Genomic DNA, 52457 nt, shown 5'->3' on the forward strand with positions numbered 1-52457 from the left:
GGGCTGGAATCCCCCGGATTCATCCGTGGGGAGGATGTCAAGTGTCACTCCGTTCCGCGGCGGCGAGAGGACCGCCCCACCGCGACCCAGCCCAGCACGCCGCCGCAGACGACGAGTGCCAGGAGGACCGCGATGACGAGCGGTGCGAGGTTCTGCGAGGTGGCGGTGAGGGTGGGCTGGTCCTGAGCGGCGGCGGCAGAGGGGCCGGTGGCCTCGGGCAGGCTCTCATCGGCCCCGGACTTCGCCTCGGCCTTCCCCTTGGCCTGCGCGTCGGTCTCGGTCTCCGCCTCGCCCGAGCCGGTCCTGTCCGCGTCGGCGGAGGGTTCGGCCTGCCGGCCGTCCGCGGGGGACGTGGGGCTGTCGTTGCCCTCGTGCGGGCCCCTGTCCTGCGTGAAGTCCACCGTGGCGACCGGCGCGTGCCTCGGGCACTTCAGCAGCGGCGCCATCTTCGGCGGCCCGATGGGGTTCTCGTACTCCTCGGCCGGCTGCGGACCGCCGGGAACGCTGAAGATGAACGTCGACTTGCCGTACACGGTGCCGTCGGGGCGTTTGTCGCTGATGTCGTCGGCCAGGCTGAGCGCGGTCGGGACGCTGCGCAGCAGGTGGTTGAGGTTGCGTTCCGTGGCCGCGGAGAAGATCGGCCGGTGCGGCAGGCCCGCGGCCGTCAGCGCGCAGGAGAAGCCGGGCCTCGCCGTCCTGAGCAGGGTGTCGATCTGCCCGAACACGCCCGGCCCGTTGTCGAGGAAGGCGTACAGGTCCTTGCGGGACTCGCGCAGCGATCCGGTCACCGTGGCCAGATCGGTGATGCCCGCGGCCAGCTTGTCCCTACGGCCGGCCAGCGTGCCGGTGAGCTGGGTGAGCTGCACCGCGAGCTCGTCGAGTGTCCTGGAGTTGTCGGCGAGGGTGTCGGTCAGGCCGTGGGCGTCGTCGATGATGCTCCTGATGGACGGCGCCCGGCCGTCCAGGGACACCGCCAGCTCGTGGGTGATCGTCTTGGCGTCCTTGGCGGGGACGGCCTCGAGCAGCTTGCCCACGCCCTCGAACAGCTTCTTGTAGTCGAGCGGTACGGTCGTCCTGGCCAGCGGGATCACGTCGCCAGGCGCGAGCGACGGCCCGCCCACGCCGGTCTTGGGCGGTGACAGCTCCACGTACGGCTCGCCGATGGCCGATTTGCGCCGCACCTCCGCCGTGCTGGCCCTGGGGAGCCTGATCTCCCTGTCGATGTCGAGCCCGACCACGATCCTGCCGGGCGCGAGCCGTACGTCGCCGATCTTGCCGACGCGGACGCCGAGGTAGGCGACGTCGAAGCCGCGCACGAGGCCGGGAGAGGAGACGAACTCGGCCGAGACCCTGTAGGGCCGGGTGATCACGTCGAGCTTGATGATCGTGCTGAACGCCCAGACCGTCATCACGAGGCCCAGCAGTGCGAAGAAGACCAGGTTGAGGTAGATGCGGGGTCTCATCGCGGCGGCTCCCACAGCAGGCGGAAGTCGTCCTTGCGGTTGGGCTGCGGGCCCGGGTCGACGTTCGGCGTGTTCGGGATGATGCCCTTGTTCTTCGGCAGCAGCAGGCCCTTCAGCCAGATGTAGATCAGCACCTGGCCGTTGACCGTGATCGGCGGGAGGTCGATGTAGGCCTGCATCCTGGTGATCAGCGTCTTGAGGTCCTCCTTGCCGCGCAGCATCGACGCGCTGATGGCGTCCACCTCACGAAGCAGCGTACGGAGCCTGGCCGCATGGCGCGGGTAGACGGTGACATTCGCCTCCTTCGCCAGTTTCGTCAGCGCGACGATCGCCTTCTTGATGTGCTTGCGGCCGTGCTTGACCCTGTCGGTGGCGGCGGCGAGCGTGCCGGGGAGCCTGTCCAGCTCCTCGCTCCCCTTGGCGAGCTGATCGCCGAGCTTGGCCAGCCCCTCGATGGTGCTCGCGATGTCGGCTCGCGCGGCCGCGTAGCTGTCGGTGACCTGCGCGGTCTGCCTGATCAGCTTGTTGAGGTCGTCGCCCTTGCCCTCGAAGGCGGTGGAGGCGGCGTCGAGGATGGCGTTGACGTCCTGGGCGCCGAGAGCCTCGATCAGCGGGCCCGCCTTGGCGGTGACCTGCTCGATGTCGGCCTCGACGCTGGTGTCGGTGATGGTGGCGCCGCCGGCCAGGAAGGGCCCGGTGGTCAGATCCTTGCCCTTGGGCGGCTTGAGCAGCACGTAGTTCTCGCCCAGGATCGAGGTCTTGGCCACCGTCGCGCTGGTGCCCACGGGGATCCGCTTGTCCTGCTGGATCGCCATCGTCACCTTGGCCCGGTAGCCGTCCAGCCGCACGTCGGTGACGGTGCCGACCCTGACGTCGGAGATCTGCACGCTGTGGCCCACCACCAGGCTCTGCACGTCGGAGAACGTCGCCGACACCGTCAGCTCGCCCTGCGTCGCGCCGATCGTCTGCAGCGTGCACCCCGAGGTGGTGAGGGCCAGGGCGAGCGCGGCGTGTCCGACTCTCATCGCTTCCCCCGCTCGTAGGGACAGTTGCTGAGCCCGCCCGGCAGGCACGTCAGCTTGGGCAGGTTGAGCGAATCGAACAGGGGCGCCAGCCAGGCCCTGGTCATGGCGTTCAGCACGACACGGATCTTGAGGACGTGCTGGTCCCTGTCCCACGCGTCGATGATCACGTCGGCGAAGTCCGCCGCGCCCTTGATCGTCTGCGCCATCTGCTCGCTGTTGGCGCGCACGGTGAGGACCATCTCCGACAGCGTGGCGATGCCCTGGGGCAGGCGCTCCTGGTAGGCCTCGATGAGCACGTCGCCCCGCCGTACGAACTCGGCCATGCCGGAGATGAACCCGCGCAGCCGCCGGCGTTCCTCCGCCAGCGTGGCGCTGGCCTCGGCGAAGGCGTCGATCGTCTTGGTGACCTGGCCCTCGCGCTTGTTGAGGCTGGTGGCCAGCTTGTTGAGGCCCTTGGCCAGGTCGATGAGCTGCTCGTCCTGCGCGGCGAGCGTGTCGGTCAGCTCAGCGGTGTCGGCGAGCGCGTTGTTGATCGTCTTGCCACGGCCCCTCACGCCGTCGGCGAGGTCGCCCGCCACGTCGCCGAGCTTGTCGGTGTCGAGGGCGTCGGTGAGCTTGGTGAAGGCGTCGAGGGCGTCGTCGATCTCCACGGGCAGGTCGGTGCGCTCCAGGGGGATCACCGCGCCTGGGGCGATCTTCGGCTGCCCGGGCTTCCACGGAGGGTAGAGGACGACGTTGCGCTCGCCGAGGGTGTTCTGCGGGGCGACGACGGCCTTGACGTCCCGGGGCAGGGGGATCTCGGGGTGGACCGACATCTCCACCCGCACCCTGTCGCCCTCGATGGTGATCTTCTCGACGGTGCCCGCGTCGAGGCCCATCACCTTGACCCTGGCCTGTTCGTAGAGGCTGGGGGCCTTGGAGAAGATCGCGACGAGATGGTAGGGGGCGGGGCCGAGGAGTGAGCACCCGCCGGTGGCGGCGAGCATGACGATCATCACGAGCACCGCCGTCCCGCGTCGCGCGAGGGCCCGGACGTCCAGGGTGCCGGAGGTCATCGGTCGTTCTTCCTGTCCTTGGCGATCGCGGCCAGCACCTCGGGGTTGATCGGCCCGAGCCCGGTGGCGATGGCCTCGATCCACGGCCCCTGGCCGCCCATCGTCGCCAGTCCCGCGAACGTCGGCCCCGCCCACCCCAGCACCGAGTTGAACTTCTCCCTGCTCCCCGTCAGCTTCGTGGTGATCGCGCTGGTGTTCTCGAGGGTGTCCACCAGGCTCTTCTCGTGCTCCACGATCAGGCTGGTGGTGCTGGAGACCAGGGCGCTGCCCTCTCCCAGCAGCGTGCGCAGCTCGGCCCTGCGCGCCCGCAGCTCGTCGAGCATGATCTCGATCGCGTCGATGAGCCGCCCGATCTGCTTGTCCTTCTTCTCGAGGACGTCCATGATCCTGGTGCCGTTGTCGAGGAGCTTGCGCAGGTCGGGCTGGCTCTTGCTGATCGTGTCCGACAGGTCGCCGATGTTCTTCAGCAGCCGCGTCACCCGTCCCCGCTTGGCGAGGTCGACCTTGGCCAGCTCGGTGAGGAGCTTGTCGACCGCCTTGGTGTCGAGCTTGTCCACCAGCCTGGTCGCGTCCTTCAGGGCGTCGTTGATCAGGACAGGGGTGCCGGTGCGCTCGACGGGGACCGTTCGCTGCGCCTCGGGCAGCTCGTCGAGGTACGGCGCCGCCACCGCGCCCGTCAGCTTCACGTACCGCCCGCCGAGCAGGTTGGACAGCGTGATGTCGGCCCTGGTGTTCCTGCCGAGCCGTACGTCGCTGTCGACCTTCCAGGTGACCACCACGTGGCCCTGGGAGTAGTCGGGCCGTACCTCGGTCACCTCGCCGACGCGCACGCCCGCCACCCGCACGTCGTTGCCCGTCTTCAGCCCGCCGGAGTCGACGAAGATCCCCGACATGTAGTAGCCGCCCTCGAAGAGGCCGAGCGTGCCGACCAGGAACGTGCCGACGAACAGCGAGCCCAGGACGCCGAGGGAGACCAGCCCGACGACGATCTTGTTTCTGTCGCGGAACGACTTCAGCGCCATCAGTCACCCACCATGAGCCTGCGCAGGTCCTTGGAGCTCTGGATCTTCAGGCTCTCCCGCAGCGGCGGCGGCGTGTCCATGGGATAGGGGCAGGGCGAGGGCCCCAGGGCCACGCACGGCACGGCCGAGATGAAGTAGTGGCCGCGGTTGACGCTGGAGTAGGCACGGCTGAACAACGGCTGGATGGTGTTCACCGTCCTGTCGACCTTGTCCACGTTGCGGCGGATGCCTGCGGTGAGCCTGGCGAGGGTGTCGGTGACCGCGCCGAGTTCCTCGGCGTTCTTGCCGAGGACCTCGTTGGAGACGTGGAAGGTCGTCGACAGCTCCACCAGGGACGCGTCGATCAGCTCGCGGTTGTCGGCGAACGACTCCGAGAGGGTGACCAGGTTGTCGACCAGCGTGGCGATCTGTTCGTCGCGCTTGGCGACCACGCCCGTGACGGTGGCGTAGTCCTTCAGCAACTGGCGGATGAGCTCCTTGCGCTGGTTGACCGTGCCGGTGATGTCGTTGACGTTGTCGAGCAGGCGGGGGATGTTCTTGTCGTTGCCCTCCAGCGCCCTGCCCGCGGCGGTCAGCAGCTGGTTGATCTGCTCAGGGTCCAGGCTTCTGGTGAGCGGGCCGAGGTCGCTGACGAGTTCGCCGATGTCGACGACCGAGGCGGTGCGGGCGATGCGGGCGCCCGGCGCGAGCTTGTCGGGTGCCGTGCCGGGGACGAGGTAGACCACGCGCTGCCCGACGGCGTTGCGCCACCTGATGGCGGCCTCGCTGTCGGAGGGGATCCGCACCGCCTCCTGGACCTCCAGCGTCACCTCGGCCCTGCCGTTCACGACCTTGATGGACCTGACCTGGCCGACGGGAGCGCCTGCGATCTTGACCTGGTCGCCCTCCATCAGCCCCGACACGTCGTCGAACGTGGCGACCAGCGGATATCCCGCGCCCGTGCTGACCCTGGCGATCTGTACGGCGAGCACGACGATCAGCGAGGCGGTGATGGCGAAGAACAGGCCGAAGCGCAGGAGCGTCCAGCGGCGGACGACACGTTCTCTGGAGGCGGCCATTTCAGCGCCTTCCGTCGGTCGGGCCGCAGGAGCCCACGATCAGCTCGCAGATGTCGGTCGCGACGAACGCCTCCACCTGGAGCTGGCGGCTGCCGTCAGGGCCGGGGGCCTCGATCAGCTTGTTGAGCAGGTCCACCAGTCTGGTCACGCCGCGCACGCCGTCGCCCGCCAGGCCGAGCTGGGCGTAGATGAGCGCGGCCACGCGCTCGGCCGAATGCACGCCTTCGCGCAGGTTCCCGCGGTGCTTGCGCAGGCCGTGGGCGCCGAGCTCGGAGACGTCGGAGATCTGGTCGAGCAGGACACGCACCTTCTCGGCCCGCTCCAGCAGGCTGGGGGTGACGGTGTTGACGTCGGAGGCGATGGAGACGATCTCGTCGCCCTTGTCGGCGAGGCCGGCCGACAGGGCGGCGGTGTCGCGCAGGAACGTTCTGGCCCGCTCGCGATGCCTGTGCGCGACGCCGACCACGGTGCCCGCGTCGTCGACGAGCTCCCGCATCGTTTCGCCCTTGCCTTCCAGGCCCTTGGCGATCGTGTGCACGATGACGGTGACCTCGCGGGGATCCACCGCGTCCAGGCCCCTGTAGGCGTCGCCGAGCGAGTCCGACAGGTCCAGCGGCTCCTCCGTGTCGGTGATCACGGCTCCCGCTCCCAGGTAGGGGCCGCGTACCTCACCGGAGCCGAGCCGCAGGTCGACGAACTTGGGGCCGAACACGGAGGTCGGCTCGATGGAGGCGACCGTGGTCTGCGGCAGCCGCACCCCCGGCTGGATGTGCATGGTGACGACCGCCTGGCCCTTGCCGTTCAAATCGACCGCGGTCACGTCGCCCACGGTGATGCCGCGGATCTTGACGGGGGAGTTGGTGTCCATGCCCTGCCCCGCGCGGCCGAACACCGCCTGGATCCTGGTGCCGCTGACCTCCGTGACACCACGCACGAGGAAGAACCCCGCCGCGACCAGGACCAGGACCAGGATCAGAGCCACGGCCATGCGGGCCGGCAGGGACAGCTCGTTACGGCCCATGGCTCACCCCGTCAGCTTCACGCCGCTGCCGTCCCCCCAGAACAGGAACGACAGCAACAGGTTGAGCAGGACGATCGTGACGATCGACTGGCGGATCGCGCGCCCTGCGGCCACGCCGACGCCGACCGGGCCGCCCGTGGCGTAGAAGCCGTAGTAGCAGTGGATGACGATGACCACGAAGGCGAAGACCGCGACCTTGATCACGCTATAGACGATGTCGCTCACCGGCAGGCCGATGTAGAAGTAGTAGTCGTAGACGCCCGGCGCCATCCCGAACAGCACCGTGCACATCAGCCGGGTGGCGAAGAAGCTGGCGAACAGCGCGATCAGGTAGATCGGCAGCAGCGCGATCAGCGCGGCCACCACGCGGGTGCAGATGAGGTAGGTGAAGGCGTTGATGCCCATCACCTCCAGCGCGTCGATCTCCTCCGAGATCCGCATCGCGCCGAGCTCCGCGGTGAACGAGGAACCCACCTGCGCGGCCAGCGCGACCGCCGCGATGATCGGGGTGATCTCGCGGACGTTGGCGAAGCTGCCGACCAGGCCCATGAACGACTCGGCGCCGATCGCCTGCAGGCCCTGATAGCCCTGCAGGCCGACGGTGGCGCCCACGACGAAGGCCATCGTGAAGACCACGAAGATCATGCCGCCGCCGATGACGGTCGCGCCGACGCCCACGACCACGTCGCTGACCTGGCGCAGGACGACCTTGAGGTACTTCAGGCGCAGGATCACGTCGCGGACGGAGTAGAAGAGCACCTTCCAGATGAACAGCGGCCAGTCGGCCAGGCGGGCGAAGCGCTCGCTCGCCTCCCTGCCTGCCCCGGCCAGGCGCAGGCCCGCCGTACGGGTGACCATCACAGCACCTTCGGGGGGAAGGCGAGGAAGTAGATCGCGGTGATCACGTAGTTCATCGCGAAGACCAGCATGAACGTGACGACGGTCGCCTTGTTGACCGCGCGGCCCACGCCGACGGGGCTGGTGGCACAGGTCATCCCCATGTAGCAGGACACGGCGGCGGCGATGAAGCCGAACACCCACGCCTTGAACAGCGTCACGATCAGGTCGGTCGTCACGACCAGCGACAGGGCACCGTCGAAGTACGCCCCGGGGGTGACGCCCTGCACGACCACGTTGAAGAAGTAGCCGCCCGTCGCGCCCGCCACGATCACCAGCGGGGCCAGGCAGACCGCGACCGTGCTGGCCGCCCACATGCGCGGCGTGACCAGGCGGTGGATCGGGTTGACCGCCATGACCTCCATCGCGGCCAGTTCGTCGCGGATGTGGCGCGCGCCGATGTCGGAGGTCATCGCGCTGCCCCCGGCGCCCGCGATGAGCAGGGCACTGGCCATCGGCGCCACCTCGCGCACCAGGCCGACGAAGACCGCGCTGCCCGTGGCGGAGGAGGCGCCCAGCTGCCAGGCCAGCTCACCCACCTGCAGGGCGACGGTCGCGCCCAGGGGGAGTGAGACCAGCAGCACGGGAACGCTGGTCACCCGGGCCAGGAACCAGCACTGGGTGATGAACTCCCACCACCACGTCTTGATGTCCCAGGTACGGCGCAGGCCCTCGAGGACGATCACGAACAGCTCGCCCACCTGGCCCAGCACGCTTCCGGCCTTGCGGCCCACGTACCCGGTCAGCGCCATGACCACCTCGGGAGGCTCGACTATGGATCAGTCACCTTACTGACGGGTAGTCCAGTAAGTCGATGCTTCCAGCGGAATTTGAGGAAAAGGTATGAGGCGCAGCTCACAGGTTGTCAGCCCACCACGAAATGTAACTGCTCCGTGACCTTCGGGTGGAAAACTCGCGCGGCCATATGGTGCCGGTCAGCGCCTCGCCGGGGATGCGGGCCGTGCCGGGCTGGTCGGCGTTCGTCGGCAGCAAAGGCGGCGCTGCGGGAGCCGGCCGACTCGCTGCGCCAGGAGGAGCCGGGCAACGGGGTGCGGGTCACGAGCGTCTACGCCGCCGCGACGGCGACGGACCGGCTGCGTGAGATCAGGGCGGCGTTCGGCAGGCCGTACGACGCGCAGGCGTGCATCAGTCCCGGGATGTTGGCGTCGATGATCGTGTGGCTGTCGGCGGCCCTGCCGACGTCTGCGAGCCGGCCGTCCTGCCGACGCCTCGCTGAACCGAGGCCCACGGGAGTGCGGAAACCCCGGGGAAAGCGGAAGGCCCGGCCGTGTGAACGGCCGGGCCTTCCAGAAGTAGCGGGGACAGGATTTGAACCTGCGACCTTTGGGTTATGAGCCCAACGAGCTACCGAGCTGCTCTACCCCGCGTCGACATGTTCAACACTATCAGCTCCCCGGCGTGCTCGAGCCCGGCCGTTCGCGAGGTGGCCGGGGACGCCGGGGCCGGTGGCCACGCGGCGCCCGGAGAGGCGCCGCGTTCGCGGGGGTCAGCCGAGCAGGGTGGACATCCAGCCCTCGACCTCGTCTGGGTGGCGGGGCAGTCCTGCCGACATCAGCCTGGCGCCGTCGGCGGTGACGACCAGGTCGTCCTCGATGCGCACGCCGATGCCGCGGAACTCCTCGGGCAGCGTCAGGTCGTCGGACTGCAGGTAGAGGCCCGGCTCGACGGTCAGGACCTGGCCCTCCTCCAGCACGCCGTCCAGGTAGCTCTCGGCCCTGGCCTTCGCGCAGTCGTGGACGTCGAGGCCGAGCATGTGCCCGCTGCTGCAGACCGTGTAGCGGCGGTAGAGGCCGCTTTCGATGAGGCTGTCGGGGGAGTCCTTCAGGACGCCCCACGCGTGCAGCCCTTCGCAGATGACCCGCATCGCCGCCAGGTGGAAGTCGCGGAAGCGCGCGCCGGGGCGCAGCGTGTCGATGGCCGCGTTCTGCGCCTCGTAGACCAGCTCGTAGACCTGCCGCTGGACCGGCGAGAAGCGCCCGGACAGCGGCAGCGTCCTGGTGATGTCGGCGGTGTAGAGCGAGTCGGTCTCGATGCCCGCGTCCAGCAGCAGCAGGTCGCGGGAGTCCAGCCGCCCGTCGTTGCGGATCCAGTGCAGCACGTTGGCGTGCGCGCCCGAGGCGACGATGCTGTCGTAGCCGACCGTGTTGCCCTCCAGGCGCGCGCGCAGTCCGAAGATCCCCTCCAGGTACCGCTCGCCGCGCCGCGAGCCGAGGGCCGCCGGCACGGCCCGCACCACGTCCTCGAACCCGCGGGTGGTCGCGTCGACCGCGAACTGCAGTTCGGCGACCTCCCACTCGTCCTTGACCAGCCGCATCTCCGACAGGAAGCGCTCCAGCTCCGCGTCGCCCTCGCCCCGCGCGACCTTCGCGTCCACGGAGGCGTCCACCCCGCGCAGGACCCGCGCGGGCCCGTCGAGGGACAGCTCGCCGATGTGGGCGCACTCGACCTGGTAGAGCTCGCGCGCCTCGGCCAGGTCGGGGCGGCGGCCGACCCAGAACTCCCCGTAGCGCCTGTCGCGGTAGAACTCCTGGCTGCCCGCCCGCGGCGAGCGCGGGCGCAGGTAGAGCACCGCCTCGCCGGTCGGCTCGACGACCAGGACGTCGTCGGGCTCGGTGTCACCCGTCAGATAGACGAAGGCGCTGTGCGTCCTGAACCGGTAGTCGCTGTCGTTGCTGCGCACCTTCAGCGAGCCCGAGGGGATGACGAGCCGCTCACCGGGGAACCGGGCGGCGAGCGCGGCCCGCCGTTTGGCCGCCCACGGCGCGACGGGAAGCGGCTCCAGGCCGGTGTGGCGGGTGTCCGCCCAGCCCGTTTCCATGAAGGCGGCCAGTTCGTCGGTGATGGGCAGATCGTGGCTGCCGGTATTGAGCATTTCGGACATGGCGGATCCCTGGGGATAGGAGGTGGTATTTCACATGCTACGGCTCTCACGCCCTCCAGCACCCTAACGGGAAAATCAGCCTGGCTCATGATTGGCCTGAGCGCGCTGAGGGGAGAGTCAGGGGTACCTACAGCCGAGGTGGTGGTCCATGCTGATCGGAACGATCTTGCGGAGCAAGGGATCAGATGTGGCGACGGTACCCCCGAGCGCCACGGTACGAGAACTGCTGGCCGTGCTCGCCGAGCTGAACATCGGCGCGGTCGTGGTCTGCGAAGACGACTCGATGATCGCCGGCATCGTGTCCGAACGCGACGTCGTGCGCAGGCTCCACGACACGGGATCCGCGATCCTGGACGCGCCGGTCTCGCAGATCATGACGGCCGAGGTGCGCACCTGCCAGATGGACTCCAATGTCGACGAGTTGCGCAGGACGATGACCAACCACCGCATCAGGCACGTGCCCGTGCTGGACGCGGGACGGCTGGTCGGCATCGTGAGCATCGGGGACGTGGTGAAGAGCACCATCGAGCAGCTCGAAACGGAGAAGGCGTCACTCGTCGACTACCTGCACCGCTGACCGGAGGCGGGGGACATGGCACGCTTGTCTCCGTGACGTACGGCCACCCCCCGCCACCGCGCGCGTCGAACAGCCCGACGCTGATCCTGCTCGCCTCGGGGCTGACCGGGATCCTGGGCTTCCTCATCGGATTCTTCGCCGGGCTCGGCTCATCCGAGCCCGCGGCGGCGCCGTACTCGGCGCCGGAGATGACCGTGACCATGGAAAGCCCGACGGAGACGCCGACAAGCGCGCCCACGGGCACTCCCACGGGCGCATCCACAGGCGCGTCCACGGGGACCGGCGACGGCGGCCTCGTGGCCAGCCCTCCGGCGGACGGCGTTCCGACGACGCAGGTGAGCCGGCCCCCCTCCGCGAACCCGACCTCGGGACAGCAGCCCACCTCGGGCGGCACCCCGCCCGGCAGCGGGCTGCAGGTGGTCGGCACCGACATCCAGCCGGGCACCTACAAGACCGACGGCCCCGCCCCGGGGCAGCCGCTGTGCTACTGGGCACGGCTGAAGGGCACGGGAGGCGACCCCGGCGACGTGATCACCAGCGGGATGCCCACAGGCCCCGCCACCGTCACCATCGAGGCAACCGACAAGGCCTTCCAGAGCGGGGGCTGTGGACCATGGGTGAGGCTGTGAAACTCAAACTCGACCTGCACGACATCTACAACAAGGGCGACCAGATCGACAGGGCGCTGCGCGGGATCATCGACGAGGCCATCCGCACACGGGCCACCGAGGTGGAGATCATCCCCGGCAAGGGGAGCGGGCAGCTCAAGAAGAAGGTGCTGCGCTTCCTCGACCAGAAGGAGATCAAGGCGCTCTACCACCGCATCGACAAGGACGCCAAGAACCACGGACGACTCTTCGTGTACTTCCGCCACAAGTAGGGCGTCTCAGGCGTGGGCGGCGCCGAGCAGGATCGCGCCGTACTGGATCGCCACGAGGTCGTGGATCGGGATCGCCTTCTCCGAACCGGCCGCCTCGGCCTCGGCGCACCACTCGGCGTAGGTGGCGGCCAGGGCGGCGGTGTGCGAGCGGATCGTCGGCGTGGCGTTGCCGACGGCCAGCTCGCCGTCCAGCGCCCGCAGCAGCATGCCGCCGAACCGCAGGCGCACGCTGTTGAGCAGGTCGCGGCAGGAGGCCACCTCGGCCACGGTCGCGGGCCTGTCGTTCTCCGGCGCGCCCGCGCGGTGCTCGTCGGTGGCCGCGATGCCGGCGAGCATGGGGATGAAGGACCTGCTGGCCGACAGGAACGGCGAGCGCGTGACCAGGTCGCCCGAGACCGCGGCCATGATCTCGTCGAGCGCGGCGAAGGTGTCGCGCACGTCCGCGCCCCTGCGCAGCACCAGGTCCCTGTACGGCGTGTCGGTCGGCGTGGTGTCGGCCGCCGAGGCGTCCGTCCAGTAGGGGACCTCGGCGATGAGGCCGAGCGTGCCGTACCTCCTGATGTAGGAGTCGCTGGCCGCGCCGGTCAGGTGCTCGGTGGGATCCTGGCCCAGGCGTTCCAGATAGTCGTAGTAGTCCTCCATCGCGGGCGCCAGGTAGACGGCCTGTTCCAGCTCGCGGACGGAGGGGTGCTCGGGCTCGCCCGCGTGCAGCGGCACGCCGTACCTGCCCGGCAGGTCCTTCAACGCCGCCTGGAGCGGGGGGAGGGCCCTGGTGAGGTAGTAGAACGCGCCGCCGGCCTCGGCGTTGTGCAGGGTGGTGAAGAAGGCGGGCCTGGTGTCGTCGATCAGCCGCATGAGGGCCAGCGTCTCCGGCAGCACCCTGTCGAAGTAGGCGCGCTTGTAGCTGAAGGGGAAGGTCCACTCCACCTGCTCGTCGGCCGCGGGGCGGTAGAAGTGCCTGCCGTAGTGGGCCTTGGTGAAGGGGCCTGCGAACCAGCCCTCGTTGAGCCTGGTGCCGTCGGGGTCGAGGCAGCCGATCAGGTGCCAGGTGAAGCCTGTCGACTCGCGGAACCCCTGGTCGGAGCACAGGCGCGTGGCCAGGTGCATCACGGTGAGGCCGCCGATGGGCTCGTTCGGATGCGGTCCCGCGGCGACGACGGCGTGGCGCGGTCCTTCGCCCAGGGTCAGGCAGAGGAGCGGATCGCCCAGGCGGGAGGTGCCGATGCGGCGCAGCCCTGCCACGCCGGGGTGGTCGGCGGCCAGTCTGGTCAGGCACTCGTGAACCTCGTCCACGGTGGCGAATCGGTCGTATTCCGGCACGGAGTGGAGTTCGTCGAGCACACCCCAGTATGCCGATAAAGAGGCGAATCGCGCCTAGGAGATCGCGGCTCCCACGAGAGCGCCGATGCCGTACGTCAGGGCCGCCGCGGCCGTGCCGAGGACGAGCTGGCGGGCGCCGCCGAACAGCGGCGACCTGGTGGTCAGGCGGGCGACCAGCGCACCCGTGGCGAACAGCGCGAGGCCGGTGAGCGTGATCGCCACCAGCACCGATGACAGGCCGAACAGGAACGGCAGCACCGGGATCAGCGCCCCGGCGGCGAAGGCCAGGAACGACGAGCCGGCCGCCACCCACGGCGAGGGCAGGTCGTCGGGGTCGACCCCGAGCTCCTCGCGCGCGTGCACCCGCCACGCCACCTCACCGTCCTGGTGGAGCTGGCCGGCCACCTGCCTGGCCAGCTCGGGAGTCAGCCCGCGCGACTCGAACACCAGGGCCAGCTCCCGCTCCTCCGCCTCGGGGTTGCGGGCGATCTCCCGGCGCTCGACGGCGATCTCGGCCAAGGTCAGCTCCCGCTGGGAGGCGACGGAGGTGTACTCGCCCGTCGCCATCGAGAACGCACCTGCCGCCAGGCCCGCCAGCCCGGCGATCGCGACGGCCGTCGTCGACGCGCCGCCGCCGACCACGCCGGCCAGCAGCGCGGAGTTGGAGACCAGGCCGTCCATCACGCCGAAGACCGCGGGCCTGAGCCAGCCGCCCGTGACGTCGCGGTGGTGCCGGTGCAGTTCCGCAGTCACGACGTGCCTCCCATTTGTAACATTTGTTGCGAAGTAGCAGATGCTTCATCACATGATCGGCACATGTCAATGGGCAGGAGCCGGGCAGTGGGGAATGATGCGAGCATGTCGATCCTGCGAAACTTCCTGGAGAGCGTGCGCACCGGCGGCATCGAGGTCGTCGACCTGACCGCGCCCCTTTCCGACCGGACGCCGATCCTGCAGCTACCCGAGCCGTTCGGGAACACGATCCCGTTCCGCCTGGAGGAGATCAGCCACTACGACGACCGCGGGCCCGCCTGGTACTGGAACGACATCCACACGGGGGAGCACACCGGCACCCACTTCGACGCTCCCGTCCACTGGGTGACCAGCCGCGACGGCCAGGACGTCTCGCAGGTCCCCGTGCAGCGCCTGCTCGCGCCCGCCGCCATGCTCGACTTCGCCGCGGAGGCCTCCAAGGATCCCGACTTCCTGCTCCAGGTGGAGCACGTCCAGGAGTGGGAGCGGGTCAACGGTCCGCTGCCCGAGGGCGGCTGGCTCCTCTACCGCACCGGCTGGGACGCCAGGTCGGACAGCGCCGCCGACTTCCTCAACGAGGGCCACTCGCCCGGCATCTCGGTCGAGTGCGCCCGCTGGCTGGCGCAGGAGGCGCCGATCCTCGGCGTCGGCGTCGAGACCGTCGGCACCGACGCGGGCGCCGCCCACTCCTTCGACCCCGCCTTCCCCTGCCACTCGTTCCTGCTCGGTGCCGGCAAGTACGGCCTGACCCAGCTCCGCAACCTCGACAAGCTCCCGCCCACGGGCAGCGTCGTGGTCGCGCCGCCGCTGCCGATCGTCGGTGGCTCGGGCAGCCCCGTCCGCGTGCTGGCGCTGGTCGAACGATGACCGTCGCCACGCTCGTCGGCCGGGTGCTCGCAGGACTGGGCGTCGAGACGGTCTTCGGCGTGGTCGGCAGCGGCAACTTCCACGTCACCAACGCCCTCGTGGCCCACGGTGCGCGCTTCGTCGCGGCCCGCCACGAGGGCGGCGCCGCCACCATGGCCGACGCCTACGCGCGCATGAGCGGACACGTCGGCGTCCTGTCGGTGCACCAGGGCCCGGGGCTCACCAACGCGATGACCGGCATCACCGAGGCGGCCAAGAGCCGCACGCCGCTGATCGTGCTGGCGGGCGAGGCGACACAGGCCCGTTCGAACTTCCACATCGACCAGGACGCGATGGCCAGGGCCGTCGGCGCGACGCCGCTGCGGGTCCGCTCGGCGCCGACCGCCGTCGAGGACACCGTCGAAGCCTTCCGTGCGGCGCGCGCGGGCCGGACCGTGCTGCTCAACCTGCCCCTGGACGTGCAGGAGGAGCCCGGCGACTGGGACGAGGCGGGGGAGATCGTCGTCCGAAGCGCCCGTGCCGCCGCAGCGGTCATGCCCGAGCTGCCCTCCGAGCACGACACGGCGCGGCTGGCCGAGCTGCTGGCCGGCGCGCAGCGACCGGTGTTCGTGGCCGGACGCGGCGCCAGGCACGCCCGGCACGAGCTCGAGGCCCTCGCCGACCGGGTCGGGGCGCTGCTGGCCACCTCGGCGGTCGCCAAGGGGCTGTTCAGGGGCAGCCCGTGGGACCTCGACATCAGCGGGGGCTTCTCCTCGCCGGCGGCCGCCGAGCTGATCGCGGGCGCGGACGTGCTGGTGGGGTGGGGCTGCGCCCTCAACATGTGGACGACCAGGCACGGCAAGCTCATCGGGCCTCGTGCCATGGTCGTCCAGGTGGACCACGAACGCGACGCCATCGGCGCGCACAGGAGCGTCGACCTGGGCGTCGTGGGCGACGTCGCGTGGGTGGCCAGGGCGGTCGAGTCCGCGCTCGGCGAGCTGCCCTCGCGGGCGGGCGCGCGGACGCCCGAGCTGGCCGCCCGGATCGCGGGGGAGGTGCGCTGGCGCGGCGTGCCGTACAAGGACGAGAGCGGGGAGGGCAGGATCGACCCGAGGACGCTCACGATCGAGCTGGACGACCGGCTGCCCGCCGACCGCGTCGTCGCCACCGACTCCGGAAATTTCATGGGATATCCGGCGATGTTCCTTGATGTCCCGGATGAACGGGGGTTCTGCTTCACACAGGCCTTCCAGTCCATCGGCCTCGGCCTGGCCGGCGCGATCGGCGCGGCGGTCGCGCTGCCCGGCAGGCTTCCGGTGGCGGCGCTCGGCGACGGCGGCGCGCTGATGGGGATCGCGGAGCTGGAGACCGTGGTGCGTCTCGGGCTGCCGATGGTGGTCGTGGTCTACGACGACGAGGCCTACGGGGCCGAGGTGCACCATTTCGGACCCTCGGGGCATCCGCTCGACACCGTCACCTTCCCCGCCGTCGACCTGGCCGAGATCGCCAGAGGGTACGGCTGCGCGGCGGTGACCGTGAGGGAGAGGGGCGACCTGGCCGCGGTGACGTCATGGCTCGAAGGGCCGAGGGACCGGCCGTTGCTCGTCCACGCCAAGGTCAGCGCGGGGCATGGGTCGTGGTGGCTGGAGGAGGCCTTCCGAGGGCACTGACCTCGGGGGACGTCGGCCGGCTCCGGACGCTCGCGGGCTCTCAGAGCTTGCGGTAGACCCAGGCTTCCTCGGCGGCGGCCAGCACCTGGGCGAGGGGCGCGCCCGCCGCGGCGCAGACGGCCGCGGCGATCGCGCCCTCCACGAACGGCACGTCGGCAAGCACCACCTGTCCGGGCTCCTCCAGCAGCTTCGCCGTCAGGACCGAGCTGCCCAGGTCGGGAACGAGGAGCACGCCCGCGCCGGCGTCCACCTCGGCCACGGCCTCCTCGATGAGGTCGAGACTGGTGCCGAGCCCGCCGTCCTCGGTGCCTCCGGTCGCCGCCACCATGGCCTCCGGCCCGGCGATCTGCCTGGCCAGCGCCGCCGCCGCGGACGCCAGCGCGGCGCTGTGCGACACCAGGACGATTCCCACCACGCCGCTCACTCCCGCCTCCACCTGCCGTGCGACCACCCGCAGCCTCCCATCCCGGACGAGCCGACCCACGGACCAGCCCGAACCTGCCGGCGGCCCGCGTCATCGGGCCGGCCCACGTCGACGGTGCGGCCCGTGTCCTTGGCGCGGCCCATGTGCTTCGCGCGGCCCGCGTCGTTCGGGACGCCGTGGTTCGGGACGCCGTGGTTCGGGACGCCGTGGTTCGGGACGCCGCGGTTCGGGCGGTCGGCGTCCTTCGCGTTGTCCGAGGGGTGCGGGCCGTCCGAGCCGGCAGACGATCTTCTGCGCACCGGCCCGGCGGTCATGGGCGCAGGGCGGCGATCAGAAGGGCGGCCGAGGCGGCGCCGGGATCCTCGTGGCCGACGCTTCGCGGGCCGAGATAGCTCGCCCTGCCCTTGCGCGCCTGCAGCGGAATGGTCGCCTTGGCACCCCCGGCCGCCGCCACCGCCGCCCGCTCCAGCGCGTCGTCGGGCTTGATCCCGTCCTCGGCCGCCGCCGACAGCGCGCGCGACGCGGGCGCCAGGGCGTCGACCATCGTCTTGTCGCCCTCCGCCGCCCTGCCGAGCCGCTTCACCGCCTCGATCGCCGCCGTGAAGGCCGCGGCCAGCTCGTCGAGCGACACCTCCCTCGCCTCGCCCAGCGACTTGCCGAGCTGGCGGAACAGCGTGCCGTACAGGGGGCCCGACGCGCCGCCGACCCTGCGGATCAGCGTGGTGCCCACGAGGGTGAGCAGCTGTCCAGGGGTCTCCTGCGGGGTCTCGGCCAGCGCCTGCCGGACGGAAGTGAAGCCGCGGTCGAGGTTCGTGCCGTGGTCGGCGTCGCCGATGGCGGCGTCGAGCCTGGTCAGCAGGTCGCGGTTGATCGAGAGCACGCGGACGATCTCCTCGATCCACGCCCTGAAGAACGCGACGTCCATCAGCGCCCCCAGCGCAGCGCGGGCGTCTGCACGGGGGCGTCCCACAGCCGCGTGAGCTCCGCGTCGAGCCTGCACACGGTGACCGAGAAGCCCTGCATGTCGAGGCTCGTGACGTAGTTGCCGACCAGGGAGCGGGCCACGCGGGCTCCCTTCGCCCTGACGTAGCGCTCGACCTCGGCGAAGGCGACGTAGAGCTCGATCAGCGGGGTGCCGCCCATGCCGTTGACCATGACGAGCAGGTCGCCGGCCAGCGGGAGGTCACCGTGGATCGCGTCCATCGCGACGGTCGCCAGCTCGCGCGCCGGGGCCAGGGGCAGGCGGGAGCGGCCCGGCTCGCCGTGGATGCCGATGCCCAGCTCGACCTCCGTCTCGGGCAGGTCGAACGTGGGCTTGCCCGCGGCGGGCACGGTGCAGGAGGTGAGCGCGATGCCGAACGACCTGCTGCGCGCCACCACCGCCCCCGCCACCCTGGTCGTCTCCGCCAGCGGGGCGCCGCTCTCCGCCAGCGCCCCCGCGATCTTCTCCACGAAGAGCGTGGCGCCGGTGCCCCTGCGTCCGGCGGTGTAGAGCGAGTCCTGGACGGCCACGTCGTCGTCGACCACGACGCTGGAGACGGTCACGCCCTCATCGGCGCACAGTTCGGCGGCCATCTCGAAGTTCATGACGTCGCCGGTGTAGTTCTTGATGACATGGAGCACGCCGGCTCCGCCGTCGACGCGCCTGGTCGCCTCGACGACCTGGTCGGGCACCGGCGAGGTGAAGATCTCGCCGGGGCACGCGGCGTCGAGCATGCCGTGCCCGACGAAGCCCGCGTGCAGCGGCTCGTGTCCCGAGCCGCCGCCGGAGACCAGCGCGACCTTGCCCGTTCGAGGGGCGTCGGCCCGCCAGACGACCCGCCCCTCCACATCGACCCGGAGGGCGGGGTGGGCCGCGGCCAGCCCCTCCAGCGCCTCGGCGACCACGGACTCGGCGTTGTTGATGAGCTTCTTCACGCGCACCCTCCTGCCCGTTCCACGCTGACCCCTTTTCCCTTTTACGCCTGGATGCGGGGCGAAGCGCCGCTTTACCGCAATCTTGACGTGGAGTTCAGGGAGCTGTCCAGGAGTGCCTGCTCCGGCCCCGTTCGCCACATCATGGCTCTGACCTGGCCGGACACCTGGCACGCCGTCCAGCTGCGGGCGATCCGCTGGCCGGATGAGGACACGGGACGCGAGCCGGAGAACTGTCGGTGGCAGGGGATACGGTCGGCGCATGCGAATCGGCCTGACCCTCGACTGCGCCGACCCGACGAGGCTCGCCGCGTTCTGGAAGCTCGCGCTGGGCTACGAGGACGAGCCGCCGCCTCCGCCGTACGAGACGAGGCAGGAGTGGCTGGCCCAGTTCGACCTGTCGGAGGACGACCAGGACGACGGCGCGTGGCTGCACGACCCGAAGGGCGTCAATCCCAGCCTGTTCCTGCAGCAGGTCAGGGAGCCGAAGCTGCAGAAGATCAGGCTGCACCTCGACGTGCGCGTCTCGGAGGGCGTCGAGGACGGGCGTTGGGCGGTGGTCACCGAGGCGGTGGAGCGACTGGTCGCCGCGGGCGGCAGGCGGGTGGAGGTGTTCGACGGCCACCACGTGGTCATGGCCGATCCCGAGGGCAACGAGTTCTGCCTGTGCTGAGCGCTCGGTGAGTGCGTTACCTTCTGCACATGGCTGAGATCGTGTATCCGCCGGTGATCGCCACCGCGCGGACCCTCTTTCGGATCATGGACTACCGCTTCCACATGGAGGGGACCGAGCACATTCCGCGGACCGGCGGGGCGGTGCTGGTCAGCAACCACATCAGCTATCTCGACTTCATCTTCGCCGGCCTGGCCGCGCTGCCGTCCAAGCGGCTGGTGCGCTTCATGGCGAAGGACGACGTCTTCAAGCACCGCATCTCCGGCCCGCTCATGCGCGGCATGCACCACATCCCCGTCGACCGGGGGGCGGGCGCGGGCTCCTACGCAACCGCGCTGCGGATGCTGAAGGCGGGCGAGATCGTCGGCGTGTTCGCCGAGGCGACGATCAGCCGCTCCTTCACCGTCAAGGACATCAAGAACGGCGCCATCCGCATGGCGCAGGCCACCAAGGTGCCGATGATCCCGGTGGCGCTGTGGGGCAGCCAGCGGCTGTGGACCAAGGGCAGGCCCAAGCAGCTCACCCAGCGCCATGTGCCGCTCACGATCCTGGTGGGCGAGCCGATGTACCCCAAGCGCGGCGACGACATGGCCGAGTTGACCACCCGGCTGCACACCAGCATGTCGGAGCTGGTCGACAGGGCGCAGCGGACCTATCCGGAGATCCCGGCGGGCGTGTGGTGGCAGCCCGCCCATCTCGGGGGTACCGCCCCCACGCCCGAGGAGGCCGCGGCCATGGACGCCGCCGAGGCCGAACGCCGCGGCAAGGACTAGCGTCAGCGATCTTCTGGGAGGCTGTCTGCCAGCCGTACCAAAGGGGTCGAATGTTTGGGATCGTCCGTCCATGCCGCCATGTGCTGTGCGGTGGGCTGTTCAAGCAGTGGCTGGCGCACCTGTGCGGGCTGTGCCTGGCCCTGCGCGACGAGCACGGCCACGCCTCCAGGCTGGTCACCAACTACGACGGACTGCTGGTCTCGGTCCTGACCGAGGCGCAGACTCCCGACGCCGCCCCGCGCAGGCGCGCGGGCGCGTGCGCGCTGCGCGGGTTCAAGGGCGCGGACGTCGTCGAGGCTCAGGGCGTACGGCTGGCGGCGTCGGTCTCGCTGGTCCTCGCGGCGGGCAAGATGCGCGACCACGTCGCCGACGGCGACGGCGTCTACGGCCGCCGGCTGGTCGCCGCGGCCGCCGAGCGCGTGGCCGCCCGGTGGTCGCTGGCGGGCTCCCGTACGGCGGGGACGCTCGGATTCGACCCAGGGCCGTTGACGGCGGCGGTGGAGGAGCAGACCAGGCTGGAACGCACGCCGGGCCTGACGCTGCTGGAGTTGACGGCGCCGACGGAGGCCGCCGTCGCCGCCGCCTTCGCGCATACGGCGGTGCTGGCGGGCAAGCCCCACAACACGCAGGCGCTGGAGGAGGCGGGCCGCTTCTTCGGCCGCCTGGCCCACCTGCTGGACGCGGTGGAGGATCTGCCCCGCGACCGCGCGTCCGGCGCCTACAACCCGCTGACCGCCACGGCCACGGACCTGGTGACCGCCAGGAGGCACTGCGACGACGCCCTGTTAGGCCTGGGACTGGCGGTGGACGAGCTCGACCTGGAACGGCGCGGGCTGGTGCGGGCGCTGCTGGTCAAGGAGCTCGGGCACTCGGTCACCCGCGCCTTCTCCGAGGCCGAACAGGAAAGCCCCGAAAGGACCCGACAGCGGCCGCCTGACCCTGGAGGGCTGCTGTCGCTGGCGTGCACGACGCTGAGCTGCTGCACCTGCGGCCTGTACCGGCCCGAATGGGACGAGGAACACGAACGTGGGTGCTGCTCGCGGCTCGACTGCAGCGGCTGCGAGGCCTGCGGCAACTGCGACTGCTCGTGCTGCGGCGAGGACGGCTGTTGCGGCGACGGCTGCTGCTGCGACGGCTGCTGCTGCGACGGCTGCTCCTGCGACTGCTGAAACGAGCCCCGCCGCGTGGCGCGCGGCAGGGCTGTGCGATCGCTTCCTTGTGACTGCCTGGGGGCGTGACCGCCTGAGGCGGCTCGGCCGTCAGATGGCTTCCTGGTAGCTGCCAGGGGCGCGGACGCCGGCCAGCATGCCCGCGGCGCGTTCGGGGGAGGGGCGGCGGGCCGGATCGTGGTGGAGCAGGCCCTCGATCAGCGGGCGCAGCATCCCCGCCCTGCGCGGCCGGGGGAAGCCGCCCTGGCGGAGCAGGTCGAGCACGCCGGCGGCGTCCTTGCCCGGGTACGGTGGGCGCCCCTCGACCGCGCTGTAGAGCGTCGCGCCGAACGACCACATGTCGCCCTGCTTGGTGGCCATGCCGCCGGAGAGCCGTTCGGGCGCCATGAAGGCGGGAGTGCCGCGCAGGCCGCCCGAGCGCGTGGAGTTCAGGTCGGCCTCGGCGGTGGCGATGCCGAAGTCGGTCAGGACGACCCTGTCGCCGGTCAGCATGACGTTGGCGGGCTTGACGTCGCGGTGCAGGACGCCCGACTTGTGGGCGTGCCGCAGCGCGCCCAGCAGATGGCGGCCGAGGCCCGCGACGGAGGTGTCGGGCAGGGTGCCGACCTGGGAGAGCAGATCGTGCAGTGACAGGCCCTCCAGGTACTCCATGACGATCCAGAGCCGCCCCTGCTCCTCGACGAGGTCGTGGACGGTGACGATGCTCGGATGGGTCAGCCGCGCCGCCAGCCTGGCCTCGCGCAGCACGCGCCTGCGCACCGCCTCGGCCTCGCCGACCAACGTCAGCTCCTTCAGCGCCACCTCACGGTGCAGAAGCTGGTCGAACGCGCGCCATACCACGCCCATCCCGCCACGGCCTGCCTGCTCGCCAAGCCGGTATCGCCCGCCGATCTCCCGCATGTCATCCCCTCGTCGCTAGGGGTAATGATGTCAAATGATCGCGAAGGATATGCCGCCTCGGCTGATCTAGATATATGCGTGTTTATGAGGGTGCAGGTCAGAGGGGTAAGAACGTTGAGTCCGAGTCCCAGATCACTGTGCCGGACGGGTCCAGCAGGACCGCGTTGCCGTCGTCGCGCAGCACCAGCTCGGCGCCCGGCACGCCTGCCGTAGCGGACCGGAAGGAGACCAGGTGGCGCCTGCGGTCGCGGGCCGCGCGGTAGACGACCAGCGTGCCCTCGGGCTGCAGGAGGCAGACGCTGCCGCGCTCAGGGGAGGACATCCTGGCGCGGCGGCGGGGCGTGGCGCCGGAGAAGAGGGTCAGCACGCCCTTGTCGGTGAGCTCCAGCGAGTGCTGGCCGTTGGGGGAGCGGATGGGGAAGCCCTGCTCGATGGACTCGAAGCTTCTGATCCTGTTGTAGGAGGCCTGCCGGATCTCGGTGCCGGTGCACGGCGACCAGACGGGCCTGCCGTCGGGGCCGTAGATCACGAGGTTGCCGTCGTCGTGCAGGACGAGGCAGGAGCCCTCGGGGTGGCGGAAGGCGGGCTCGGGCCAGACCGCGCCGGCCGCGTTCCTGATGCCGAGCGAGCGGTTGCGGTCCATGGTGAGCCTCCCGCCGGGTATCCAGTGGTCGGTGGCCCACAGCGGCCTGCCGTTCTTGTCGCTCGGGAGCGCGCCCTGGTCGTAGAGGACGAGATTGCCGTCGGTCTGATACTCCAGCTTGAACTCTCTCCAGCCCTGCGCGGTCTTGCGCGACAGGATCCGGTCGCCGGGGTTCATCGACTCGCCTGACTTCAGTACGCGGGTGCGCTCGGCCATACCACTCAGACAGCCACAGGTTCGGGGCGGTGGGCAAGGGCCCGCGCAGCGACCGGCATGGCCATGAGACAGAGGACGACCGCGCCGACGAAGACCACGGGCAGACCGGCGACGGAGCCGACGAGACCGCCGAGCGCCGCGCCGAGCGGGTTGCCGCCCATCCCGATGAGCCGGTAGGCGGAGTTGACCCTGCCGAGCAGTTCCTCGGGAATGATCCGCTGGCGGAAGGACACGACCAGGACGTTGCCCGCCGCACTGGTGGCGCCGAGCAGGATGCCGGTGACGTAGACGGAGGGGACCGTGGGGAAGAGCACGGGCAGCAGCAGGGTGAGGCTGTTGGCGGTCCAGAAGGCGACCAGCGTGCTCCTCTCACCGAACCGGCGGGCGAGCGGGTCGGCGAGCAGCGAGCCGGTGATGGCGCCGACCGCCAGGACCGTCATGACCATGCCGTACTGGCTCGCGGTCATGCCGATCGCCGAGCCCTCGCCGACCGCCCACAGGACGAAGACCGACAGGTAGGCGGAGCTGCACGTGTTCATCACGCCCGCCGCGACGGCGAGATCGCGGACCGTGCGGTTGCGGACCAGGTAGCGCAGGCCCGTGGCGATGTCCTGGCGCAGCGGCGCGGTGGAGACCTCGGCGGGCCTGTACACGCCGCGCATGCCGAGGAGGAACAGTCCGGCGGCGGCGTAGAGCAGCGCGGGCGCGCCGAACAGGGCCATCGGGGCGAGGGTGACCAGGAATCCGGCCACGGGCGCGCCGACGAAGGTGTTGCCGATCGTCTGCGCCGCGACGACGCGGCCGTTGGCCCTGCCGAGCGACTCCTTGCCGACGGTCATCGGCAGCACCGTCTGCGCCGAGGTGTCGTTGAAGACCTCGCAGGCCCCCGCCACCAGCAGGATGGCCAGCAGGAGCGGCAGGTTCATCGCGTCCATGGCCACGGCGGCGGCGGTGCAGGCCAGGGCCAGGGCGCGGACGAAAGCGGTGATCACCATGATTCTGCGGCGGTCGCTCCTGTCGGCGATGGCGCCCGCGTGCAGCGCCAGCAGCAGCCACGGCAGCGTGGTGGCGACCCCGGCCAGCGATACGAGGGTGGGATCGCGGGTCAACGTGATCGCCAGCAGCGGGGCGCCGGTCAGCAGCACGCCGTCGGCCAGGTTCGAGGAGGTGGTGGAGGCCAGCAGGTATCTGAAGGAGCGTCCCACGGTCTATCCTTTATGCGTAGGAAGTTGTGCACATGTTTCTTTGCAAAGATAAGGCTGCACACTGTGGAACGCAAGACCGTCAGAGAGATGGACGCCCAGTCGCTCAAGGCGTTCACGCATCCGGTGAGGATGCGGCTGTACGAGCTGCTCGAGGAGTACGGCGCGGCGACCGCCACCATGCTGGCCGAGCGCATCGACGAGAACACCGGCGTGACCAGCTACCACCTGCGGCAGCTGGCCAAACACGGGCTCATCGTGGAGGTGCCGGAGAAGGCCAGGGGCAAGGAACGGTGGTGGCGCGCGGCCGGGTTCAGCACCGACACCGACAAGTTCCGCAAGGACCCCGACACGGCGGAGGCGGCCGAGGTGCTCATGGCCGGGCTGGTGCGCCAGCGGCACGGGGAGCTGAACCGCTGGGTCGAGGAGTCGAGGAACTCCCCGCGCGAGTGGATCGACGCGGCCACGCACACCAGGCGCTCCCTGCGGCTGCGCAGGGAGCACCTGGCCGAGCTCGGCAGGCGGGTGAGCGAGCTACTCGACTCCTACGCCGACGACGAGGGCGGCGAGCGGGTGGTCATCCACTTCGACGCCTTCCCGCTGGGCCAGCCGGAACGCTAGGGCCGCTCGGGGGCGAGGAGGAAGGCCAGTTCGATCTCCCTTTCGCCCATGTCGGGTTCCACGGCGGGGTCGATCTTGTAGAGCTCCAGACGCGCGGCCCAGCGCCCGTCCCGGACGTCGAAGGCCGGGCCCCGCTCCTCGGCCCAGGCGAGCAGGCCGGCGGTCACGCCGACGAGCCGGTCGGGGTGGCCGACATGGGTGACGGTCGCGTACGCGCCGCCGGGCAGCACCCCCGGCTCCACCTCGCCGTCGCCGGCCACGTAGGCGTTGCCCCTGTGCGGCACGATCCACCCAACGGGCGCGGGGACCATGGGAGCGCCCACTGACATCTATTGTCAGTGAATGCGCGCCTCCCGCCTCCTCTCGGTCCTCCTCCTGCTCCAGACGCGCGGCAGGATGACCGCCCAGCAGCTCGCCGACGAGCTCGGCGTCAGCGTCCGCACCGTCTACCGCGACGTCGAGGCGCTGCACGCCTCAGGCGTCCCCCTGTACGGCGAGGCGGGCCACGAGGGCGGCTACCGGCTCGTCGACGGCTACCGCACCCGGCTGACCGGGCTGACGGAGAAGGAGGCCCAGGCGCTGTTCCTGGCGGGCCTGCCGGGCCCGGCGGCCGAGCTCGGCCTCGGCGCTCTGGCGGCGGCGGCCGAGCTCAAGATCGAGGCGGCGCTCCCACCCGATCTGCGCGAGGGGTCGCGGTGCGTGCGCGAGCACTTCCACCTCGACTCGCCAGGCTGGTACCACGACGGCGACCAGGTGCCGCACCTGCCGGCCCTGGCCGACGCCGTGTGGAACAAGCTCGTCGTCGCCGTCCGCTACCGGCGCTGGCGGGAGCCGTACGAGGTGGAGCGCACGCTGGAGCCGTACGGGCTGGTGCTGAAGGCGGGCAGGTGGTACCTCGTCGCGCGCGCCGGCGCGGACCTGCGCACCTACCGCGTCAACCAGATCCTCGCCATGGAGGTGACCGAGCGGACCTTCGACCGGCCCGAGGGGTTCGACCTGGCCGCCCACTGGCGCGAGCACCTGAAGGACTTCCGCGCCCGGCTCATCCAGGGCCACGCCGTCGTACGGCTGTCGCCCGCAGGCGTCGAGCGGGCCGGCGAGCTGATGAGCTCGGCGGTCGTCGAGGCGGTCGCCCAGGGCGTGGAGGGCGAGGACGGCTGGGTCACCGCCACCGTCCCGATCGAGTCGCTGACCCACGCGCACTCGGAGTTCATGAAGCTGGGCGCGGAGGCGGAGGTGCTGGAGCCGGCCGCCCTCAGGGACAGGCTGATCGCGACCGCGCGCGCCCTGGCTGCCCTGTACCTGCCGTAGCCGGGCGCCGTCAGGGACGCGGCCTCACTCCTTCTCCCGCGTCAGCTCGCGCCTGCGGCGCAGCAGCGCCGCCCGCCTGACGTGGGCGCGTACGGTCGCCACCACCGACACCGCGACGAAGGCGGCCCCGATCCCCACGGCCAGGAGCAGGCCCGTGCCCCGCTGGACGGCCGCCGTCACCGTGACGGCGGTCATCATCGCGGAGGCGGCCAGCGCGAGCCAGCCGGCGATCACCCTGTCGAGCGCGAACAGCGGCGCCCGCCGCGTGACCATCCACCCGCCGTAGCACGCCCAGGCCAGGCAGAACACCAGGAAGCCGGCGAAGGCCACCTGCGTACGGCCCGGCAGCGGCTCCGGCTCCGTCGCCCAGAGCAGCCCCACGAAGGCCGCTCCCGCCAGTCCCGTCACCAGAGGCACCGCGCCCAGCACGCGCCGCCACGGCGACAGTGCCGGCGACAGCCGCCCGACCAGTTCGTCCGCCGACATCCGAGGCTCCTCGTTCATGGCTGGAATCCCTTCTCCGTGAGGTGGTCGCGCAACAGCCGACGGGCCCTGCTGAGCCTGGACTTCGCGGTGCCCTCGGGGATCGCGCAGATCTCCGCGCACTCGCGCAGCGAAAGGTCCTCCAGGTAGAACAGGACGAGAATCTCCCGCTCCCGCACCGGCAGCGCCGACAGCCCCGCGACCAGCTCGGCGCGGTCCACGACGGCGGTCATGGAGTCCTCGGCGGGCGGCTCCTCGCCCGAAGGCGTCTCGGCCCTGCCGTACTCCTCCCTCAGCCGGTCGGTCACGGCCCGCCTGGCGATCGTGAACAGCCAGGGAGTGAACCTCGCCGGATCCTTCAGCCGCGGCAGCCCTCTGAAGACGGCCAGCCACACCTCCTGGGACACGTCGTCGGCTCTCTCGGCGTCGAGCATGCGCCGGACGTACGTCCACACCGGTACATGCCAAGCCCGCACCAGTTCGGCGAAGGCGTCCCGCTCACCGAGCAGGCAGCGCAGCACCAGCAGCTCGTCGGTCATCTCGTTCTCCCGTCACCCGTCACCCAGAGCAGTCGGAGAACCGGGCCTCCTGGTTCACGGTCGCCGCGAGGTTCTCATGCGCCGAGGTCGAGGGTGAAGCGGCCGGCCGCCAGCTCGGTCAGGAACGGGACGGGGTCCACCAGCTGGTCGACGTGCCCGACTCCCGGCGCCATGGCGGGCAGGCGGGCCACGAGCATGGCGGCGACGAGGCCTGTGGCGCGGCTCTGCCCGCGCCCGCCGAGGGAAGCCTGGACCGAGCCCGAGCGGACGGTCACCGCGAACCCGTCGCTCCCGAGGTGCACCCTGCTCATCGCGGTCAGCAGCAGGTCGCGCACCTTCGGGCGGCCCAGCAGGCGGGCGACGGCGGGCCTTCTCGCGGCGGCCAGCAACGCCGTGCTGAGGCGGGAGTCCAGGCACAGCCCGGTCTCCGCGGAGGCCAGGCCCAGGGTCTGGGGCAGCGTGTACTGGTCGGAGAAGGGGAACCGGTGGACGGTGCGCCTGCCGTACGGCGCGGGGAACCGCATCGGCCACGATCCTTCGAGCCTGCCCAGGCCGTCCAGCGTCCATGCGACGGCCGCGGGGCCGTGCCGCTCTCCCGCCCCGAGCAGCGCCCCGATGCGTACCTTCCGCGCTCCCGAGCGCTCGACGCAGTACCGCGCGAGCAGGTTGGTGACGCCCGGCACCAGCCCGACGCTGAGGACGGCCTTCGCATCGCGCTTCCTGGCCACGTCGTCGAGGTCCTCGATCCCGGCGAGCACGTGGTGGGTGGCCGACACGTCCAGGTAGTGGACGCCCCGCTCCAGGCAGGCGCGGGCCACGCGCGGGTTGTCGAGCTCGGCGCACATGAGCACGGCGTCGACGCCGTCCAGCGCGCGGGCGAGATCGGCGGGGTCGGCGGCGTCCACCCGCATGACGGTGGTTCCCCGGACGGGCCTGGCTCTGCCGGGATCGCGCCCGGCCAGCACCACCCGCGTGCCTGGCAGGTGGCCGACGAGCGCGGTGGCGGCCTCGCGGCCGACGGCGCCGTATCCGCCGAGGATGAGGACCTTGTTCATGGGCCTTCCCAATTTCTGTAGTATGACTACAACAATGTTTCTGTAGTGGCACTATAGCCAATTTGGCGGCCGGCGCCGCCCCGGCTTGACGCGGCAGGTGACCGGCTCATTCGGCGCCGACAGGACGATCAACGGAGGGCGCGCGCCGACCACGCCTTGATCGTGGCGATCGAGGCCCGTCCGGTGGCTCGCCGCCGCCCTGACCTGGTCCGGTGTCGTGTGGTACTGCGCTGGCCGCGGCCCTCGCGCTGACGAGCGCGCCACCAAGATCTCTCGAATGCGAACCTTTGCGGCATTAAGTGCGTCACACCCTGCACATCTGTGACCGCTGAGCTTGGAGAGACGAGTGGTGTTAGATCGCAGAGTCATAGCCATGGTCATGACCATGACCGCGGCGTTCAGCGTGGAGGGCGCCGCCGCGGACGCCGCGGCCCCCTCGGCCGTGAAGGCGCCTCCGGTCGCCGCGGCCGGGGCCACCGCGCGCGTGGTCACGCCCGCCGTGACGCTCACCGCCCCACCGGCCGCGGTGCCCGCCGCGGCCGGCGGGGCGGGGAAGGCGGAATGCGTCCGCGTCAAAGGCGCGAGAGCCTGCGTGGGGCTGGACCAGAGCGCCCTGCCGGGAATCACCGTCCAGGACACCAAGAAGGACAGGCTCCACGCCGCGGTGGAGTACTACCAGAACGGCTACCTGGGGACGAAGTACGTCATCCACAACCTCGCGCGCGAGGGCGAGATCAGGGGGAACCGTCAGATCGGCAAGACCGTCACCTTCAGGGCGGCCGTGTACAAGGGGGATCGCCGGATCAAGGTCAGTGGGTGGAAGACGGTCAGCGACGTCACCAAGCACCCCGTCAAGCGGGAGACCCGGGTGACCCCTGCCGGCGCGCGGGCCCGATCCGAGGTCTGCACCTCGACGAAGGGCGCGGCCGACATGTGCTTCGGCGAGAAGAAGACATTCGTCTTCGCGTGCGACACGGGCGCCGACCGCCATCAGGCACGGGCGGAGTACTTCCTGAACGGCGATCCCACGGCGCGCTTCGAGATCCATCAGCTCGGGGGGCTGAACACGTGCGGCAAGGCCGTACACGGTGACCTCGCCGTGAGCATGTACCGCGCCTCGGTGTTCGACGACACCCATCTCGTGGCGACCAGGCTCTACAAGTACAACTAGGGGGAGCCCGCCGCCGTAGCGTGTCGTCCTGACCGTTGGGTCAGGACGACACGCGGCCTGTCACTTGAACGTGTGAAGGATCAGGTAGCGGGTCATGTCGAGGATCTGCCAGTTGAGCTCCTTGAGCTCCTTCTCCTTACCCCGCTTCTCGTCGCAGTCGGACCAGTCATGTTGTGAGCAGCGCGCGGTGGTCGTCGCGGCGGAGGCGCTGGTGGTGATGAGCGGGGCGGCGGCCAGGCCGACCAGGGCTGCGGCGGCCGCGATGGCGGCGGCGTGCCGGACGTCGGAAATGCGACGCATGGGTGATCTCCCTCGATAACAGGCGGTCGAGCCGGGGGGAGAACGGCCGTGGGCCGCTTCGGGGTTCTACCGTCAGATCGCAGCCCGCGAATCGCCAGCGCGATGAAAATCAACGTCAAGTCGGGGACGGAGCGCGATTGACAAAATCAATACGGTCGTACATATTGAACGTCATGGCGCGAGCTTCCAACAAAGAGCAGATCCTCCGTGAAGGACTTCACGTCGTGCGCAGACGCGGGTTCAACGCGGCAGGGGTGCGGGACATCACCGCCGCCGCAGGTGTCCCGCAGGGGTCGTTCACCAACCATTTCGCCTCCAAGGAGGCGTTCGGGCTGGAGATCCTCGAGCGGTACTTCACCGACGACGTCGGATCGGCGATCGAGGCGACGCTGCGCGACACCGACCTGCCGCCGGTCGAGCGGCTGCGGGCCTACTTCGACCTCATCACCGCCCGTTTCGAATCGCGCGAGTGGCGCGACGGATGCCTGATCGGGAACCTGAGCCTGGAGTCGGCCGAGACCAGTGAGGCCCTGCGCACGCGGCTGTCGGAGATCTTCGCGCAGTGGCGCGAACCGTTCGCCGACAGCCTGGAGGAGGCCGCGGCGGCCGGGGCGATCCGGCTTGACATGCCGGCTCTCGACCTGGCCGACTTCCTGCTCGCCTCCTGGCAGGGCGCGATCCTGCGCATGAAGGTCGACCACAGCCCCCAGCCGCTCCAGCGGTTCAAAGAGATCGTCTTTTCCACCATCCTGCGGAGAGCCTGATGAACGCCCACGACCCCCACCCCCGCAAGCGCGTCGCCGTCGCCGGCACGGAGCTCAGCTACGTCGACACCGGCTCCGGCGACCCGATCGTCTTCCTGCACGGCAACCCCACCTCCTCCTACCTGTGGCGCAACGTCATCCCCCACGTCGCCGACCTCGGCCGATGCCTGGCCCCCGACCTGGCGGGGATGGGCGCCTCGGATCCCTCGCCCGACGGTGCCTACCGCTTCGCCGACCACGCCCGCCGCCTCGACGCCTGGTTCGACGCGCTGGACCTCGACCGCGACGTGACCCTGGTGCTGCACGACTGGGGCTCGGCCCTCGGATTCCACTGGGCCGAGCGCCACCGTGAGCGGGTCAAGGCGATCGCGTACATGGAGGCCATCGTCCAGCCCCGCCTCTGGACCGACTTCCCGCCCGGACGTGACGCGCTCTTCCGGACGATGCGCTCGCCCGAAGGGGAGCGGCTCATCCTGCAGGAGAACTTCTTCGTCGAGACCGTGCTGCCGAAGAGCATCCTGCGCACGCTGAGCGACGCCGAGATGGATGCCTACCGCGCGCCCTTCCCCACGCCGGAGTCCCGGATCCCGACACTGGTCTTCCCCCGCGAGCTGCCCATCGACGGCACGCCCGAGGACGTCGCCGCGATCGTCGAAGCCTACGGCCGGTGGCTGGCGGAAAGCCCGCTGCCCAAGCTCCTCATCAGCGCCGAACCCGGCGCCCTGCTGGTCGGCCGCGCGCTGGAGTTCGCCCGCACCTGGCCGAACCAGCAGGAGGTCACCGTGTCCGGCAGCCACTACATCCAGGAGGACTCACCGGAGGAGATCGGTATCGCGCTGCGCGAGTTCGTCCTCAAACTCTGAGCGGCTCGCCAGATCCGCCGAGGACGGTCACCAGGCCTGGACCGAGGGCTCCCGCGCACCTGGGATCCTCTGAGTCGAGGCCGAGGCGCGGCAACGGGGAGGCGCCGCCGCCACACAGCGGCAGTCCGGTCAGGGGCGACCGGTCCGTCTCGAGGGTCTCCCGGTCGAAGCCGAGCCGCCGGATCGGCTTCTCGACGGTTGACCGCGGCAGGAGGACGCCTGCGGGAGGTGCTGCCGTGGAGCGACGCGGGTGCTCGCTGCTTCCCTTCCCATACCTGGGGGACGGACCGGGGCGGCCGTGGCCGCGAGGGATCCCCGGCGGTCCACATCTTCGCGGAAGGTCCCCGTGCGCGACTCCCTCGGTGGAGGGAGGTGCCAGGCCGTGCCGTCCGGAACAGTCGTGGCGTCAGTCCACGCCATCCACCGGATCGGAGCACCCGTCATGATCAGGACCACCGCTCGAGTCGTCGCGGTCCTCGCGCTGGCCGCCACGACCACCACAGGCGCGGCAGGCGCGGCGGCGGCACCCACCAGGAGCGCTTCGGCGCCCACGACCACCGCCGCCATCAAGGGATGGGCGCGGATGTACTTCCCCGCCCCCGGCAACGACGTCCAGGTCACGGTCGACGCGCACGGCGAGTACACCTCCGCCAGTCCCGCCTTCCCGACCCGGGCGTGGGGCACGTTCCGCATCTACCACGCGGTCCAGGAGCCGGGGAAGCCGCGCCTGGTCAACTGGGGCGAGGTCAAGGTCGACTGCCTGACCACCGGCGGGCCCATCGCGACCGTGACGGGTACGCTCGTCCGCGCCACCCCCGGCGGGCCGTGGGAGGACCTGGTGAAGCGGCGCATCCGCATGGGAGTGAGCTTCTACGTCGCCCGCAAGGGTGCGGGCCCCAGCAGGATCGGGCTGGCGGGAGCGACGGCCAAGGGAGAGCCGCTCCTGACCAGATGCATGGCCCCGGCGCCCGACGCGCCCGTGACGAAGGGGGGCTACACCCTCACGGAGAAGGGCCCGCTCGACACCTCTCAGTGAGCGACGCCGCCGGGACCGGGTCACGCGAAGGCGAGCGACAGGATCGCCAACCGGTCCTGGGCGCTGCTCGGCCGGTTCGCCACGAGGCCGCGCGGTCCTGGAGGACCTCGCCGATGGGTGGTGACCAGCCGCCCGCGTGCCGTCCGCGCGAGTTCCGGCCCCGACCTCGGCGACGGTCACGTGCTCATTACCGCCGCCCGCCGAACGTCCAGTCGTGGACCTCGATGTCGGCGTACCGGTCCACGGTCAGGACATCGCGTGCCGCATCCGGGTCGGGCGCACGGACCAGCAGCGCCGTACCCAGCCAGGCGTTGCCGTCGTCGGACAGCAGCGGCCCGTACGCGATCAGCTCGTCCCGGTCGGCCGGCGGGACGAGGTCGGCAGCCTGCCCGGAGCCGAGGCCCAGCACCAGATACCGGTCGCCGCCGTCCCGGCCGCCGGGGAAATCCCACATGGTGCGCCCCAGCACGTTGCGCCATCGGCGCAACACCACGTCCCGGTACACGCCGGCCTGGTAGTTGGGCTCGTCGAAGACGAACGCACGCGCAGTGGCGAGATCCGGCAGGTCCACGATGTGCACGCTGCCGGTGGCCGTGTCGCCGCCGCGGCCGAAGGTCGGGCCACGGGCGATCATCTCCGCCGCGTACCGGTCCATGTAGGACCAGTGCTCTTCCAGCAGCTCGTCGCGCAGCGCCGCCGAGTCAGGCCGATCGCGGTGATAACAGAAGAACTCCATACCGGGAGTACCTACCATGGACCGCGGCGACAGCGATCTACGGCGGTCAGACCGGAGTATCGGCCCGTCGTCTGTGCAGGTGGCCGTCCCTCGGGAACGGCGGCCGAGCCGGAAGGACCTGGTGAAACCGGTATCTCGCCTTCTCCGCGACCCGGCACGAGGCGAGATTGTCCACCTGGTGAAGCAGGTCGAGACGTTCCAGGCCTTCGACCGCGAAGACGTCGAAGGCCCACGTGGTGATCGCTTCGAGGGCACGGGGGGCCACGCCCCGGCCACGGGCGTGCGCCGCCGTCCAGTAGCCGACCTCTGCGGACTCCCGGCCAGGACCGGTCCGCTTCATGACCACGTTGCCGGCCAGCCGGCGTTCGTCGGGCTCGGGATGATCTTCATGAACGGCGAAACTCAGCCGTTCTCCGGTCTCCCAGCCGCGCCTCTGAAGCTCCAGCCACTCCACCGCGTCCTCGACGCTCTCGACAGGGAGCCTCGTCCAACGGCGCAACGTGGGATCGCGATAGGCCTTGATCAGCGGTTCGACGTCGCCGTCGTTCCACGGGCGCAGGAAGAGCGCAGAGGCGGACGGCGTCGCCTCCACCCGCAAGGTGACATTCATCAAGGTCCTCCCCGGAAGGCTCAGCTGATCATCTCTCATCCCGCGACCTGTGAATCGCGGGGTCGGAACCTGGCTCGCCGCCCGCGCCGACCACGAACCCACCGTCGACGCGCTCGCCTCCAGCCACGCCGCCCGCAAGGTCGCCGACGTCGCCGCCGCGCTCCACGCCATCCTCGCCATCACCTCACCGCGGGCCGCCATGTCGCTCTATTTCGGTATCTTGCGTATTTGTGGTGGATTGATACTCCTGCGACAGAAGGGAATGGCTCGTGCGCGACGACGCCGGCCTCCAGGCGCTCCGCGAGGCGGCGCGTCTGTCACCCGACAACCTCCCCCTCCGCCAGCACCTGGCCGCCCAGCTGCTGGAAAGGGGGTACCTCGCCGAGGCCGAAGCCGAGTTCCGTGCCGCGCTCGTGCTCGCGCCCGGAAACCCGGACATCATCGCCGGACTGGCGGAGGCGTTCGTCAGGCAGAGCAATTACGGTCCCGCGCTGGCGGCGCTCGACCAGCTGCTCGCCGTACCCGGCTACCCGCCCAGGCTGGGGGTGCTGGCGGCGCGGGCGCTGCTCGGCGAGGGCGATGTGCCCGCGGCGGCCAGGCGCTACCACGAGGCGGTCTCCCGCGACCCGTCCGCCGGCGACCCCGACCTCGCCGCCAAGCTCGCGATCCCCGCCCCGCCGGCCGCGACGTACCCGGCGCCGCGGCAGCCGTACCAGGCCTACCCGGCGCCGACGCCCGGCCAGGGCTACCAGTACCAGCAGCCGGCCTACCAGCAGGCCCCCACCAACCAGCAGAGCCCGCCCTACCAGGAACAGCCCCCGGCCTACCCCCAGGGCCAGGCCTACCAGCAGGGCCAGGCCTACCAGCAGGCGCCGGAGAGCAGCGCCGAGGTGGAGCGCTCCGGCACGTCCTTCGCGGACGTGGCCGGCATGGAGTCGGTCAAGGAGGCGCTGCGGATCAAGCTGCTGCTGCCGCTCCAGCAGCCCGAGCTGTTCGCCGCGTACGGCAAGCGCGCCGGCGGCGGTGTCCTGCTGTACGGCCCGCCGGGAGCCGGTAAGACCCACCTGGCCAGGGCTGCCGCCGGAGAGCTCGGCGCCTCGTTCGTCAACGTGGGCCTGGCCGACATCCTCGACATGTACGTGGGGTCGAGCGAGCGCAACCTGCGCGCCACGTTCGACCTGGCCCGCCGTAACCGGCCGTGCGTGCTGTTCTTCGACGAGGTCGACGCGCTGGCGGCCCGCCGCTCCGACATGCGGCAGGCGCACGCGCGGCAGCTGGTCAACCAGTTCCTGGCGGAGCTGGACGGCGTGGACCAGAGCGCCAACGAGGGTGTCCTGGTGCTGGCGGCGACGAACGCCCCCTGGTACGTGGACGTGGCCTTCCGCCGTCCAGGCCGGCTCGACCAGCCGGTGTTCGTGCCGCCGCCTGACGCGGCGGCACGGGCGGCCATCCTGCGCATCCTGTGTCGCGACAAGCCGCTGGCCGAGATGGACTTCGACGCGGTGGCGCGGGCGACCGAGCATTGCGTTGGCGCGGACCTGAAGGGCGTGGTCGACCGGGCGGTCGAGGCCAAGCTCCAGCAGTCGATCAGCGCGGGCAGGCCGCTGCCGCTGTCGACGCCCGACCTGCTGGCCGCCGCGGGGAGTGTGCGGCCGACGGCGGTCCGCGAGTGGATGGCGACCGCGCGCAATTACGTGATGCACGCCAACGACTCGGGCGCGTGGGACGAGCTGATGCCGTGGGTCAAGGGGAAGTGGTGACGGTCACCGGTTCGCTCGACCGGGCGCGGACCCTGCTGGAGCTGCGCCGGCCCGCCGACGCCGAGCGGGAGGTGCGCGGCGTTCTCGCGCAGGAGCCGCACGACACGACCGCGCACGCCTTCCTGGCGCTCGCGCTCATCCAGCAGGGCGGCGTGGCCGAGGCGGTGGCGGAGGCGCACGAGGCGGTACGGCTGGCGCCTGACCACTGGTTCCCCCATTACGTGGCCGGCCAGGTGCACCAGCGCGCCGGCCGTCCCGACGAGGCGTTCGCCGCGGTCAGCGCGTCGCTGGCGCTGGAGCCGCAGCACGCGCCGACCTGGGAGCTCCTGGCCAGGACGCATCTGCTGCGGGGCGAGTGGCAGGGGATGGCGGAGGCGGCGAGCCGGGGGATGGCGATCGACCCCGACGACGCCGACCTGGCCAGCCTGCTGGCCGTCGCGCTCACCATGCTCGGGCAGGCAGAGCCGGCCAGGGCGGCGGCGGCGCGTGCCGTACAGCTGGATCCGGAGAGCGCCACCGCGCACCTCGCCTACGGCAGGATGGCGCTGGCTTTCAAGGATCCGGGGACGGCCGCCGCCGCCTTCCGCGAGGTGCTGCGGCTCGACCCGGGCTTCGGCCAGGCACGAGAGTTGCTGGTGCAGGCGTTGAAGGAGCGCAATCCGCTCTACCGGCTGCTCGCCAGGCTGCGTGGCACCTTCAGGGGCGGGCGGCTGGTGTTCCTGCTGCCCGCCGTGCCGCCGCTGATCGTGGTGTTCATCCTCATCGCGGTGCTGCACTGGGCGGCGTGGGTGGCCGAGGCGTGGACGACGCTGCGCCTGGCCCGCGCCAAGGCCACCAGCCTGCTGTTCGAGGGGGTCGAAGCACGGGTGGCCGTGGCCTGCTGCGGGCTGGTCGCGGCTGGTGCGGCGCTGCTCACGCTGGGTGTGGCGGCCGGCCTCGGCGCGGTGGGCACAGCGGGGGCGGCGGTCATGGCCCTGGCCACTCCCGTGCAGGAGGCCGTGCACACCGGCTCCGCCGCCGGCAGGGGGCTGCTGTACGGCTGGACGGCGCTGCTCGTCCTGACCGTCGTCGCGGCCGTGGTGTTCGCCTCGGCGACGACGGCGCTGCTGGCCGTGTACGCGGCGCTGGCCACGATCTGGCTCGCGGCGGGCGTACGGCGCGCGCTTCCCCACGACGCCTGAACCCGCCCCCGCGCCTGGCCCCGGCGGCGGGCCCGCTCAGACGGGGGCGTCCTCGCCGCCGTAGTGCGAGCGGCCGGTGAGCACCGTGTTCGTCGGACAGGTGAACGGGTCGATCCACTCCTGCACCATCTCGGCGTGGGCACGCTCGACGGCGGCCGGGCGCACCCGCCGGACACCTGCCCGGAGCGACGCGGCAGCATCATCGAGACCTATGGGGGACGGGCGGCGATCGGCGGGCGATCACGAGCTGTCCGTGCAACGGGCCAGACCTGGACGACAGAGCGGCGCGGCGGGCTCGGGGAGCAGGATCCTCGAGCCCGACCGCGTGTCTGGAAATACGCGAAATATCAACCCATGTGGGGGTAGCAGTGATCCGTCGGCGGCTCGATCATCTGACTAACATATAGCTTCGACGTGCGGTAAGGCCACGCCTGGTGCTGGGGGTGGGGTCTGACATCCGGTCCGGGGACAATGACGGACTGGCTTCCGGTGGGGTGTGGTCGTATTCTCGGCGCCAGGTCAGCGGGAATGTCTCCCCTATATGTCGTGCTGATAATCGAGTCGCGGAATATCTCGCCGTCGTATAAGTGGGGGGTGCCTGGGTGCCCGGGCGCGTGGCCCGGGCGGGGCCGCAGGTCAGGAAGGGGCGTCGCAGATGTGGTGTGCAGCAGCTGACGTGGGTCCTCTGCCGTCGTGTGGCCGATTGGCCGCCTCCTGCCGTCAGGGGGACAGATGACCGGGAATCTTGATGGCCTCCAGACAGCTCTGAGCGCCCCTGAGAGCGCCGAAGCCCGGCCTCCGGGTCTCAGGCTTCATGACGGCGTCCGCTGGGCGCTGTACGCGCGTTCTGGGGGAGGCAGCATGGAGGCGGTCGGTGACCAGTTCGCGTTCATGGAGGCGACCGTCGACCGCCTGGGCGGAGACGTCGCCGAGCACTTCTCCGACCTGGGTCGGCCCGGCGAGGGCCTGCGCGCGTTGATGCGGGCCGCCTACCTCGGCCGGTTCGACCGGGTCATGGCGTGGAGCCTGGACCGGTTCGGGTGGGCGCACGTCGACCTCGTCGCGACGCTGACAACCCTGCGCGACACCGGTGCGCGCGTCACCATGGCCGGCACCGACGAGGACGTCGACGGCGCCTACGTCGCCTATTCGATCAGCCTCGCGGCCGCCGACTCCGATGTGGCCCGCCGCGTGCGGGCAGCTCGCCGTCGCCGCGGCGAGGCTCGATGAGCCTGCTGCCGTATGCGTCGCTGGAGCTGGGCTACACCGGGCGTGTGTGGGGGATCTATGTGCGGATCTCCCTGGACCGCTTCGGTGCTGGCCTGGGCGTGCAGCGGCAGGAGAGCGAGGTCCGCGAGATGATCGCGCGGCTTGATCCGCTCGCCGTGATCCACTTCATCTACGACGACAACGACATGTCCGCGAGTAACCGGCGCAAGAAGCGCAAGGGCTACGAACGGATGACCTCGGACATCGAATTAGGCGTGATCGACGCGGTCGGCTGCTGGCATTTGGACCGCGTGACGCGCCGCAACATGGAACTCGAATATCTCTGCGAATACGCGGAGCTGAGGGGCACTCTCTTCGCCGCTGTTCACGGGGACTTCGACCTGCGGACTTCGACCGGGCGAATGTCGGCGCGCATGCACGCGGCGGCCGCCCGGCGGGAGGTCGAAGCGAAAGCCGAAAGGCAACGCGCGGCCAATAAGCAAAGAGCACTACGAGGCGAGAGTTGGTACGGCGGGATGCGTCCCTACGGCTACGACAAAGACGGCAAGACCATCATCGAGGTAGAGGCACAGGTCTTGCGGGACGTCGCCGAGCGGGTCATCGCCGGTGACAGCCTCCGCTCCATCGTGGTCGACCTCGACAGGCGGGAAATCCGCACGACGACGGGCAAGCCGTGGCAGGCGGTGACGCTGCGCCGGGCGCTGCAGAACCCGCGGATCGCCGGCTGGCGCACCGCGGACGGCGAGAAGGTCGCCAAGGGCCAGTGGGATCCGATCATCAGTGATGAGACACAGGCCAAGCTGGTGGCGATCCTGAGCGACCCGGAGCGGAAGAAGGGCGGCGGCGGCGGGACCGCGGCCCGCAAGTACCTGCTGTCGGGCGGGTTCGTCGTGTGCGGCATCCCTGGCTGCGGCAAGGCGCTGCAGTCCCAGCCGAGCAACAGCGGCGCCCGCGGCTACGTCTGCCGTAAGGCGCCGCCGGTGGGCGGGTGCGGCCGTATCCGCGTCGCCGCCGAGGCGCTGGAGCAGGAGGTCGCCGCCCGGGCGCTGTCGCGGTTCGCGTCCCCGGCGATCGCCCGGCGGTTGCGCGAGGCGATGGGCGCGCAGTCGGAGTCGGCGATCCTCGACCAGATCCGCGAGTACGAGGAGCGCATCGAGTCGGTCGCCGGCGACTACGCCAGGGGCGAGCTGTCCAAGATGGCGTTCAAGTCGGCCGAGCGGACCGCCGAGGAGGAGATTAAGAAGTTGCGCGGGCAGATCTCGACCGCCAACCGGTTGGCCAACCTGCCTGAAGGGCTCGGCCCGAAGGAACTGGCCGAGTGGTGGGTGAACGCATCGCTGGATCAGCGCCGCGACTTGATCGGTACGGTGCTCGACCACGTCGCGGTCGGCCCGGTGACGCGGGTGGGCTTCACCGGCCTAGATGAGGAGCGGCTCAACTGGGTGTGGAAGGTGTGACCGCCCGAACCCGCGTGGTTGTGGCGAATCCTCCATTTCCGCTGCGCGGCGCGTGATCGGACGCCTACGCTGGGCGATGTCGATCCCTGGGAGATCGCCCGTTGGGTTGCCCTCACCGCACCATGCAACACGGAGGGTTCCTGTGGAAGACGTCGAGCGCCTCGCCGCCCGGATCGCTGAGCTCGCGGAGAGCGATCCGGTCAAGGAGATGAGCGACGACCTGGTGGAGGCAGCTGCCCGCGTGTTCGGAGCAGACGACACACCGGAGCTGGCCCACCCCGCCGTGGCGTGAGCCGACAAGGGGACGCCACAGCTCGGTTCCCTCCTGAGGGGCCGGGCGCGACACGCCGAAGGCCGCGGAATCAGCATCGGATTCCGCGGCCTTTCGCATGCCCGCACCGAGAACGCCTCGGAACACACCGGCCAGTAAGGGAACTCTTATCATCGTTAGACATCGATGCGTAGGGTAAAAATTGCAGAGACTCTCTGCGAACGCCAGGCATCACGGAGCGTGACGGGCTGAGAATGGCCCGACGCCAGGGCCGGCCGCGCCGTCGGCAACCCCGCCCTGTGGCGGGCTTCAGCCTGCCCAGCCGCTGGCGCGCTTCCCCCCGCCCGCCCGAACAGGAGGCCGACGTGCTGGACCGCCGCACGCACCGCCCGCCCGTCGCCGACCCGCGCCAGACTCGGTGAACACCCGCGCTGTTCGCTGCCGCCGTCCCGCCTGGACGGTCCGGCAGGGCGACGTCATCCACGACACCCTCGCACCGATGCGCGTCATCGGCTGGCGAGGCCTGCAGCTGCACGGCGTCACCCCCTCACGCGTGCCGGTCCGGGTCGTGCACCCGCTCGGCCGCCAGCTCGACGTCACACGGCTGATCGACTTCGACGACCCTGACGAGAAAGACACGCTGATGCCCAACCTCGCGTTCATCGCGATGAGTGTTCGTCGAGACGAACTACGGCGGCGACATGTGCGAGCTGGCGATCCGCACCTCGTGGGAGGCGCTGCAAACGTCGGGGGAGATCCCGAAGCGCCAGCTGCCGCCTCTGGTGAAGGCGCTGCGCGCCAAGCAGGGCAAACTCCTGCGCGCCGAGCCGGTCGCGCAGCTGATGATCCAGGACCGGGTCAGGTTGCGCGGAATGTTCACCGACCTGGAACGGGAGTGGGCGACGTGGATGCCGACGACCCGCTGTCGCCCGGCCGTATCGACGCGTCGGTGTACCTGGTGTACGGGCTGATCCCCGAGGCGGGCGCGGGCGCGGTCGTGCACGCGCCGCTCCCGCAGCGACCGAGCCCGAATCCGGCCCAGCCGGGTCCGGCCAGCACCTACATGCGCAGCTTCGGACACGGCCGTTAGCAGAGGCGATGCACGATCCTGGCTACGTGATGCTCAGACCGGCCACAGCCGGTCAAGCTTGTGTTCGCGCGGCCTCTCGGTGATCGCGATCGCCTACGGCAATCATTCTGCCCGAGCGCATCCTGTGCTCGACCAAGTGCCTTGAATTGATCGCAATGCGGCTGGTCAAGTTGAGTTGGGGGTATTTCCTCCACGGTCCATCGAGAAGGGGGCCGAGATGGCGGACAAGGTAGTCGTGCGCCAACCGGGCGAGGGCGATGCGTTCTGGATGCTCGGTGGCCTCTACGAGGTCAAGGCGGCAAGCGACGAGACGAACGGCGCGCTGACGGTCATGCACATGACCATCCCGGCGGGGATGGGCCCACCACTCCACACGCACGCTGGGGGCGAATACGTCTACGTCCTGGAGGGAACGATGCGCCTCCACATCGGTGACGACACCGTGGACGGCGGTCCTGGCTCCTTCTTCTACATTCCCGAAGGCACGTGGGAGACCTACGAGCCCACGAGCACTGTGCGCGTGCTCTTCTTCTACAGTCCCGGCGGGATCGACAAATTCTTCGCCGAGGTGGGCGAGCGGGCACCGGCGCGGGAGCTGCCACCTCCGTCCGAGGCGCCGCCGGACCTGGAGAGACTCGTGGCCGCGGGATCCCGCTACGGCCTCGAGTTCAGGCCACCGGTCTGATCCTGACCGCATCCGAACCGTCGGCGATGGGCTGCCCCCAGGCGCTGGACTGCGATGGCTGCCGCGGGCGGCTCTCGAGGATTACGCGCTGGCCGTGGTCGAGGGCAGGGAAGGTGACATGCTCGCGATGACGCTCCCGCACGAGTAGGTTCTGCTAAGTGGCCGACTGCGGCGGGAACTCGCGCAGCTTGCGCACGATCTCCCGCGGCGTCCACGAGGTGCCGCCGGGCGGGGGTGCCCCGCCATCGTTCAAGATGTCGGCGATCTCTTCGGCCGACACACCCGACAGGTACAGGGCGACCATCTCGTACACGAGCTCGGCAGGCGTCGCGTCGGTGTACTTCGTCGCCTCTGACTCGGTTGGCATGCTTCAACACTAAGGCGGGTGCGAGGCCGCTTGGCGATATTGGACACCGTTGACGGAAGTTGACAGCTGGAGCCGGAGCGCCGCGACGAACACGGAACCGGTCAGTTCAGACTTGGGGGCGGCGCCGACCGCTGCGAGGCGTGCACCCCCGCGCCGTCCGGACACTGCATCGGCATAGCGGCCGGCTGCCGCCCGCGCCAGCCTAGCCGCCCCTCCTGTAGGAGCCGCTTGCCCGCGCCTGCACTCGCGACTCGGAAAGGGAGCGCCGGGCCATCCTCATGCAGCCGCCCCGGGGAAGCGGACAGCCCGGACGGGACGGGCAGGAAAGTCGCATGAAGGTGTCAGTCGGGCTGCTCCTCTGTAGTGGCCCCTATATATAGGTGTGCGCTTGACTCTGGCTTGGTGAACCGGATGCTAAGGCTGCCTCCGGTAGGGGATGGCTTAACCGGGGCAAGGCGGGTGCGTGCCTGGGACTCCTGGAATCGCGCGCATAATCCCGATTATGCATACCGGATCTTGGTAGTGTCATTACGTGACCACACTCAGTCACCGATCCGGGCATGCGGGCACACTCGCCACCATCGAGGAGTTAACGGACTTCACGGATCAGTGGCTCGTCAACCGCGACCTGTCGGACAACACTCGCGCCGCCTACCGCCGTGACGTCCTCCAGTACCTCGCCTGGTGCCACACCGCCGGCATGGACCCGATCGCCGCCCGCTGGACCCACATCAACACCTACGCCCGGCACCTCGAGACCGTCCCCGCGCACCCCAAGTCGCCAAAGCTCCTCGCCAAGCGCAGCATCGCCAGGAAGCTGTCGGCCCTGTCGTCCTGGTACGGCTTCCTGCACAAGCTCGAAGTGCTCCCGTCCAACCCCGGTCGACGCCGCCGACAAGCCGAAGATCGACCGCGACCACACCGCCACCGGCGGCTTCACCGAGGCCGAAGCCGCCGCCATCGTCGCCGCCGCCCGCACCGACCAGTACATCGGGCCGCTCTGCGCCGCTGCCCTCGCTGAGACCATGGTTGCGCTCGGCGCCCGCGTCACCGAGCTCTGCTTGACCACCGTCGACGATCTCGGCTACCGGGAGGGCAACCACACGCTGACCCTGCGCAAGATGAAGGGCGGCAAGACACGAGTGCGCAGCCTCCCACCGGCCGCGCGTGCCGCTATCGAGACGATGCTTGCGGCCCGCTCTCACGCCAAGCCCGACGAGCCCCTGTTCATCGACCGGGACGGCCGACCGCTCGACAGGCATATGGTCTACCGCTTCGTCCGTCGCGCGGCGCGCAACGCCGACGTCCCCTCCGCCGCGAAGATCACACCACACTCGTTCCGGCACGCGTGGGCAGCCGCTGCCCGCCGCGCGGGCGCCGACCTCGAAGATCGGCAACACGCCCTCGGGCACGCCGACCCGCGCACCACCCAGGGGTACGACCGTGCCAGCCGGTCGCTGGCCTCCGATCCCGCTTACCTGGTAGCGGCCGCCATCGCGAAGGCGTCTTCCGAATGAGCGGCATCGGCCCTCAGTCGCCCGCTAGGAAGGATGCGCCCGCATGAGAGCTCGGCGTCCGCGTGCCGTACATCGTCGCCTTGACCGTCGAGGACGTCACGCCACGAACGACGCGTCATCTCGCTGCCCGAGGCCATGGACCACCTGATCGCCTACTACCGGGGCGTGTCCGGCGAGCACAGCGACTGGGACGACTATCGCGCGGCCATGGAACGCGAACGGCGCCTCGTGCTGAGGATCACGCTCGACCGGGCCGGACCCGACCATCACGCCTGAGCACGACCGCCTCGCCGCCGGGGGCGTAATCCCCGTACACGCCCGTCTCGCCCACGGCCCAGACGTCCTTCGAGCCGGGGATGGCGGCGACGACACGCATCTTCCCGTTCGGGGCGTACTCCCTGGTCCAGTTCTTGCCGTCAAAGTGCAGGAACAGCGCGTCGCCCGGGCGGTCGAGGTCGTGTCCCAGGATCCACACGTCGTCGGGGCCCACGGCGGTGACGCCGGTCAACGTGGCGTTCATCGGCGGCGGCGCCACCCGCTGCCATGAGCGCCCGTCCCAGTGCATGACCAGAGGGACGACGGTGAGGTCTTCCTCCTCATGCATCACGTGGGCCACCCATTCGTCGCATGAGTCGGCGGCGGACCGCCTGGTCTGGGAACTGCGGACGACCTTCCCCACGGCCCACACGTCCGTGGGGCTGATCTGCGCGACGGAGGTCAATGTGCCGCCCGGGGCCAGGGGTAGCGACATGGTCCTCCACCGCCGGTATCCCTCCCGGTCCTCCTTCACGCTGTGCTCGACGGCCGGGCCGATGTCCGTGCAGTCCTCGTTGGGCGCCGCGCCCACCATCCAGGCGTGTCCCGACCTGGCGGTGACCGCCGAGAAGCGGCCCTGGCTCGGGCCGGATTCGAGCCGGAAGCGGCCGCGGCCGCCGGTGGCGGTGAACGGTCGTCCATCGGCCCTCGTACCGATCAGCACCACCGTGTCGCCGTCCGTCGCGATGTCGTCGAACACCTCGTCCTTGGAGATGCCGAACGGCCGCTGCTGGGTCCAGCGGCGCCCGTCCCAGTGGGCGACCGTGTCCGAGCCCGCGATCCAGAGGTCGTCGGGGCCGGTCGCGTCGAAACTCCCATAGCCGAAGATCGGCGGATCAGGCAGCCTGGACCAGGTACTGCCGTTCCAGCGGAACACGACGCCGAAGCCGGGATCCTCTTCGAACTCGGCGTCCTGGAAAGCGTGCGCCCACGCCTGCCGGGGGCCCGTCGCCACGATGTCGGCGACTCCGGCGTCCGGCTCGAGCGACAGCTTGCCGGCCCCCTTCCACTGCCGGGAGTGGGTGGGGGCGGGGCTCGCGCCGGGGCCGGGGGAGGATGACGTCGTCGGGCTCGCGGTCGCAGCCGCCGTCACCCGCTCCCGGCCGGTCCCGCCCGAGCAGGCGGCCAGCAGTGACAGGAGAGCCGCCGCGGCTGTCGCTCGTTGTGCGATCTTCACCCGGTGGATTATCCCGAGATCTCCGGTACGGCAGGCCGGGCTCGGGCGAGATCTGTCCGGCTGCCCCGCACCACCCCGGCGCGACTGTGCGCCCGCCTAAGGCGCAAGGCGAGGCCATCGCAGGGCTGCTCGCCGCGCTGGAGGGCAACGACAACGCCTTACTGGCGTTCAGCAACATACTGATTCTGAAGGTCGATGGGGTGCCATTGGTCCGTGAGCTGACCCCTGAACAGGTCGAACATCTACAGAAGAACCCGCGACTGTATGGCGATCCCAGACTGGCGCTAGCCCTCCTCGACGTCGGCCTGGCTTCCATCGGGGAAAGAGCGTCAGAGGAAGGGCCGCAGGCCATTACGCCCTGAGCAATGTCCACCCGCAGCCACGGGCCTTCCCCAGCCCTCTTCCGAATGAGAGCGTGACGTTCGCGAGACTTGAAGATGACGCGATCGACGATCTCGACCGTGTGCGGGGGCAGACCCACCATCTACTCGGTGAGGCGGGTGACCAGCTTGCGCAGGGCCTTGTACAGGCGGTGGCCAAGCTGTACCTGCGCCGCGATGGCGGCTACTTCCACCCAACACCGGGCGACAACTGGACAGATGCCACCTACGAGGCCGTGCTCGAGGTGCCACCGTCATCGATCCCGGAATACACCGCGGAGGTCACCGACCGCATTTGGAGGAAGCTGGAGACAGTGCTGCGGCGACACGGACGCAGGGACGTCTTCGGAGTCGTCATCGAACCAACGCTCTCCTCGTTGCCGGAAGTGAACGCCGACTGGCGGGCACAAGCAGCCATCGAGCCGCCGACCAATCAGGCCCGACGGGAGCGAGCAGACGGGGGATACCCCACGATGGACGGCCTGACATTCGGTAGCCGGGCCGAAATGGTGGCGGAGATCGGGTCGACGGGGTCATCTCCGGGGTGCTCCATGATCAGGCTGCTGTAGCCAGGTGGGCGGGACGGCCGCCATGCGTTGCGTCGAAGCACGACCTGTTGCCGAGACCCTCCCATTGGTGCCCGGGAGAAAGGTACTTTGAACCCTGCCGCACCGCTGCTGACCGAGGAGACCTGTGGCCACTCCGGAACGAGCGCGTTCCATGTTCGGCACGCTGATGTTCGAAGCCTGGGTCGCCGCTGGCCGGCCGCACTACGCGGCCGTGGCGAGGGAAACCAGCAGGGCGCTGATCCCGCTGACCGAAGAACAGGTCAAGGGGTTCGTCGAAGGGGACGCCGTGCCCGGTTCGTCGTACCAGATCGACGCTGTTTTGGCTTCGCTGGAGAGCTATTCGGAGTTCGAGCTCGACGGCTATCGGCCGCTGATTATGGCGAGCTGGGATGCGCTTTCCAATGTCTCCACGGAGAAACGGCCCGAGACCACCGGGGCCGGGTTCGAAGGCATCTCGAACGTCCTTGACCATGTCGTCGAGGTGGCCACGTATCTTGGTGCCGCTGGAGTGGGGGGAATAGTCGGCAACAGGGCGGACGCCGCGACGGTGAGAAGCGTCAAGGAACTGTTCACCCGAGTGCGCGAACGCTGGCTGAGCCGCAAGCCTGAGCAGGATGAGGCGCTCTCCCGGGACGAGGCGTCCGACGCCGCGCGCGCCGCCGCCAACGCTCTCGGATACCCGCTCGAATCGCTCTCCGTCCGAACGGCTGAGCAGCGCGAAGAAGGGTCGTGGCTCCTCATTCTGGACGGCCGCCGTCGTGGAACCGTGGAACACCTGCGGGTGACCGTCCCACCAGGTGACCCGGGAAACGCGACCATTTTCGTCATCCCCTCGCTGCCCTCCCGAGGTTCCGCGGAAATCCCGATCCCCCTTGCCAAGGCTCCCCGAAGGAGGTTGCGCATCGCCTTCTCCCTGAAGGTCCAGGATTTCGTCGCCAGAATGCTCACACGTGGCATGGACAGCTGGCCGAGGGCGAAGCATCCCTGGTACTGCGTGTACTGCGGCTGGAAATGCACGGAAAGACACAACCAGGTCGAGTGCAGATCCTGCGGGGAGCAGCGCCCTCTGGTCATGGGTTCGGTCACCATGCGGCAGTGCCTGACGTGCCGGAAGTTCTCTCTTGCGTCGGGCTCCTACTGCGAATGGTGCGGCACAGCCCTTCCCGCGGAATCGTCCTGACGTTCCCCGGTGGTGGCGATTCGCACGAACGAGCAGATGAGCGCTGATCAGCACCCTGCCCCATGCGGTCTAGCTGGCTGATATGCCGTCCCGAACGACGGGCGAGAAATTATCCCGAGGCCGGCCAGGCGAGCGCGCGGCCGGATGTCGTCCTGGACGGAAACCGATCGAACTGCGAGGCGAGACCCTGAGGGTCCGCGACGTCTTCCCCGTCGCATAGCCCGCCCTCCTTCGAGCCCCTCGGCAGCCGCCTGGGGGCTCCTTCATGCTGACGCCGCCTGCGGCAGAACCGCGGACGCAGGAAACCTGCTCACGAGAGGATTCACGCATGACCGATCACGAGCTTGCCGAAGAGTCGCTGACGTTGCTGCAGTACCTGGGCGGCGACCAGTTACTGCAGGCCCTCACCACGCTGATGGGCCACCACGTGCAGGCCCTGGACGCCGGCGGCCGGATCGGCGAGTACGGATACCGGGTCGGCGACACCGAGGAGCACTGGATCGACATCATGCAGATGCTCGGCCACTGGCGCATCTGCGAGAGCCGCCGCCGGCCGGTCGGCCTGTACGTCCGGTTCTGGAACTATGCGGCCCTGCGGGACGCGGCACTCGCCGCCCGCGCGTGGAAGCAGGAGACCGCGTTCGCATTGGATAGCGAGCCGTCCGGCTGGACGTGGTGTCACCACATCCGCGACGTCGACGAGGCCGCTCAGCTCGGGTAACCGCTGCGGCGGTGGCGGTGCGGCGTCAGGCGCTGTGGTTGAGTCGTCAGATCCACGTGTAGTTGTCGTCGGTGACGGCAGGCAGCGCCGCATCAGCTACCACGGCATGCGGAGAAGGCATGGCGGCCAGGGCAGGCCCTATCGGCGGGAAGATGGGAAGGCTCGCCGTCTCGCGATAGTTGATCCATTCGACGATCCCGATCTCGCGGCCGCCGTCGGGAAGCTTGTCGTACTCTTCGACCGCCATCCGGGCACGTACGTCAGGCTCGACGTGCAGCCGGTAGATCAGGTGCAGCTTGCGCGGCGGGGTGGAGCCCGGCCGGGTGACGAACGGCAAGCCGGTGCGAACCGAATCCAACTCCCCAAACCGCCGTGAGACGGATGTTTGGGGATGTCTCGTGTTAAAGCATCCCCAATTCCCGTCCAGGCGCGCAATAGAACAACATTCGGAGTCGATCGTTTAGGGGTAATTGTGCTGAATTAGTCCTGTTGGGGCTATGTGAGAGTACAGATGTCACCGTTGCCCATGTGGTAGTCAATGGAATGCGCGCCAACGTTCAACGTGACATCAGGTGGAGTTCATGTCCGAGGTCTTCATGTACGCCGACGAGACCGGCAACCTGGACTACGACGTTGCCGGCGGCGGGTCGAAGTACTTCGGGATCGGCACAGCGACCTACCAGGGCGATCATGAAAGTGCCTTCTGGCAAGGACATCGCCTGCGGTTGGCGCATGCCCGCGCCGGCGTCGAGTTTCCCAAGGGCTACCACGCGAAGAACGACAACCACCGGACGCGCATCGAAGTGTGCGACGTGATCAGAAATCAGGCTCCCCGCTTCGGCATGACATTCCTGGCCAAGGACAACGCCTACACGAATGTTCGCGACAAAGGCCAGGAGTACCTGTACAGAATCGCGTGGTCCACTTCCGAGAGATCGCGCGACAGGTGACGGCTCCAGGCGACACCCTCTACGTCGTCGTGGCGACACTGGGCACCAACAAGCGCAAGCAGATCTTCCAGGACGCGATCAAGGAAGTCTGCAACAACCACGCCCTGCTGCGCCGAGAGGTCGTCGTCTGCCACTGGGACGCATGCACCAGCTGGGGCCTGCAGGTCGCCGACTACGGCGCCTGGGCCGTCCAGCGGAAACTCGAGCGCGGCGACGAAAGCTTCATGTGGGCGGTCGAACCGACCCTGAAGAGCTGCTTCATGCCGTGGGGAAAAGCGACATAGAAGTGGCCAGCTATCCCTCACGGGAAGAGGTCCCCTGGACCTCTTGTCACTGGCCACCCTCAGTACACGGTAAAACACCAGGCGCGTCAACCGCTTCGCTCGGCGTCGTTACTTAACCGTGTCGAACGTTTGTACGATTTGGGGGTGGGGGTGGCCGTTTCCTGGCCGTTGGGCCGATCTGTCGTCACCGGAGGCCCCACTGCCCGGGCAGCCGCCCCGACACCAGCCGGACGCGGGCCGCGGCACAGCCGCTGACGGGCTACCCGAAGGCAGACCGGTAGGCTGACCGTGCGCCGCTGAGCTGTGGGCCGGGCATCCTGCGTCTGCTCGGGGGCCCGTGCCGTGACCAGTTCCCAGCCCGGCGGCTCGTCGTGAAGGTGGCGCGTGATCTCGTCGCCGCCGCCCAGCGGTGGACGGCCCGCCGCTTCCGCCACCAGGTCGCCGAACCCGACACAGCCGTGGCAGCACCGCGCCTGGGGCTACTACGACAACACACCCGAAGTGCGTCGCGGCCGAGCGGATCGGCAACGCGATGCGCATGCCGTCCGCAGAGTCCGGCTCTCCCTATGAAACCCCCCTGGCCGCCAGGGAGGGCCTGGACGGGCAGCAGTGCGGCCTCTGAAGGCTAGCGGTCTCCGTCGGCTGCTGGAAGGGAAACACCGCCTCATGTGCGAAGGCAGGCCTATAAGGGAACTATCGGCCGCCATACCTGGATGGCTTCATTCGGCCAGGCGCGCCCGGACGCCGCCGCCGCATGCCGACTCGGGCGGCCAGCCACGTCATGACCGTCCCGAAAGACGCCTCGCCCCGCTTCCCCGGCGGGAGTTTGCGCCCGGTCAGGTCCCGGGCTCTGCCCGGTCGGCCAGAGCCCGGGACACGTGATCACTTGCCGACTCGGCCGCCGTCCGGGCTTCGGGCCGCAGGACCGGCAGCCCGGCCCGCAGCCGGTTCAGGAACTCGTCGACGTCCAGGCAGCGGTCTTCCGCGTCGACGACCTCGGGCACGAACGCCTCGACGATGCTGTCCCCGACGGCGAAGTCGGCGTCGTCGTCATCGTCATCGTCGTAATTGTCCACCCAGCGCGCGCCGGGGGCGTACACGTCCATGGCGTGGTCGTAGTCGATCACCCAAGGGGTATCGACGATCCCGGTCCGCAAAGAGCCGTGGTTGTACCAGCCGTAGACCAGGTGGGTGAAGGCGCCGTCGTGGATGTAGATCTCCGCTTCGCCGCCCTCCAGGGTCTCGGCCTTGGTGTGACCGCCGACGTACAGGCCGGGCCGGTCCTCATAGAGCGCGATCGGGCCGTTGACCGTCAGGTCGCCGGTGATCACGATCAACTCGACGTCGCCCTCGGCGTCGCTGCCGCGCAGTTCGTTGATGGCGTGCAGGAAATTCCCGTCGAGGGTGAGGTCGCCGTCGAAGAACAGCACCTCGTTGTAGCCGGGCGAGGCTCCCGCACCCTCGAACACGGCGGACAATGCGCCGCCCAGGCGGGCATCGGCATCGGCATAGGACAGGGACGCGGGGATGGCGGATATCGACATGGGGAAGAGCGTAGGTCCGTGTACAGACAATCCGGCGCGCGCGACAGGGTTCTGAAGCACGGCCTTAGTCGAGATAGCTGTAGAGCTTCTTCCAGCTGCCGCCGTACAGGCAGGTGGCCGACGGCTTCGTGGCCTGGATCTCGCTGCAGACCTTCGTCTCGACCAGGACGACCTGCTTCTCGACGAAGGAGAAGGATTTCGGGGTGCCCGTGGTGCAGTCGAGTCTGTAGTGGTGTTTGGTCGCCACGCTTGCGTCCTTCTTGAGGAAGGAGATGCGGAAGATCGCCCAGCCGCAGCCCGACCCCTTGGTCAGGTCGGTGATCGCGCCATTGATCTGCACCGTGGCGGTCGTCGGCGTGGTGGACGTGTTCTGGCTGAGCACGGTGAGCCTGCCCTGGGTGACGGCCTTCCTGCCGGAGGCGAACATCGGGCCCCACGTCGTGCTGGGACCGGCCCCGACGCCCGTGGCGGCGGACGCGGAGATGGGCGCGGAAGTCGACGCGGATGCGACGGTGGCGGGTAACGCCGCCAGCAGGCCGGCGGCGATCACAATGGTAAGGCTGGTCTTCATCGGGAACTCCCCTCTCGTGTGGCGAGAGTGTGGATCTCCGCGCTTTCAGGATGGTTGAGAACCGCCGTATCTAGATCTAGAGGGTGCTCTAGGACCCGAAAGCCGCGCCGACCTGCGCTCTAGTGTCTAGAGGCGCAACCTTGAACGACCCCGTGTGGACCTCGATCTCGCGGTGAGATCTCACGGTGAGACGGGCCGCCCGGCGGGCAGGAAGCGTGCTTTCGTCGCCCCGCGGAGCAGCTGCCGGCGGGCGACGAATCCCGGCGGTGCGGGCGGCGTGCCGCCAGTCGGCGGTGGCGGCCCTGGTGGTCGCGGGCGTGGCTGCCGATCGCGCCCGCCACCATGGCCAGGCAGCGGGCCAGCTCGCTGACCTCGTTCTCCCACCCGGTCGGCGGCTCGACATCGGCGGCCTGGTCGACGTCGACGCGGGGAACGGCGGTGATCGCATCGAGCGCGGCGGCCAGGCCCGGCAGGCCAGCGAGGAACGCCCGCGCGTCGATCACGTCGTCCATAACGCCCGATTGTGGCCCCGAGGCCGCGGCCATGCCCGGGGTCGCGCATTGCAGGTGTTTCTGTCACTCCCGGCGGCTATCTTTCACATAGCGAGCGACAATCGCGATTGTCCCCGCACGGGAGGAGTGACGAGATGACGACCCCTTGCCCGTTCCCGAACTGCGAGTGCCTGCATGTCGGGTGTGACGGCGGCTGGATCAACCGCGTCGGCGCGGACGGGCGTGACTTCGTGCAGCCCTGCCATCTTTGCTGCCCGGAAGTGGCAGCGCACCTGCGGATGGCGTCGGGCTCCGGCGCCCAGGTCAGGGCTGGTCTGCGGCACCTGCCGCGCCCTTCCCGTACGCCCGAGACCGCCTCCAAGTCGCGGCACTCTCGTCGCATATAGGGAAACACTTGATACAGTCCCCGCCGATTCGTGGGGTAAGAATTGCAGTTTCCTGGCAGTTTACGGAGGCTCACGCATGGACCCCATCGCCGCCATCCCCGAAGAACGAATCCGGGAAGGGCACGGCGTCCAGCTCGTGAACGCCGTCGACGCCGACGGCACCTACGTGCGGCAGGTTGGGTTCACCGGCACGGAGGAAGAGGCGCGCCGCTACGCGCGGATGGTCACCGGACAGCTCGCACCGTCCCACGTCACAGCCGCCGACTGGCCTGCACGCAACGCAGAGGCTCACAGGCGTCGCCACTACGGCAGGCCGTGAACCAACGCCACGCGCGGCAACCCCACGGCGCCCCGCCCGGGGCGCCGTCCCGCTTCAACACCTGGAGGACGGGTGCCCCCTGAAGAACCGCCCAGACCC

The 52457-nt window shown here is 69.9% G+C and carries 63 protein-coding genes and 1 tRNA gene; 31 read left to right on the forward strand and 33 right to left on the reverse strand.

From position 1 onward, the window contains the following. Nucleotides 1-44: 44 nt before the first annotated feature. From AC3EO4_RS02865 to AC3EO4_RS02915, 11 genes are all read right to left on the reverse strand, one after another. Entirely contained in the window at nucleotides 45-1463 is a 1419-nt protein-coding gene (locus AC3EO4_RS02865) for an MlaD family protein (protein WP_431893477.1), read from the reverse strand. Then, nucleotides 1460-2488 carry an MCE family protein gene (locus tag AC3EO4_RS02870; protein ID WP_431893479.1) on the reverse strand — a complete coding sequence of 343 codons (1029 nt, stop codon included), beginning with the start codon at nucleotides 2486-2488 and terminating at the stop codon, nucleotides 1460-1462. The genes AC3EO4_RS02865 and AC3EO4_RS02870 overlap by 4 nt, the downstream gene beginning before the upstream one ends. After that, nucleotides 2485-3543 (reverse strand): MCE family protein, encoded by a 1059-nt coding sequence (locus AC3EO4_RS02875; RefSeq protein ID WP_431893482.1) that lies wholly within the window; start codon nucleotides 3541-3543, stop codon nucleotides 2485-2487. The genes AC3EO4_RS02870 and AC3EO4_RS02875 overlap by 4 nt, the downstream gene beginning before the upstream one ends. Further along, nucleotides 3540-4565, reverse strand: coding sequence for an MlaD family protein (locus tag AC3EO4_RS02880; RefSeq protein WP_431893484.1), 1026 nt, complete (start codon nucleotides 4563-4565; stop codon nucleotides 3540-3542). Before AC3EO4_RS02880 ends, AC3EO4_RS02875 begins: the two co-directional genes overlap by 4 nt. After that, complete coding sequence (locus AC3EO4_RS02885) at nucleotides 4565-5623, reverse strand: MCE family protein (protein WP_431893487.1); 1059 nt, start codon at nucleotides 5621-5623, stop codon at nucleotides 4565-4567. The genes AC3EO4_RS02880 and AC3EO4_RS02885 overlap by 1 nt, the downstream gene beginning before the upstream one ends. Before the next feature lies 1 nt (nucleotide 5624). Beyond that, on the reverse strand, nucleotides 5625-6644 hold the full coding sequence (locus AC3EO4_RS02890; protein ID WP_431893489.1) for an MCE family protein: 1020 nt from the start codon (nucleotides 6642-6644) through the stop codon (nucleotides 5625-5627). Between the two features lie 3 nt (nucleotides 6645-6647). Next, entirely contained in the window at nucleotides 6648-7502 is an 855-nt protein-coding gene (locus AC3EO4_RS02895) for an ABC transporter permease (RefSeq protein WP_379578988.1), read from the reverse strand. Then, the gene (locus AC3EO4_RS02900; RefSeq protein ID WP_379578986.1) at nucleotides 7502-8293 is read right to left on the reverse strand and encodes an MlaE family ABC transporter permease; all 792 of its coding nucleotides are present in this window, start codon (nucleotides 8291-8293) and stop codon (nucleotides 7502-7504) included. The genes AC3EO4_RS02895 and AC3EO4_RS02900 overlap by 1 nt, the downstream gene beginning before the upstream one ends. A gap of 314 nt (nucleotides 8294-8607) precedes the next feature. Further along, the gene (locus tag AC3EO4_RS02905; RefSeq protein ID WP_431893492.1) at nucleotides 8608-8790 is read right to left on the reverse strand and encodes a hypothetical protein; all 183 of its coding nucleotides are present in this window, start codon (nucleotides 8788-8790) and stop codon (nucleotides 8608-8610) included. Nucleotides 8791-8855: 65 nt separating this feature from the next. Next, nucleotides 8856-8929: transfer RNA gene (locus tag AC3EO4_RS02910), tRNA-Met, on the reverse strand. A 119-nt stretch (nucleotides 8930-9048) separates the two neighbouring features. Then, nucleotides 9049-10443, reverse strand: coding sequence for an aminopeptidase P family protein (locus AC3EO4_RS02915; RefSeq protein WP_431893495.1), 1395 nt, complete (start codon nucleotides 10441-10443; stop codon nucleotides 9049-9051). 148 nt (nucleotides 10444-10591) lie between these two features. Between AC3EO4_RS02915 and AC3EO4_RS02920 the strand changes: the two genes are divergently transcribed. From AC3EO4_RS02920 to AC3EO4_RS02930, 3 genes are read left to right on the forward strand one after another with little or no spacing between them, the layout of a single operon-like run. Continuing rightward, a complete protein-coding gene (locus AC3EO4_RS02920; RefSeq protein ID WP_379578980.1) occupies nucleotides 10592-11020 on the forward strand; it encodes a CBS domain-containing protein in 429 nt (142 codons plus the stop codon). Nucleotides 11021-11052: 32 nt separating this feature from the next. After that, nucleotides 11053-11649, forward strand: a complete 597-nt coding sequence (locus AC3EO4_RS02925) for an Rv1352/Rv1906c domain-containing protein (protein WP_431893498.1) — start codon at nucleotides 11053-11055, stop codon at nucleotides 11647-11649. Further along, nucleotides 11646-11900 carry a Smr/MutS family protein gene (locus AC3EO4_RS02930; protein WP_379578976.1) on the forward strand — a complete coding sequence of 85 codons (255 nt, stop codon included), beginning with the start codon at nucleotides 11646-11648 and terminating at the stop codon, nucleotides 11898-11900. Before AC3EO4_RS02925 ends, AC3EO4_RS02930 begins: the two co-directional genes overlap by 4 nt. A gap of 6 nt (nucleotides 11901-11906) precedes the next feature. On the opposite strand, the gene AC3EO4_RS02935 is transcribed toward AC3EO4_RS02930, so the two are convergent. Together AC3EO4_RS02935 and AC3EO4_RS02940 are read right to left on the reverse strand one after the other, a co-directional pair. Beyond that, on the reverse strand, nucleotides 11907-13241 hold the full coding sequence (locus AC3EO4_RS02935) for a M14 family zinc carboxypeptidase (protein ID WP_379578974.1): 1335 nt from the start codon (nucleotides 13239-13241) through the stop codon (nucleotides 11907-11909). 33 nt (nucleotides 13242-13274) lie between these two features. Continuing rightward, on the reverse strand, nucleotides 13275-13973 hold the full coding sequence (locus AC3EO4_RS02940) for a VIT1/CCC1 transporter family protein (protein WP_379578972.1): 699 nt from the start codon (nucleotides 13971-13973) through the stop codon (nucleotides 13275-13277). Between the two features lie 105 nt (nucleotides 13974-14078). On the opposite strand from AC3EO4_RS02940, the gene AC3EO4_RS02945 reads away from it, so the two are divergent. Then, the gene (locus tag AC3EO4_RS02945) at nucleotides 14079-14840 is read left to right on the forward strand and encodes a cyclase family protein (protein ID WP_379578970.1); all 762 of its coding nucleotides are present in this window, start codon (nucleotides 14079-14081) and stop codon (nucleotides 14838-14840) included. Then, nucleotides 14837-16489: a thiamine pyrophosphate-binding protein gene (locus tag AC3EO4_RS02950; protein WP_379578968.1), complete on the forward strand. Its 1653-nt coding sequence runs from the start codon at nucleotides 14837-14839 to the stop codon at nucleotides 16487-16489. The genes AC3EO4_RS02945 and AC3EO4_RS02950 overlap by 4 nt, the downstream gene beginning before the upstream one ends. 40 nt (nucleotides 16490-16529) lie before the next feature. On the opposite strand, the gene dhaM is transcribed toward AC3EO4_RS02950, so the two are convergent. The 3 genes from dhaM to dhaK form a co-directional block, all read right to left on the reverse strand. Next, nucleotides 16530-16940: a dihydroxyacetone kinase phosphoryl donor subunit DhaM gene (dhaM, locus tag AC3EO4_RS02955; RefSeq protein ID WP_379578967.1), complete on the reverse strand. Its 411-nt coding sequence runs from the start codon at nucleotides 16938-16940 to the stop codon at nucleotides 16530-16532. Between the two features lie 283 nt (nucleotides 16941-17223). Then, on the reverse strand, nucleotides 17224-17838 hold the full coding sequence (dhaL, locus tag AC3EO4_RS02960; protein WP_379578966.1) for a dihydroxyacetone kinase subunit DhaL: 615 nt from the start codon (nucleotides 17836-17838) through the stop codon (nucleotides 17224-17226). Beyond that, nucleotides 17838-18830: a dihydroxyacetone kinase subunit DhaK gene (dhaK, locus tag AC3EO4_RS02965; protein WP_431893501.1), complete on the reverse strand. Its 993-nt coding sequence runs from the start codon at nucleotides 18828-18830 to the stop codon at nucleotides 17838-17840. Before dhaK ends, dhaL begins: the two co-directional genes overlap by 1 nt. Nucleotides 18831-19089: 259 nt before the next feature. Between dhaK and AC3EO4_RS02970 the strand changes: the two genes are divergently transcribed. Genes AC3EO4_RS02970 through AC3EO4_RS02980 form a run of 3 tightly spaced genes read left to right on the forward strand, consistent with a single transcriptional unit; the run spans nucleotide 19090 to nucleotide 21442 of the window. Then, nucleotides 19090-19500: a VOC family protein gene (locus tag AC3EO4_RS02970; protein WP_379578962.1), complete on the forward strand. Its 411-nt coding sequence runs from the start codon at nucleotides 19090-19092 to the stop codon at nucleotides 19498-19500. Nucleotides 19501-19529: 29 nt separating this feature from the next. Continuing rightward, a complete protein-coding gene (locus AC3EO4_RS02975) occupies nucleotides 19530-20273 on the forward strand; it encodes a lysophospholipid acyltransferase family protein (RefSeq protein WP_379578960.1) in 744 nt (247 codons plus the stop codon). Nucleotides 20274-20323: 50 nt separating this feature from the next. Then, nucleotides 20324-21442: a DUF5685 family protein gene (locus AC3EO4_RS02980; RefSeq protein WP_431893504.1), complete on the forward strand. Its 1119-nt coding sequence runs from the start codon at nucleotides 20324-20326 to the stop codon at nucleotides 21440-21442. A 90-nt stretch (nucleotides 21443-21532) separates the two neighbouring features. Here the strand turns inward: AC3EO4_RS02980 and AC3EO4_RS02985 are convergent, their stop codons facing one another. The 3 genes from AC3EO4_RS02985 to AC3EO4_RS02995 form a co-directional block, all read right to left on the reverse strand. Then, nucleotides 21533-22342 carry a serine/threonine-protein kinase gene (locus AC3EO4_RS02985; RefSeq protein WP_379578956.1) on the reverse strand — a complete coding sequence of 270 codons (810 nt, stop codon included), beginning with the start codon at nucleotides 22340-22342 and terminating at the stop codon, nucleotides 21533-21535. A 97-nt stretch (nucleotides 22343-22439) separates the two neighbouring features. After that, entirely contained in the window at nucleotides 22440-23201 is a 762-nt protein-coding gene (locus tag AC3EO4_RS02990) for a hypothetical protein (protein WP_431893507.1), read from the reverse strand. A gap of 5 nt (nucleotides 23202-23206) precedes the next feature. Continuing rightward, complete coding sequence (locus AC3EO4_RS02995; RefSeq protein WP_431893510.1) at nucleotides 23207-24406, reverse strand: MFS transporter; 1200 nt, start codon at nucleotides 24404-24406, stop codon at nucleotides 23207-23209. A 63-nt stretch (nucleotides 24407-24469) separates the two neighbouring features. On the opposite strand from AC3EO4_RS02995, the gene AC3EO4_RS03000 reads away from it, so the two are divergent. Beyond that, entirely contained in the window at nucleotides 24470-25024 is a 555-nt protein-coding gene (locus AC3EO4_RS03000; RefSeq protein ID WP_379578952.1) for a winged helix-turn-helix domain-containing protein, read from the forward strand. On the opposite strand, the gene AC3EO4_RS03005 is transcribed toward AC3EO4_RS03000, so the two are convergent. After that, nucleotides 25021-25353, reverse strand: coding sequence for a GyrI-like domain-containing protein (locus AC3EO4_RS03005; RefSeq protein ID WP_431893514.1), 333 nt, complete (start codon nucleotides 25351-25353; stop codon nucleotides 25021-25023). The genes AC3EO4_RS03000 and AC3EO4_RS03005 overlap by 4 nt on opposite strands. 13 nt (nucleotides 25354-25366) lie before the next feature. Between AC3EO4_RS03005 and AC3EO4_RS03010 the strand changes: the two genes are divergently transcribed. Then, complete coding sequence (locus AC3EO4_RS03010; RefSeq protein WP_431893516.1) at nucleotides 25367-26335, forward strand: helix-turn-helix transcriptional regulator; 969 nt, start codon at nucleotides 25367-25369, stop codon at nucleotides 26333-26335. Between the two features lie 24 nt (nucleotides 26336-26359). Here AC3EO4_RS03010 and AC3EO4_RS03015 read toward each other — a convergent pair whose 3' ends face one another. The 3 genes from AC3EO4_RS03015 to AC3EO4_RS03025 form a co-directional block, all read right to left on the reverse strand. After that, entirely contained in the window at nucleotides 26360-26839 is a 480-nt protein-coding gene (locus AC3EO4_RS03015) for a hypothetical protein (protein WP_379578946.1), read from the reverse strand. Continuing rightward, the gene (locus AC3EO4_RS03020) at nucleotides 26836-27357 is read right to left on the reverse strand and encodes an RNA polymerase sigma factor (RefSeq protein ID WP_379578944.1); all 522 of its coding nucleotides are present in this window, start codon (nucleotides 27355-27357) and stop codon (nucleotides 26836-26838) included. Before AC3EO4_RS03020 ends, AC3EO4_RS03015 begins: the two co-directional genes overlap by 4 nt. A gap of 74 nt (nucleotides 27358-27431) precedes the next feature. Further along, complete coding sequence (locus AC3EO4_RS03025) at nucleotides 27432-28412, reverse strand: saccharopine dehydrogenase family protein (RefSeq protein ID WP_379578942.1); 981 nt, start codon at nucleotides 28410-28412, stop codon at nucleotides 27432-27434. A 373-nt stretch (nucleotides 28413-28785) separates the two neighbouring features. On the opposite strand from AC3EO4_RS03025, the gene AC3EO4_RS03030 reads away from it, so the two are divergent. Then, nucleotides 28786-29583 (forward strand): hypothetical protein, encoded by a 798-nt coding sequence (locus tag AC3EO4_RS03030; RefSeq protein ID WP_431893518.1) that lies wholly within the window; start codon nucleotides 28786-28788, stop codon nucleotides 29581-29583. A gap of 60 nt (nucleotides 29584-29643) precedes the next feature. Here AC3EO4_RS03030 and AC3EO4_RS03035 read toward each other — a convergent pair whose 3' ends face one another. Next, a complete protein-coding gene (locus tag AC3EO4_RS03035) occupies nucleotides 29644-29883 on the reverse strand; it encodes a hypothetical protein (protein ID WP_431893520.1) in 240 nt (79 codons plus the stop codon). A gap of 173 nt (nucleotides 29884-30056) precedes the next feature. On the opposite strand from AC3EO4_RS03035, the gene AC3EO4_RS03040 reads away from it, so the two are divergent. From AC3EO4_RS03040 to AC3EO4_RS03050, 3 genes are all read left to right on the forward strand, one after another. Then, the gene (locus tag AC3EO4_RS03040) at nucleotides 30057-30647 is read left to right on the forward strand and encodes a TetR/AcrR family transcriptional regulator (protein ID WP_431893523.1); all 591 of its coding nucleotides are present in this window, start codon (nucleotides 30057-30059) and stop codon (nucleotides 30645-30647) included. Then, nucleotides 30647-31510, forward strand: a complete 864-nt coding sequence (locus AC3EO4_RS03045; RefSeq protein WP_379578934.1) for a haloalkane dehalogenase — start codon at nucleotides 30647-30649, stop codon at nucleotides 31508-31510. Before AC3EO4_RS03040 ends, AC3EO4_RS03045 begins: the two co-directional genes overlap by 1 nt. 442 nt (nucleotides 31511-31952) lie before the next feature. After that, nucleotides 31953-32546, forward strand: coding sequence for a hypothetical protein (locus AC3EO4_RS03050; protein WP_379578932.1), 594 nt, complete (start codon nucleotides 31953-31955; stop codon nucleotides 32544-32546). Nucleotides 32547-32733: 187 nt separating this feature from the next. Here AC3EO4_RS03050 and AC3EO4_RS03055 read toward each other — a convergent pair whose 3' ends face one another. After that, nucleotides 32734-33282 carry a YciI family protein gene (locus tag AC3EO4_RS03055; RefSeq protein ID WP_379578930.1) on the reverse strand — a complete coding sequence of 183 codons (549 nt, stop codon included), beginning with the start codon at nucleotides 33280-33282 and terminating at the stop codon, nucleotides 32734-32736. A 46-nt stretch (nucleotides 33283-33328) separates the two neighbouring features. Continuing rightward, nucleotides 33329-33892 (reverse strand): GNAT family N-acetyltransferase, encoded by a 564-nt coding sequence (locus AC3EO4_RS03060; protein WP_379578928.1) that lies wholly within the window; start codon nucleotides 33890-33892, stop codon nucleotides 33329-33331. 269 nt (nucleotides 33893-34161) lie between these two features. Between AC3EO4_RS03060 and AC3EO4_RS03065 the strand changes: the two genes are divergently transcribed. Together AC3EO4_RS03065 and AC3EO4_RS03070 are read left to right on the forward strand one after the other, a co-directional pair. Next, nucleotides 34162-35652, forward strand: a complete 1491-nt coding sequence (locus tag AC3EO4_RS03065; protein WP_431893528.1) for an AAA family ATPase — start codon at nucleotides 34162-34164, stop codon at nucleotides 35650-35652. Further along, a complete protein-coding gene (locus tag AC3EO4_RS03070; RefSeq protein ID WP_431893530.1) occupies nucleotides 35649-36833 on the forward strand; it encodes a tetratricopeptide repeat protein in 1185 nt (394 codons plus the stop codon). The genes AC3EO4_RS03065 and AC3EO4_RS03070 overlap by 4 nt, the downstream gene beginning before the upstream one ends. Nucleotides 36834-36869: 36 nt before the next feature. Here AC3EO4_RS03070 and AC3EO4_RS03075 read toward each other — a convergent pair whose 3' ends face one another. Continuing rightward, on the reverse strand, nucleotides 36870-36998 hold the full coding sequence (locus AC3EO4_RS03075) for a hypothetical protein (RefSeq protein WP_431893532.1): 129 nt from the start codon (nucleotides 36996-36998) through the stop codon (nucleotides 36870-36872). A 696-nt stretch (nucleotides 36999-37694) separates the two neighbouring features. Between AC3EO4_RS03075 and AC3EO4_RS03080 the strand changes: the two genes are divergently transcribed. From AC3EO4_RS03080 to AC3EO4_RS03100, 5 genes are all read left to right on the forward strand, one after another. Next, a complete protein-coding gene (locus tag AC3EO4_RS03080; RefSeq protein WP_379578920.1) occupies nucleotides 37695-38063 on the forward strand; it encodes a recombinase family protein in 369 nt (122 codons plus the stop codon). Further along, on the forward strand, nucleotides 38060-39520 hold the full coding sequence (locus AC3EO4_RS03085) for a recombinase family protein (RefSeq protein ID WP_379578918.1): 1461 nt from the start codon (nucleotides 38060-38062) through the stop codon (nucleotides 39518-39520). The genes AC3EO4_RS03080 and AC3EO4_RS03085 overlap by 4 nt, the downstream gene beginning before the upstream one ends. A 142-nt stretch (nucleotides 39521-39662) precedes the next feature. Further along, nucleotides 39663-39812, forward strand: a complete 150-nt coding sequence (locus AC3EO4_RS03090) for a hypothetical protein (RefSeq protein ID WP_379578916.1) — start codon at nucleotides 39663-39665, stop codon at nucleotides 39810-39812. Nucleotides 39813-40462: 650 nt separating this feature from the next. Continuing rightward, nucleotides 40463-40762: a hypothetical protein gene (locus AC3EO4_RS03095; RefSeq protein ID WP_379578914.1), complete on the forward strand. Its 300-nt coding sequence runs from the start codon at nucleotides 40463-40465 to the stop codon at nucleotides 40760-40762. A 336-nt stretch (nucleotides 40763-41098) separates the two neighbouring features. After that, entirely contained in the window at nucleotides 41099-41566 is a 468-nt protein-coding gene (locus AC3EO4_RS03100; RefSeq protein ID WP_379578912.1) for a cupin domain-containing protein, read from the forward strand. A 154-nt stretch (nucleotides 41567-41720) separates the two neighbouring features. On the opposite strand, the gene AC3EO4_RS03105 is transcribed toward AC3EO4_RS03100, so the two are convergent. Next, nucleotides 41721-41933 (reverse strand): recombinase family protein, encoded by a 213-nt coding sequence (locus AC3EO4_RS03105; protein WP_379578910.1) that lies wholly within the window; start codon nucleotides 41931-41933, stop codon nucleotides 41721-41723. Nucleotides 41934-42465: 532 nt separating this feature from the next. On the opposite strand from AC3EO4_RS03105, the gene AC3EO4_RS03110 reads away from it, so the two are divergent. From AC3EO4_RS03110 to AC3EO4_RS03120, 3 genes are all read left to right on the forward strand, one after another. After that, nucleotides 42466-42954, forward strand: a complete 489-nt coding sequence (locus AC3EO4_RS03110) for a site-specific integrase (RefSeq protein WP_431893537.1) — start codon at nucleotides 42466-42468, stop codon at nucleotides 42952-42954. After that, nucleotides 42923-43450: a tyrosine-type recombinase/integrase gene (locus tag AC3EO4_RS03115; protein ID WP_431893675.1), complete on the forward strand. Its 528-nt coding sequence runs from the start codon at nucleotides 42923-42925 to the stop codon at nucleotides 43448-43450. Before AC3EO4_RS03110 ends, AC3EO4_RS03115 begins: the two co-directional genes overlap by 32 nt. A 135-nt stretch (nucleotides 43451-43585) precedes the next feature. Continuing rightward, complete coding sequence (locus tag AC3EO4_RS03120; protein WP_379578906.1) at nucleotides 43586-43726, forward strand: pyridoxamine 5'-phosphate oxidase family protein; 141 nt, start codon at nucleotides 43586-43588, stop codon at nucleotides 43724-43726. On the opposite strand, the gene AC3EO4_RS03125 is transcribed toward AC3EO4_RS03120, so the two are convergent. Further along, complete coding sequence (locus AC3EO4_RS03125; protein WP_379578904.1) at nucleotides 43689-44942, reverse strand: hypothetical protein; 1254 nt, start codon at nucleotides 44940-44942, stop codon at nucleotides 43689-43691. The genes AC3EO4_RS03120 and AC3EO4_RS03125 overlap by 38 nt on opposite strands. Before the next feature lie 86 nt (nucleotides 44943-45028). Here AC3EO4_RS03125 and AC3EO4_RS03130 point away from each other — a divergent pair, with 86 nt between their 5' ends. The 4 genes from AC3EO4_RS03130 to AC3EO4_RS03145 all read left to right on the forward strand — a co-directional run bounded on the left by AC3EO4_RS03130 (nucleotide 45029) and on the right by AC3EO4_RS03145 (nucleotide 47792). Next, entirely contained in the window at nucleotides 45029-45304 is a 276-nt protein-coding gene (locus AC3EO4_RS03130) for a hypothetical protein (protein WP_379578902.1), read from the forward strand. A 53-nt stretch (nucleotides 45305-45357) separates the two neighbouring features. Then, nucleotides 45358-45891: a hypothetical protein gene (locus tag AC3EO4_RS03135; protein ID WP_379578900.1), complete on the forward strand. Its 534-nt coding sequence runs from the start codon at nucleotides 45358-45360 to the stop codon at nucleotides 45889-45891. A gap of 151 nt (nucleotides 45892-46042) precedes the next feature. Further along, nucleotides 46043-47071 (forward strand): hypothetical protein, encoded by a 1029-nt coding sequence (locus AC3EO4_RS03140; protein ID WP_431893539.1) that lies wholly within the window; start codon nucleotides 46043-46045, stop codon nucleotides 47069-47071. A 328-nt stretch (nucleotides 47072-47399) separates the two neighbouring features. Continuing rightward, nucleotides 47400-47792, forward strand: coding sequence for a hypothetical protein (locus tag AC3EO4_RS03145; RefSeq protein WP_431893541.1), 393 nt, complete (start codon nucleotides 47400-47402; stop codon nucleotides 47790-47792). 46 nt (nucleotides 47793-47838) lie between these two features. Here the strand turns inward: AC3EO4_RS03145 and AC3EO4_RS03150 are convergent, their stop codons facing one another. Next, nucleotides 47839-48150 carry a hypothetical protein gene (locus AC3EO4_RS03150; RefSeq protein WP_488186327.1) on the reverse strand — a complete coding sequence of 104 codons (312 nt, stop codon included), beginning with the start codon at nucleotides 48148-48150 and terminating at the stop codon, nucleotides 47839-47841. A gap of 223 nt (nucleotides 48151-48373) precedes the next feature. Between AC3EO4_RS03150 and AC3EO4_RS03155 the strand changes: the two genes are divergently transcribed. Together AC3EO4_RS03155 and AC3EO4_RS03160 are read left to right on the forward strand one after the other, a co-directional pair. Then, the gene (locus AC3EO4_RS03155; RefSeq protein WP_431893545.1) at nucleotides 48374-48742 is read left to right on the forward strand and encodes a hypothetical protein; all 369 of its coding nucleotides are present in this window, start codon (nucleotides 48374-48376) and stop codon (nucleotides 48740-48742) included. After that, nucleotides 48739-49026: a DUF3800 domain-containing protein gene (locus AC3EO4_RS03160; RefSeq protein ID WP_431893548.1), complete on the forward strand. Its 288-nt coding sequence runs from the start codon at nucleotides 48739-48741 to the stop codon at nucleotides 49024-49026. Before AC3EO4_RS03155 ends, AC3EO4_RS03160 begins: the two co-directional genes overlap by 4 nt. Nucleotides 49027-49862: 836 nt before the next feature. Here AC3EO4_RS03160 and AC3EO4_RS03165 read toward each other — a convergent pair. The 3 genes from AC3EO4_RS03165 to AC3EO4_RS03175 all read right to left on the reverse strand — a co-directional run bounded on the left by AC3EO4_RS03165 (nucleotide 49863) and on the right by AC3EO4_RS03175 (nucleotide 51653). Beyond that, nucleotides 49863-50570 carry a hypothetical protein gene (locus tag AC3EO4_RS03165; protein ID WP_431893550.1) on the reverse strand — a complete coding sequence of 236 codons (708 nt, stop codon included), beginning with the start codon at nucleotides 50568-50570 and terminating at the stop codon, nucleotides 49863-49865. A gap of 64 nt (nucleotides 50571-50634) precedes the next feature. Continuing rightward, nucleotides 50635-51141, reverse strand: coding sequence for a hypothetical protein (locus tag AC3EO4_RS03170; RefSeq protein WP_431893553.1), 507 nt, complete (start codon nucleotides 51139-51141; stop codon nucleotides 50635-50637). A 119-nt stretch (nucleotides 51142-51260) separates the two neighbouring features. Then, a complete protein-coding gene (locus tag AC3EO4_RS03175; protein WP_379578884.1) occupies nucleotides 51261-51653 on the reverse strand; it encodes a hypothetical protein in 393 nt (130 codons plus the stop codon). Nucleotides 51654-52115: 462 nt separating this feature from the next. Here AC3EO4_RS03175 and AC3EO4_RS03180 point away from each other — a divergent pair, with 462 nt between their 5' ends. Next, nucleotides 52116-52358: a hypothetical protein gene (locus tag AC3EO4_RS03180; RefSeq protein WP_379578882.1), complete on the forward strand. Its 243-nt coding sequence runs from the start codon at nucleotides 52116-52118 to the stop codon at nucleotides 52356-52358. Nucleotides 52359-52457 lie beyond the last annotated feature (99 nt).

Source organism: Nonomuraea sp. bgisy101 (assembly GCF_057708945.1).

Excerpts from the sequence above, each read along its gene's own strand:
- AC3EO4_RS02980 (WP_431893504.1), top strand. The coding sequence starts at position 20,324 with ATGTTTGGGATCGTCCGTCCATGCCGCCATGTGCTGTGCGGTGGGCTG.
- AC3EO4_RS03170 (WP_431893553.1), bottom strand. The coding sequence starts at position 51,141 with ATGAAGACCAGCCTTACCATTGTGATCGCCGCCGGCCTGCTGGCGGCG.
- AC3EO4_RS03105 (WP_379578910.1), bottom strand. The coding sequence starts at position 41,933 with ATGCCAACCGAGTCAGAGGCGACGAAGTACACCGACGCGACGCCTGCC.
- AC3EO4_RS03010 (WP_431893516.1), top strand. The coding sequence starts at position 25,367 with ATGCGCGCCTCCCGCCTCCTCTCGGTCCTCCTCCTGCTCCAGACGCGC.
- AC3EO4_RS03040 (WP_431893523.1), top strand. The coding sequence starts at position 30,057 with ATGGCGCGAGCTTCCAACAAAGAGCAGATCCTCCGTGAAGGACTTCAC.
- AC3EO4_RS02945 (WP_379578970.1), top strand. The coding sequence starts at position 14,079 with ATGTCGATCCTGCGAAACTTCCTGGAGAGCGTGCGCACCGGCGGCATC.
- AC3EO4_RS03015 (WP_379578946.1), bottom strand. The coding sequence starts at position 26,839 with ATGAACGAGGAGCCTCGGATGTCGGCGGACGAACTGGTCGGGCGGCTG.
- AC3EO4_RS02875 (WP_431893482.1), bottom strand. The coding sequence starts at position 3,543 with ATGACCTCCGGCACCCTGGACGTCCGGGCCCTCGCGCGACGCGGGACG.
- AC3EO4_RS03055 (WP_379578930.1), bottom strand. The coding sequence starts at position 33,282 with ATGGAGTTCTTCTGTTATCACCGCGATCGGCCTGACTCGGCGGCGCTG.
- AC3EO4_RS03140 (WP_431893539.1), top strand. The coding sequence starts at position 46,043 with ATGTTCGGCACGCTGATGTTCGAAGCCTGGGTCGCCGCTGGCCGGCCG.
- AC3EO4_RS02990 (WP_431893507.1), bottom strand. The coding sequence starts at position 23,201 with ATGGCCGAGCGCACCCGCGTACTGAAGTCAGGCGAGTCGATGAACCCC.
- AC3EO4_RS02880 (WP_431893484.1), bottom strand. The coding sequence starts at position 4,565 with ATGGCGCTGAAGTCGTTCCGCGACAGAAACAAGATCGTCGTCGGGCTG.
- AC3EO4_RS03005 (WP_431893514.1), bottom strand. The coding sequence starts at position 25,353 with ATGTCAGTGGGCGCTCCCATGGTCCCCGCGCCCGTTGGGTGGATCGTG.
- AC3EO4_RS03045 (WP_379578934.1), top strand. The coding sequence starts at position 30,647 with ATGAACGCCCACGACCCCCACCCCCGCAAGCGCGTCGCCGTCGCCGGC.
- AC3EO4_RS03155 (WP_431893545.1), top strand. The coding sequence starts at position 48,374 with ATGTCCGAGGTCTTCATGTACGCCGACGAGACCGGCAACCTGGACTAC.
- AC3EO4_RS02975 (WP_379578960.1), top strand. The coding sequence starts at position 19,530 with ATGGCTGAGATCGTGTATCCGCCGGTGATCGCCACCGCGCGGACCCTC.
- AC3EO4_RS02900 (WP_379578986.1), bottom strand. The coding sequence starts at position 8,293 with ATGGCGCTGACCGGGTACGTGGGCCGCAAGGCCGGAAGCGTGCTGGGC.
- AC3EO4_RS03060 (WP_379578928.1), bottom strand. The coding sequence starts at position 33,892 with ATGAATGTCACCTTGCGGGTGGAGGCGACGCCGTCCGCCTCTGCGCTC.
- AC3EO4_RS03165 (WP_431893550.1), bottom strand. The coding sequence starts at position 50,570 with ATGTCGATATCCGCCATCCCCGCGTCCCTGTCCTATGCCGATGCCGAT.
- AC3EO4_RS02895 (WP_379578988.1), bottom strand. The coding sequence starts at position 7,502 with ATGGTCACCCGTACGGCGGGCCTGCGCCTGGCCGGGGCAGGCAGGGAG.
- AC3EO4_RS02870 (WP_431893479.1), bottom strand. The coding sequence starts at position 2,488 with ATGAGAGTCGGACACGCCGCGCTCGCCCTGGCCCTCACCACCTCGGGG.
- AC3EO4_RS02985 (WP_379578956.1), bottom strand. The coding sequence starts at position 22,342 with ATGCGGGAGATCGGCGGGCGATACCGGCTTGGCGAGCAGGCAGGCCGT.
- AC3EO4_RS02950 (WP_379578968.1), top strand. The coding sequence starts at position 14,837 with ATGACCGTCGCCACGCTCGTCGGCCGGGTGCTCGCAGGACTGGGCGTC.
- dhaL (WP_379578966.1), bottom strand. The coding sequence starts at position 17,838 with ATGGACGTCGCGTTCTTCAGGGCGTGGATCGAGGAGATCGTCCGCGTG.
- AC3EO4_RS03120 (WP_379578906.1), top strand. The coding sequence starts at position 43,586 with ATGGACCACCTGATCGCCTACTACCGGGGCGTGTCCGGCGAGCACAGC.
- AC3EO4_RS03100 (WP_379578912.1), top strand. The coding sequence starts at position 41,099 with ATGGCGGACAAGGTAGTCGTGCGCCAACCGGGCGAGGGCGATGCGTTC.
- AC3EO4_RS03145 (WP_431893541.1), top strand. The coding sequence starts at position 47,400 with ATGACCGATCACGAGCTTGCCGAAGAGTCGCTGACGTTGCTGCAGTAC.
- AC3EO4_RS03085 (WP_379578918.1), top strand. The coding sequence starts at position 38,060 with ATGAGCCTGCTGCCGTATGCGTCGCTGGAGCTGGGCTACACCGGGCGT.
- AC3EO4_RS02970 (WP_379578962.1), top strand. The coding sequence starts at position 19,090 with ATGCGAATCGGCCTGACCCTCGACTGCGCCGACCCGACGAGGCTCGCC.
- AC3EO4_RS02915 (WP_431893495.1), bottom strand. The coding sequence starts at position 10,443 with ATGTCCGAAATGCTCAATACCGGCAGCCACGATCTGCCCATCACCGAC.
- AC3EO4_RS03175 (WP_379578884.1), bottom strand. The coding sequence starts at position 51,653 with ATGGACGACGTGATCGACGCGCGGGCGTTCCTCGCTGGCCTGCCGGGC.
- AC3EO4_RS03050 (WP_379578932.1), top strand. The coding sequence starts at position 31,953 with ATGATCAGGACCACCGCTCGAGTCGTCGCGGTCCTCGCGCTGGCCGCC.
- AC3EO4_RS02890 (WP_431893489.1), bottom strand. The coding sequence starts at position 6,644 with ATGGGCCGTAACGAGCTGTCCCTGCCGGCCCGCATGGCCGTGGCTCTG.
- AC3EO4_RS03030 (WP_431893518.1), top strand. The coding sequence starts at position 28,786 with ATGGTCATGACCATGACCGCGGCGTTCAGCGTGGAGGGCGCCGCCGCG.
- AC3EO4_RS03080 (WP_379578920.1), top strand. The coding sequence starts at position 37,695 with ATGGAGGCGGTCGGTGACCAGTTCGCGTTCATGGAGGCGACCGTCGAC.
- AC3EO4_RS03025 (WP_379578942.1), bottom strand. The coding sequence starts at position 28,412 with ATGAACAAGGTCCTCATCCTCGGCGGATACGGCGCCGTCGGCCGCGAG.
- AC3EO4_RS02920 (WP_379578980.1), top strand. The coding sequence starts at position 10,592 with ATGCTGATCGGAACGATCTTGCGGAGCAAGGGATCAGATGTGGCGACG.
- AC3EO4_RS02885 (WP_431893487.1), bottom strand. The coding sequence starts at position 5,623 with ATGGCCGCCTCCAGAGAACGTGTCGTCCGCCGCTGGACGCTCCTGCGC.
- AC3EO4_RS03035 (WP_431893520.1), bottom strand. The coding sequence starts at position 29,883 with ATGCGTCGCATTTCCGACGTCCGGCACGCCGCCGCCATCGCGGCCGCC.
- AC3EO4_RS03180 (WP_379578882.1), top strand. The coding sequence starts at position 52,116 with ATGGACCCCATCGCCGCCATCCCCGAAGAACGAATCCGGGAAGGGCAC.
- AC3EO4_RS02865 (WP_431893477.1), bottom strand. The coding sequence starts at position 1,463 with ATGAGACCCCGCATCTACCTCAACCTGGTCTTCTTCGCACTGCTGGGC.
- AC3EO4_RS03020 (WP_379578944.1), bottom strand. The coding sequence starts at position 27,357 with ATGACCGACGAGCTGCTGGTGCTGCGCTGCCTGCTCGGTGAGCGGGAC.